The sequence below is a fragment of the Nocardioides sp. Soil796 genome (genome assembly GCF_001429525.1).
Classification (GTDB): domain Bacteria; phylum Actinomycetota; class Actinomycetes; order Propionibacteriales; family Nocardioidaceae; genus Nocardioides.
In genome coordinates, this window is sequence record NZ_LMSQ01000019.1 from 740,282 (window position 1) to 797,098 (window position 56,817).

The following is a 56,817-nucleotide window of genomic DNA, read 5'->3' on the forward strand; positions in this document are numbered from 1 at the left end:
GGTCCTGATCATCATCGTGATGGCGCTCAACCTCATTGCCCGCATCATCGGCAACATCTTCGCCCCCAAGACCGGGCGCTGAACGTAAGGAATCTGCACACCATGGCCAAGAGCATCGACGTCAAGGACCTCGACATCTACTACGGCGACTTCCTCGCCGTACAAGGCGTCAACGTCCACATCAAGGCACGGTCGGTGACCGCGTTCATCGGACCGTCCGGTTGTGGCAAGTCCACCGTGCTGCGGTCGCTGAACCGCATGCACGAGGTGATCCCGGGCGCCCGGGTCGAGGGCAAGGTCGTCGTCGACGGCCAGTCCTTGTACGGCGCCGGGGTCGACCCGGTCGCCGTACGCCGGCAGATCGGCATGGTCTTCCAGCGGCCGAACCCGTTCCCGACGATGTCGATCTACGAGAACGTCCTCGCCGGCAACCGGCTCAACGCCCGCAAGCTGAAGAAGCCCGAGGCCGACACGATCGTCGAGAAGTCGCTGCGTGGCGCGAACCTCTGGAACGAGGTGAAGGACCGCCTCGCCAAGCCCGGCATGGGCCTCTCCGGCGGCCAGCAGCAGCGCCTGTGCATCGCCCGCGCGATCGCCGTCGAGCCCGAGGTGCTGCTGATGGACGAGCCGTGCTCGGCCCTCGACCCGATCTCGACCGCGGCCGTGGAGGACCTGATCCACGAGCTCAAGTCCGACTACACGATCGTGATCGTCACCCACAACATGCAGCAGGCCGCCCGCGTCTCCGACGACACCGGCTTCTTCAACCTGAAGGCGGTCGGCGAGCCCGGTCACCTGGTGGAGTTCAACCCCACCACCAAGGTGTTCTCCAACCCCGACGAGTCCGCCACCGAGGCCTACATCTCCGGCCGCTTCGGATAGTCCCTGACGTTTCGGCCCTTCCGTCGCGATACTCCCTGACGTTTCGGCCCTTCCGCCGCGATACTCCCTGACGTTTCGGCCCTTCCGNCTGAACGCTTGTCTCACGAGATCTTGCGCCGGAGACGCAACAGGGCAACGCGCTCGGACTCGCCAAGGTTCCGTCGCTCTTCGACCGTGAAGGTCGGGATCCACCACCTCGGCAGCTCAGTCGTCCAGTGCCGACGGGACGGCGCCGCGAACTGCGCCCGTTCTCGCGTCGCCCGCATCCGACCGGCCAACGACTCGCGAAAAGTGGTCTCACCGCGACGCACCGTCAAGCATTCGAGCCCCACGTTGCGAAATCGCTCAAGCCGGGTAGCGTCGATGACCTCTCTGCCCGGTGCCAGATGGACGCCCCCGTCGTACTCCATGACCACTCCGGCGACCTCGTCCAGCAGGTCGGGCGTGCCGAGGTGATTGCCGTACCTGTCGAAGATGGGTCGATTGGCCATCGGCTTCGGAAGCTCCGCGTCGATCTGCCAGACCAGGCTTGTCCGCTGCTCCCAGGGCGACCACGAGTTTTCTTCCAGGAACGCGCTGGCCTCGCGCAGCTGGGGCGCCCCCGTCCATCCCGGATGCTCGAGCCCATGCGCGCAGATCTCGTGTGCCGTGACCAGGTCGGAGTACGCCGCCATACTGAACGCCACGGACGCTTCCCGCATGCTGGTCGCATATCGCATCTCGTGCGTCAGGGACCGCACCGGATCGGTCGTGACCACACCGTCGACGACCGTGAGATCTGTCGGCAAGAGCCGCTCCTCGACCACCACGAATCCTGGCTGGCTCCGGATGTTGCGGTCACCAGTCAATATCCGGATGGGCAGCTGGGTCGCACCGTCAGGCGCGTACCCGTCGAACCACACCGCGCCATACCAGCGCAGACTCGCCCACCCGGTGATGCCCGCCCCGAGCGGCATGACCACGCTCGCTTCCACGATGCGCTGCTCGGCCCGATCCCCGTCGACGTACGCAGGCACGTAGAAGCCACGCGATGAGCGACGCCAGCCCGGACCACGCGCTGCCTTCGCCGAAGGCCCACCCGGCCGCCCTACTCGGACCGGGAGGACCAGGCCATCCCGGTGAGCAGCCGGCCAGGGACACGTCAGATCACCACCGTGGGAGACGGCGTACGGCGGCCCTCCCCGCGCACCGATCGAGGGATGTGCTTCCTGTTCGCGCATGCACGGATGGTGCACCGAACCGGCAATCTCTCGCTCGCGTCATCCACAGGTACGCCGACCGCACTGCGAGAACAACCGTGGTCGAGGGCCGAAACGTCAGGGAGTATCCCGAAGTTGGGGCCGAAACGTCAGGGAGTATCCCGAAGTTGGGGCCGAAACGTCAGGGAGTATCGAGAAGGGGAAAGCAGGTCAGCCGATGAAGATCTCGAGGGGGAAGTGGAGCAGGTAGTAGCAGATCACGGCGGCGAGGCCGGCCATCGGGAAGGTGAGCACCCAGGCCGTCACGATCGACTTTGCCACGCCCCAGCGCACGGCCGAGAAGCGCTTGGTGGCGCCGGCGCCCATGATCGCGGAGGTGATCGTGTGGGTCGTCGAGATCGGCGCGTGGAACGCGAACGCGGTCGTGTAGAGCACACCCGCACCGACCATCTCGGCGGAGAAGCCGCGCGGCGGGTCGAGGTGGATGATCCGGCGGCCGAGGGTGCGCATGATGCGCCAGCCACCGGAGTAGGTGCCGGCCGAGATCGCACCGGCGGCCGCGATGACCACCCAGAGGGGCAGCTCGTCACCGGCCGCGGCGTGACCGCTGGTGACCAGGGCCAGGAAGATCACGCCCATCGTCTTCTGCGCGTCCTGGAGGCCGTGGCCCAGGGCCAGGCCGGCCGCCGAGACGGTCTGCATCAGGCGGAAGCCGCGGTTGACCTTGTGGGGGTTGGCGCGGCGGAAGAGCCACATGATCAGCAGCATCACCAGGAACGCGGCGACGAAGCCGAACAGCGGCGAGAGCACCATCGGTATGAGCACCTTGTCGATGATCGTCTTCCACGAGACCGTGGCACCGCCCACGAGCGCAGCGCCGACGAGGCCGCCGATCAGGGCGTGGGAGGACGACGAGGGCAGCCCGAAGTACCACGTGACGAGGTTCCACACGATCGCCCCGAGCAGGCCGGCCATCACGATGACCAGCCCGTGTTCGACGTCGAACCCACTGGTGTCGATCACGTCGCTGACCGTGTGCGCGACCTCTTGGCCGAGCAGCGCGCCGACGAAGTTCATCACCGCGGCGAGGATCAGGGCGACGCGTGGGGTCAGTGCACGGGTCGAGACCGACGTGGCGATCGCGTTCGCCGCGTCGTGGAAGCCATTGGTGTAGTCGAACGCGAGGGCGACGACGACCACCGCGATGACAATCGCGAGTTCCATCCGGTCAGGACTCCTTGACCGCGATCTGCTCCACGATGTTGGCCACCGTCTCGAAGGCGTCGATCGCCTGTTCGAGCGACTCCACGATGTCCTTCAGCTTGATCACCTCGAGGGCTTCGTACTTGCCACTGAAGAGGCTCGCGAGGGTACGGCGGTAGTTCTTGTCGCCGGCGTTCTCGAGGCGGTTGATCTCGATCCAGTACTCGTCGAGGTCCTTCATCGCCTGGAGACGCGGCATCGCGTCGGCGGTGAGCTCGGCGCAGCGCTGGAGCACCTCGACCTGCTTGGACAGCTCGGAGGGCAGATGCTCCACCTCGTAGAGCAGGATGAGGTCGACGGCCTCGTCCATCTCGTCCATCACGTCGTCGAGCCCGGAGGCCAGCGAGTAGATGTCCTCGCGGTCGAACGGCGTCACGAACGTGCTGTTCACCCGCCGCACGATGGCGTGGGTGGTCTCGTCGCACGCGTGCTCGGCGGCACGCATGCGCTCGGCAACCTCTTCGCGGTTGCTGTCGGCACCGAGCATCTCGGCGAGGAGCGCGGCACCCCCGACGAGGTGCTGGGCTTGTTCGGAGAAGAGGTCGTAGAAGGAAGAATCGACCGGACGAAAGCGGAAAGCCACGGAAAACTCCTGATGAGGAGGACCTGAACGCTGAACATGCTAGGGCCAACGTCGGCGCGTCGCGCAACTTGACCCTTCAGCGGCCCGGCGTGAACCCCCGCAGACGGAGGCTGTTCGTGACGACAAACACGGAGCTGAAGGCCATCGCGGCCCCCGCGAGCATGGGGTTGAGCAGCCCCGCAGCGGCCAGCGGGAGGCCCGCTACGTTGTAGCCGAACGCCCAGAAGAGGTTCCCCTTGATGGTCCGGAGCGTACGGCGGGAGAGGCCGATCGCGTCCGCAGCGAGACCCAGGTCCTCCCGGACCAGGGTCAGGTCGCTGGCCTCGATCGCGACGTCCGAGCCGGAGCCCATCGCGATGCCGAGGTCGGCCCGGGCCAGCGCGGCGGCGTCGTTCACGCCGTCGCCGACCATCGCCACGACCCGGCCCTCGTCCTGCAGGCGGCGCACCTCGGCCACCTTGTCGGCGGGCATCACCTCGGCGACGACTCGGTCGATGCCGACCTGGGCCGCGACGGCGGAGGCCGACCGCGCGTTGTCGCCGGTGAGCAGGACCGGCTCCAGCCCGAGCTCACGGAAGCGGCGTACGGCGTCCGCGGACGTCGACCGCACGGTGTCGGCCACGACCACGACACCGCGGACCCGGTCGTCGACGGTGACGACCACCGCGGTGTGGCCCTTGGCCTCGGCATCGTCGAGGGCCGTCGCGAGTGCGCCGTCGACCGAAACCTTGCGCCCCACCGAGACGGCGCGGCCGTCCACGGTGCCGGAGACGCCGATGCCGGGCTGGTTGGCGAACCCGTCGACGGCGGGGAGCACGCCGTCGTACCCGGCGACGATCGCGCGGCCGACCGGGTGCTCGGAGCCGTCCTCGACGGCGGCGGCGAGCCGCAACACGGTGTCCTGGGACTCACCGGGGGCGGCCACGACCGACACCAGCGACATGCGCCCGTGGGTGACGGTGCCGGTCTTGTCGAGCACGACGGTGTCGACGCGACGGGTCGACTCGAGCACCTCGGGGCCGCGGATCAGGATGCCGAGCTGGGCGCCTCGGCCGGTGCCGACCATCAGGGCGGTCGGCGTGGCCAGGCCCAGTGCACACGGGCAGGCGATGATGAGTACGGCGACCGCGGAGGTCAGTGCGAACGACAGGGGCGCGTCGGCGCCGATCCAGAAGCCGAGGGTGGCCGCGGCGATGGCGATCACGATGGGCACGAAGATCCCGGAGACCCGGTCGGCCAGTCGCTGCACGGGCGCCTTGCCGTTCTGGGCGTCCTCGACGAGGGTCGCCATGCGGGCCAGCTGGGTGTCGGCGCCGACCCTCGTGGCGCGCACGACGAGCCGGCCGCCGGCGTTGACGGTGGCCCCGGTGACCGCGTCACCCGGCCCGACCTCGACCGGCACCGACTCACCGGTGAGCAGGGAAGCGTCGACGGCCGACGTGCCGCTCTCGACCACGCCGTCGGTGGCCAGCCGCTCCCCCGGTCGTACGACGAACGCGTCGCCGACCGCGAGCTGTGCGACGGGGATGCGGGTCTCGACGCCGTCGCGCAACAGCGAGACTTCCTTGGCGCCGAGCTCGAGCAGTGTGCGCAGCGCCGAGCCGGCACGGCGCTTGGCACGGTCCTCGAACCAGCGGCCGACCAGCAGGAACGTGGTCACGCCTGCGGCGACCTCGAGGTAGATGTTGCCGGTGCCCGACTCGCGGCGGGGCCGCAGGTCGAACGGGTGCACCATGCCGGGCGTGCCGGCGGTGCCGAGGAACAACGCGTAGAGCGACCAGCCGAACGCGGCGATCGTGCCGACGGAGACCAGCGTGTCCATCGTCGTGGTGCCGTGGCGCAGGTTGCGCCACGCGGCGAGGTGGAACGGCCAGCCGCCCCAGACCACGACCGGCGCGGCCAGGGTGAGCGAGGCCCACTGCCAGTACTCGAACTGGAACCGCGGCACCATCGCCACCACGATCACCGGGATGGTGAGGGCGGCGCTGATCAGCAGGCGCTGCAGGGAGGCCCGCGCCGCAGCGTCGGCGGCGTCCCCAGCGGCGTCCTCAGACACGGCAGGGGCCTCATCCAGCGAGGTCGAGACCACGCCGTAGCCGGCGGCCTCCACCGTGGCCACGAGGTCGTCACGCGTGATCGTGTCGGCGAAGGTCACCTTGGCCTTCTCGGTGGCGTAGTTGACGCTCGCCTCGACCCCGGCGACCTTGTTGAGCTTGCGCTCGATGCGGTTGGCGCAGGACGCGCAGGTCATCCCCGAGATGAGGATCTCGGCCTCGGTCTGGGTCGACTCAGTGCTCATGGCCGTCTCCTTCCTCGGCGTGGTCGTCCTCGGCGGCACCGGCGCCCTGAACGGCGCCGACCGTGAACGCGACGCGGCGGACCGCGCCGTCGTGCTTGAACTCAAGGAACAGCCGGTGCGCACCAGAGGAGTCGGCGACCTCGAACGAGACCTGCGGGCCGGCCGGTCCCGCGAGCGGGTGCGCGTGGAGGTACTCGAACTTCCGGGCCTCGATGACGACCAGGTGGCCGTTGGCTCCGAGGTAGGGCTCGATGTCGGTGACCGGCTTGCCGTGGCGCGAGATCGTGAAGGTGACCTGGTCGTCGACCCGGGTCATCGCGACGGCGTACGGTCCGGTGCGCTCGAGCACGGTCGCGGCGGGCACGGACTCAGGCCGCGGGTGGTGGCCGCGTACGACCAGGGGCGCGGTGGCCACGAAGTTCTCGCCGGCGGTGGTGGCGTCGGCGTACACCTCGTAGGTGCCGGGAGCCAGGTCGAGGCGCGCGGTCCAACGACCGTCGGCGGACATCGTGGGGTGCACGTGCTGGAAGCTGGTCAACGCCGGCGTGCCCACCACGATCAGGTGCAGGCGCTTCTCGTGCACGACGTCGTAGTCGCGCAGCGGTTCGCCGTCAGCACCCACGATGGTGAAGGCCACCCTCTTGTCGTCACCCGGGTCGACCTCGGGCCGCGCGAGCTCGAGCGTGTACGCCGGCTCGTGGCCGGCGTGCTCGTCGTCCCCCTCGTGGCTGTCCGAACCGCCCATGCCCTCGTGCTCTTCGGCCGCCACCTCGTCGGTGACGTCGGGGCCGGCGGCGCGGCCGACGTACACCGCAAGGCCGAAGACGACCGCCAGGCCGACCACGAAGGTCGCGATCCTCGTTCCGGTGCTCATGACAGCTGGTAGCCGGCTTCGGTCACGGCTGCCTCGACGGTCGAGCGGTCGAGCGGTTCGGCACTGGTGATGGTGACCTGCCCGGTCTCGAGGGTCACGTCGACGGCGTCGATGCCGGGGACCTCGAGCAGCTCTTCGGTGACGGACGCGACGCAGTGGCCGCAGGTCATGCCGGTGACGGTCCAGGTGCTGGTGCCTGTGGTGGACACGGTGCTCTCCTTTGACGGGACGGGGTCAGGAACGGACGAGGCGGGAGATGGCGTCGGTGGCCTCGCGGATCTTCTCCTGGGCCTCCCGGTCACCGACTCGGGCCGCGTCGACGACGCAGTGGCTCATGTGCTCCTCGAGCAGGCCGATCGAGACGGCGTGGAGCGCCTTGGTCATCGCGGAGACCTGCGTGAGGATGTCGATGCAGTACTTCTCCTCCTCGACCATGCGCTGCAGGCCGCGGGCCTGCCCCTCGATCCTCTTGAGACGCTTGAGGTAGTCATCCTTGCGGTGGATGTAGCCGTGCTGGTGTTCGCTCATGCGAATAGGGTACCCCCCTAGGGTAATCATCGCAAGACTCGAAAAGAGCCGGCTCCGTCGGGAGTCGGCTCGGGTCGGTGAACGACGGCGGTCAGTCGGAGGGCGCAGGCGATTCCGGTGAGGAGGGCTCCGGCTCCGCCTCGACCGGAGTGACCCCGAGGATCAGGTCGATCTGCTCCTGGGTCAGTGACTCGTCGGACTCGCTGGCCGCGATGATCAGGCTGGTGGTGAGTTCAACCTCATCCAACAGCTCCTGGTCCTCGAGCGTGACGTCGAACTGGTCGTGCACGCGCAGCCCTCTCTCGTCCGAAGCGCCCCCGAGCCCGACTCTGGGCATGCCTCATGGACCATCGTGCCCTGTGTGGGGTGCTACGAAACGTAGGTGGCCAGCAAATGACCCAAAAATGACCCGAAGGCCCCACCCCCGCAGGGGGATGGGGCCTCCAGATGGAAGTCAGGTCAGGTGACCAGCTCCGTGTCGTGCTCGATCGATTCGATCAGAGCGGGCGAACGTTCTCCGCCTGCGGGCCCTTGGGACCCTGCGTGACGTCGAACTCGACCTTCTGGTTCTCGTCCAGCGACTTGTAGCCGTTGGTCTGGATGGCCGAGTAGTGCACGAAGACGTCGTCGCCGCCGTCCTCCTGGGCGATGAAGCCGAAGCCCTTCTCAGCGTTGAACCACTTGACGGTGCCCTGAGCCATTGCTCGTTACTCCTTTGTCGGGGCGAGAGGTCATCACTGCGACAACCCCGCATCAACTGCGGTGACACGTCGCTCCGACTCGTGGAGGCAGGCCCACGAAGAAGAAACGCCGTTGGATCACAAACTCCGCGGGCGTCAGCCATACTGGAACTTGCACCTGATGCAGACACGACACTACCAATCACGTACGGAAAAGAAACCGTCAAACCACACCGATTTCTCCGGATCCGGTGAACTCTTCGCAACAGCGGTGTAACGGGTCCCTCTGCGCTCAGGCCAGTGCCGGTGCGGCGTACGACGCAGGCGGCGGGCGATCGATCGTCGTACGCCGGGGTGCAGACGATCGCGTGGCGCGGGATATCGTGTGCCACCGCGGAACAGGAATCGCCGAACGCTCGCGCGACGTCCTGACCCGAGGGCCCTTAGCTCAATTGGCAGAGCTCCGGACTTTTAATCCGTTGGTTGTGGGTTCGAGTCCCACAGGGCCTACCCGGGCACTGACCCGTCGTGAATTGTCCCGTCCGGAACAATTCACGACGGGTCGGTGCGTCTCACATACGCGTCCGTGCGGCATAACGTGTCGCCGAGTGACTAGTTTTGCCTGATATGGCCCCCTTTTCGCGAGAAGAGCCGGGCGAGACCGACTCGGGCGAGACCGTGGAGGCCTCCGTGCCGGCCACCCTGGATCCGTTGACCGCACCCCTCGCGGAGGTACTCGGCGAGGCGCCGCACGCATCCACCGACACACATCTCTCGATCTTCGCCGACGAGCCGGACGACGCAGAGGACGCAGAGGGCGCCGCCGAGGCGGATGAGCCCGACGAGGCCGCGTCTGACGACGTCGAGCCGAACTCCGACTCCACGGTTGACCCGCGGCCGACCGTCGCGGACCTGCCGATCGGCGTGGTCGACGTCGAGGACTTCAGTCCGTCGGCTCGCGTCGACGTCTTCGCGGCCCTGCGTGGTGACAGCGAACCAGTCGAGCCCGAGCCTGGATCACCCGAGCCCACGCCCGAGCCGGAGCCTGCGCGCGCCGGGCGTTTCGAGACCCTCGAGGAACTCCTGGCCTCGGCCACCCGGCGGTCCCACAGCCCGCAACCCGAGCCGGTCCGGGCCGCGGCCGAGGTCCAGCCCGACCCCGACACCGAACCGGTATCTGTCCCACCCGTACCCGAACCCGAGCCGGTGCCCGTCCTGCCCGAACCCGAGCCCGAACCCGAGCCGGAGCCCGTGCAGACCGCCGTGCTGCCCGCCGTGGTGGCGACCCCGTCGGAGAGCCCCACGGCGAGCATGCCCGTCGAGCAAAACGTCAAGCCGACCGTCGAGCCGGACCAGGAGAACGTCGACCTCTCACCACGAGGCAACTCGAGAGCCCTCCTGCTGGCGCTGCTCGGGCTCGCAGCCGTGGCCACCGCGGCCCTGGCCTGGTGGGCCTCGCAGCACCCGTCGACGACCACGCTCGTGCTCGCCGGAGTGGCAGTCGTGGTCACGTTGGCGCTCTGGAGGGCGCACGGCCGGTCGGCGCCGTCGACGGTGATGATCGAGCGGGGCAACCTCGACATCCGGACCCGGGACAGCCATCACCGCTTCGACCTGGCCAGTCCGACGACGAAGTACGAGACCGTCGGCACACCCGGAGGTCGCGGCTGGAAGGTGCTGATCCACCGCACCGGCATGCCGCCGTACGTCGTCGACGCGAGCCTGGTCGACGCCGCCGAGTTCACCCGGGTGCTCGAGCGACTCCAGCGTCAGGAGACCGGGATCCAGTAGCGGCGCTTGCCGTTGCGGACGTCCTCGAACTCGCCACCGTTGCCCTCGATGGTGCGACGCGACCCGACGTTCGACTCGTCGCAGGTGACCAGCACGCGGTCGATGCCCAAGGACGCGGCGATCGGCAGGGACAGCGCCAGGGCGCGCGACGCGTGGCCCTGACGGCGTCGGGACGGGCGTACGGAGTACCCGATGTGGCCGCCCTCCTCGAGCAGGAACGGGGTCAACGCGTGCCGGATGGCGAGGTAGCCGACGAACTCGTCCGCCTCGACCAGCCACAGGAACGTGCAGTGCACCCGGTCCTCGGGCAGCACGGTCGCGGGGTCGGCCTGGGCCAGGCGGTCCGCGACCATCTGCTCGAACGAGGCCCGGTCGGTCGCCGGCCGCGGCCCGAAGAATCCGGACCCGTCACGGTGCGTGTCGCCGAACTCGTCCTCGGCGGTGCACCAGGAGGCGTAGTGGCGGTCTTCGGGCTGGACCAGTTCGATCATGGTGCGGATCAGATCACAGGCCATCCGTCGGGACAAAACCAATATTTGCCGAGACCAACCTCTACTGTGCAGCCATGTTCGACTACCGCACCGACGACCGCACGCCCGAGGAGATCGAGCGAGAGATCGAGGCGGCTGGCGGTCTGGCGCAGAGCACCCGCGAGCTGATCGATGCGGTGATCCGCAGCACCGTGCCCGACGACGAGCTGATCGCGGTCCGCAAGGAGATCGACGCGCTCACCACCCGGCTGCGGACCAGCCAGCTGGACGGCCCGTACGGCATCGCGGTCACGCCCGACGCCGTCGCACACAACCACGGCAACAGCGTGGTCGGGCTCCGCAACGCGATCGCCCCGCCCCTGACGATGCAGCGCTCCAGCGAGGGGCGGGCCTGGGCCGACTTCACCCTCGGCGCCGCCTACGAGGGGCCACCCGGACTCGTCCACGGCGGCGTCAGCGCCCTGATCCTCGACCAGGTCTGCGGAGAGACGGCCGCGGCCGGCGGGGCGCCCGGCATGACCGGGCGACTGACCCTGAGCTACCGACGCGGCACGCCACTGGGCGACCTGCACGCCGAGGGACGCATCGTGAAGGTCGAGGGCATCAAGACCTACGTCGAGGCGCACATCTCCGACGCCGAGGGACCCACGGTGTACGCCGAGGGCCTGTTCATCCTCCCGCGCTGGGCACGGGAGCTGACCGACCAGCCGAAGCCGTCGACGTTCGAGTAGCGCTCAGCCCGCGTCGACGTGGACGCCGCGCTTGCCCTGGTCGGTGAGACGCGCTTCCTCGGCGGCCACCTGCTCCAGCTCGGCACGACGCGCCTCGAGCATGGCGTCGAACTCGCCCGGCTCGCTGACGAGGTCCTTGGCGCCGCCACCGAGCCGCTCCAGCGCCACGCGGGCGAAGATCTGCTGCTCGGTGACCGTGCGCTCGGACCGGTCGTTGCCGATGAACGTGATCGCCCAGCTCAACAGGGCACCGATGCGGTTCTTGAAGCCGGTCAGGTAGATCAGGTGCACGGCCAGCCACATCAGCCAGGCGATCACGCCGTTCAGCTTCAGCTTGCCGACGCTGGCGACCGCGCGGAACTTGCTGATGATCGCCATCGAGCCCTTGTCGAAGTACTTGAACGGCGCCTGCGGGGCCTTGCCCTTGAGTCGGTGGTCGATCTCCTTGGCGGCGTACTTGGCGCCCTGGATGGCCACCTGGGCAACGCCGGGGAGGTTGTCGAGCGAGATCATGTCGCCGAGCACGAACACCTCGGGGTGGCCCGGCAGCGTCAGGTCGGGGTTGACCGCGATGCGACCGGCCCGGTCGAGCGGGGCACCGCTCTGCTCCGACAGCGTCTTGCCGAGCGGGTTCGCCTGCACACCGGCGGCCCAGATCTTGGCGACCGAGTCGATGCGACGGGTGGTGCCGTCCTTGTCCTTCAGCTCGAGCCCGCGCTCGTCGACGCTGGTGACCATGGCGCCGAGCTGGACCTCGACGCCGATCTTCTCCAGCTCGCCCTTGGCCTTGGTGCCGAGCTTGGCACCGAACGGCGGCAGCACCTGGGGCGCGGCGTCGACGAGGATGATGCGGGCCTGCTTGGTGTCGATGCTGCGGAAGTCGCGCTTGAGGGTCTTGTGGGCCAGCTCGGCGATCTGGCCGGCCATCTCGACACCGGTGGGGCCGGCGCCGACGACCACGAAGGTCAGCAGGTGGTCGTAGGGCTCACCGCGGCTGGCGGCGTTCTCGGCCATCTCGAAGGCACCGAAGATGCGGCCACGCAGCTCGAGCGCGTCGTCGATGCTCTTCATGCCGGGGGCGAACTCGGCGAAGTGGTCGTTGCCGAAGTAGGACTGGCTCGCGCCCGCCGCCACGATCAGCGAGTCGTAGTGGGAGACCGTCTCGCGACCCAGCACGTGGTGGGTGACGGTGCGCGCCTCGAGGTCGATGCCGGTGACCGTGCCGAGAAGGACCTGCGCGTTGTCCTGCTTGGCCAGCACCTCACGGGTCGGCGGCGCGATCTCGCCCTGGGACAGGATGCCCGTGGCGACCTGGTAGAGCAGCGGCTGGAAGAGGTGGTGCGTGGTCTTGGCGACCATGGTGACCTCGACGTCGGACCGCTTGAGGGCCTTGGTGCCGAACAGCCCGCCGAACCCGGAGCCGATCACGACCACCTGGTGCTTGCCGTTGTTGCTTGCCATTCCCTACGGGCCTCTCTGTTTAACGCACGACGTCGATTGCTTGCCGTACCCCATGATCCCATCCGTCGGTCAATTCTCCGAACCGGGCCTGCACCGGAAAATTCGGCCAAGAAGATTGGTCGTTCAGGTTTCAACCGCCGAGATGCTGGGCAAGGGGAGGTCATGTGCCCCAATATGGGTGCGATCCCGAAATCGACGCTAGGTGCGCCATTGCCGTGAGCAGAGGTGAACTGACCCTCGAGTCCAGCCCGCGATCCGTGTCGGACGCGCGCCGCTGGGTCGCTTCGGCGTGCCATGACCTCGAACGGGAGGACCTCGTCGAGGCCGCCCAGCTGGGCGTCTCCGAGCTGGTCACCAACGCCCTGCTGCACGGCGCGCCCCCGATTCACGTGCGGGTGCGCGGCACCCATCGGCACCCGCGCATCGAGGTGCTCGACGGCTCGCGCACGCCACCCTCCCCGAACCACCGGATGACCCACGACGACGAGCTGCTGGCCACGATCGGCCGAGGCCTCGGCATGGTGGCGATGTCCTCCCATGCCTGGGGCGCCGAGCTGCTCGACGACGGCAAGGTGGTCTGGTTCGAGCCGGCCGTCGAGCCCGTGGACGAGCCCGACCTCGAGGGCCAGGTCTACCCCTCGAACAGTCCCGCGACCGGCCAGCCGTCCATGATCCGGAGCGATGACGGTCTACGCATCGACTACCCGACCTTCCCGGTGCAGCTGTTCGTCGACTGGCGACGCCGGTTCCGGGACCTGCACCGCGAGCTGCGGCTCCTCTCACTGGCGCACGAGGACGACTACCCGGTCGCCAAGACCCTCACCGACCTGTTCGACCGGTTCTACGAGGAGGTGCAGCACACACTCGGCGTCGACGACATCCAGCGGGCGGTCGAGTCCGGGGTCACCACAGCGTCCATCCGCCTGGTCATCGCCCCCGAGGCACCGGCCGTCGTCGAGCAGATGATCGACGTCCTCGAGCTCGCCGACTCCTTCTGCCGCACCGAGCGCCTGCTCTCGCTCGCCTCCACCCACCAGCAGCGCGACTTCCAGAGGTGGTTCCTCGGCGAGCTGATCAGGCAGGCCGACGGCGAACCACCGGTGATCTGGACCGGCGACGACTCCGTCCACCTGCCGCAGCCACGCATCTCGTGAGGGGACAGCAGATCACCCCGTCGCAGCTGGCGGTGGTGTCGCTCGGGGGCGCGCTCGGCGCATGCGCGCGCTGGGCACTGTCGACCCGGTTCCCGGTGGGCGACGACTTCCCGTGGGTCACCCTCTGCATCAACGTCGGCGGCTCCCTGCTGCTGGCGCTGCTCCCCGCCCTGCTCGTCGTACGCCGCCACCAGCTGCTGCCACTCTTCCTCGGCACCGGGGTGCTCGGCGGGTTCACCACGCTGAGCACCTTCTCGGAGGAGACCCGGGCGCTGCTCGCGAGTGGCTCGTTCCTGGCCGTGCCCTACGTGCTCGTCACGGTGCTGGCCGCGGCGTTCGCCGTCGAGCTCGCCCACCACTGGTCGACGCCCGCGGCCCAGCAGCTGTTCGACGACGAGGAGGGCGACGAATGACCATGCTGCTCGTCGCACTCGGTGCGGCCGTCGGCGCACCCCTGCGATTCGTGGCCGGCCACCACCTCGACCGCGACGTGCCTCGCGGCACCCTGCTGGTCAACGTGGCCGGATCGTTCCTGCTCGGCCTGTTCAGCGGCCTCGCGCTGTCGGACCACGCCTGGGCGCTGCTCGGCGTGGGCTTCTGCGGCGGGCTCACCACGTACTCCTCGTTCGCCGTACAGACCTCGCGCCTCGGCGTCCGGCGCGGTACGGCGTACGCCGCCGCCACGCTGCTGGCGTCGCTGGCCGTGTGCGCCCTCGGCTACTGGAGTGTCCGGCCCTGACGCATCGGCCGTGAGGGCTCAGGCGTAGCCGAGGCCGTGCAGCTCGGCCTCGCCGATGCCGAAGTGGTGCGCGATCTCGTGGACCACGGTGATCCGCACCTCGTCGACCAGCTCCTCCTCGGTCTCGCACATCTCCTGCAGCGGGTTCCGGAAGATGAAGATGCGGTCGGGCAGCGCCGCCGAGTGGTTGGCCGTGCGCTCGGTCAGCGCGACGCCGTCGTAGAGCCCCAGGAGGTCGGGGTCGTCGGCGGGCGGCTCGTCCTCGACGAGCACGACGAGGTTGTTCACGAGCGCGGCGATCTCGTCGGGGATGTCGTCCAACGCCCGGTCGACGAGCGCCTCGAAGGCGGTCCGGTCGAGCTCGATCATGCTGCCGGGTTGGTGGCCGTGACCACCCAGGTGTGGGCGATGGGGCGCACGGCGCCGTCCACGAGGTGACGGCGCAGCTCGGCCCGGACCTCGTCGACCAGGGAGGCCCAGCCGTCGGGTCCGAGCGTGGGCTCGAGCTCGGTGCGAGCGGACTGTCCGGTGGTGGTCGCCAGGATCACCGAGAGTCGCTCCTCGACACCGTCGGTGCCGTCGAACCCGTAGTCCAGCGGGGCGTCCTGGGCGACGAGGTCGACGTCGGCCCAGCCGGCCCCGGTCAGGATCTCGCGCACGCGCTCGGGCTCGCCGAACGCCTGCGGTCCGGGGGCGCCTGCGTCCTCGCCCTCGCCCTCGTCCGGCGCCATCCGTGCGGTGAGCACCTCGGTGCCCAGGGTGAAGATCTCGTTCTCCCCCGAACGCCAGCAGACGAAGGCCAGTCGGGCTCCCGGAACACAGGCGCGGCGGATGTTGGCGAAGGCCGCCACCGGATCCGCGAAGAACATCACCCCGAAGCGCGAGACGACCCTGTCGAACCCGCCGGCCCCGCCTTGGAGCAGGTCCTCGGTCTGGGCGTCTGCCAGGAGCACCTCGGCAGCAGGCACCCGGCGCCGTGCGGCCTCGACCATCGAGTCGGAGATGTCGACGCCGACCGGCGTCGTGCCTGCCGCGTCCGCCAGTTCGAGCAACGTGCCGAAGCCGCAGCCGACGTCGAGGACCCGCTGGCCCGGAACGAGCTCCGCGGCCGCGATGACGGCGTCGGCCATCGGCGCCATGGTGGCGTCGAAGATCCGCGCGTTGGCCACCCATCCGACGCCCGTGCTGGACCAGCCCTGCCGCATCTCTTCGTTGTCCACGGTGACCAACCTAGGGGAACGAAAAAAGCGAGGCCCACGCTTTCGCGTGGACCTCGCACTCTGCGACCCCGACGGGACTCGAACCCGCGGCCTCCGCCGTGACAGGGCGGCGCGCTAACCAACTGCGCTACGGGGCCAGGTTGTGCTTCCCAGTTTCTCACTGCGAAGCCGCTGAACAATAACCCATGGTTGCCGGTGCCGCCCAATCGGGCGGAAACCGCTGTTCAGCTGGTACCCCCAACGGGATTCGAACCCGTGCTACCGCCGTGAAAGGGCGACGTCCTAGGCCACTAGACGATGGGGGCTGGGACTGTGCCGCCCCCACGTCGTACGACGCACGGGCAGGCCGATACAGCATAGGGGCAGGCCCGGGAAGTCACCAAAGCGAGCGCGTTTTCACCGATCCCCCGGGTCTGGGGTAATCTTCTCCGCGGCCCGGCCAGGTAGCTCAGTTGGTACGAGCGACCGACTGAAAATCGGTAGGTCGGCGGTTCGACCCCGCCCCTGGCCACCACCTGAAGGCCGCAGCCCGGACTCCTCCGGACTGCGGCCTTCTTGCAGGTCCGGACGCGTGAGCACGACTGCGCTGAGTGCGCGTACTCACCACGGTTGAGCCGCGCGGACGACGCGCGAACCGGCGCCGAGGCGCGACGATCAGGACATGTTCCGATACGCCGACCCCGAGGCCTGCCCAGCCTGCCGCGCCCCGATCCCCAGCGGGTGCCTGCAGTGCCCGCAGTGCGACACGCAGCTCACCGGCACGATCGCCCAGCGGCTCTTCCGCACGCTGACCCACGCCGACTCCCTCGTCGCCGAGCTCGCCGCACTCTCGGCGAACTCCACGGCAGCGCGTACGGCGGCGTACGCACCGCTCGGTCCAGATCCGGTGGGGGTCGGCGCGCTCCTCTCCGCACCTGCTGCTGCACCGGCGGGCTCGATGCTGCCGCCTGACCTGCCGACGTTCCCGAGCGCGATACCGGGTCTGCCCGGGCGCCGGCAGCCGGGCACCGGTCTGAGCGGCTCTTCGGTCCCGAAGATCCTGCTCGGCCTGGGTGCGACCTGCCTGCTGGTCGCGGCGCTGGTCTTCCTCGCCGTGGCCTGGTCGGCCCTCGGGGTCGGCGGCCGCACCGGCGTCCTCGTGCTGCTCACCGCGACCGCCGGCGCCCTGACCTGGCTGATGGCCCGCAAGTCCCTGTCCGCGGGCGCGGAGGCGTTCATGGCGCTGGCCCTGGGTCTGCTCACCCTCGACGTCTTCGGCGCGCGCAGCGCTGGGTGGCTCGGCGACCTCGGCAGCCAGGGCTTCACTCTCGTGCTCGGTGTCGTGCTCGCGGCGGCCGGACTCGGCGGCGCGCTCGCCCTGCGCAGGAGCCCGGTCGGTGCCCTGATCACCGGTCAGGTCGTCGGTGCCCTCGGCGTGGGCCTGGTCGTCTCGGGCCTCCCGGAGGTCAATCCCGACGTCAACGCCCTGCAGGCGACCGTCAGCCTGGTTGCCGTCGGTGCGCTGGCACACGTCGTCCACCGACTGCACCTGCAGATCGCAGCGATCCTGCTGGCCGTCGGTGCCTCCATGATCTGGGTCTCGCTCGCCCTGCTCGGCCTCTCCCGTCTCGACTTCACGCCGACCTTCGCCGAGGTGTGGGGCGGCCTCGCGATCTGGCCGACCCTCGTGGCCGCCGCGATCGCCGCCGCACCCGTTGTCAGGCACCCAGCGATCGTCCGGATCCCAGTGGCCATGCGGGTCCTGAGCCTCGGCGTGGCCGTCGCACTCTTCTCCCTGGTCGTCACCCTGCCGTCCTTCGACGAATCCGCGACCTTGGTCTCGCTGGTCGAGCTGGCCATGGTCGCGGCCGCGTGCGCCGGCAGCTTCGTCGTCGCCCGACCCTGGCGCGCGGCACTGGCCGCGCCACCGGTGGTCGCCGCAGCGGGCCTGCTCGGTGCGGTCAGCGTGCTGGTCGGCACCGCGCTGAACGCTCTCCTGTCCGTCGGATTCGACGGGGCCGCAGCGACCGTCGCGCTGGAGCGACCCGACCTCGCCTGGCACTGGCCGCTGCTGCTGCCCGCCGGCACCCTCGGTGTCCTGCTGGCCGCCTGGTTCGTCGCCGGCCTCGTGCGTGATGTCCCGATCAAGCGGGTCGCCGTGCCGATCGCGCTGACGGTCGCAGCCTCGGCCGCCCTTGTCCCCGCCTTCTACGGCGTGCCGCTCGCCGTCGCGGTCGGGGTGCTCCTCGCGGGCGCGGCGGTGCTGGTCGGCCTCGGCGTCGCGGTCCACGGCGAGCTGCGCGTCGTCGCGCTGGTCCTGGCCACTCCTGTTGCCGGCCTGGCGCTGATGGCGTCGTTCCAGAGCGACGTGCTGACCGCCGTGACCACCGGGCTGCTCGGGCTGGCGGCCGTCGCCCTGTCGCTGAGCGCTTCGGCCGTGCTGCGCACCGTGGGTGACGTGCTGTTCGTGCCCGCTGCGGCCGTGTGCGCCTGGACCGTTCTCGACCTGGGCGGCAGCGCACCGGAGTGGCGTTCACTGGCCGTGCTGCTCATCGCCGGCGCCTGGGCGATCCTCGGTGCCCGCATCGAGCGGGAGGTGCCGGCGGCGGCCACGGCACTGGTCGGCGTGGCCCTCGGACTCGGCGCCACGGGCAGCATCGACCAGACCTGGTTGGCGATCGACCTCACCGTCGCCGGTGTGCTGACCCACGTCTCCGCACTCGCCAACACGCACCGCCGGTTCCTCGGTTGGGCGGGCCTGGGGTTCATGGTGCTCGCCCAGTGGGTGCGGATGGCCGATGTCGGCGTCGAGACGCCCGAGGCCTACACGCTGCCGCTGGCGTCGGTGCTGGTCGCCGTCGGCGTCATCGGGATGCTGCGGACTCCGTCGTTGCGCAGCACGCGCGCCCTGGTGCCCGGCCTGCTGCTGGCCCTGGTGCCCTCGCTCCTGCTGTCGCTCTCCGACCCGGTCTCGCTGCGTGCGCTTCTCCTCGGCCTGGGCTGCCTCGCGGCCGTGGTGGCGGGCGTGGGCCTGCGCTGGTCGGCGCCGCTCGTGGTGGGCGCCTCCGTCGGGCTCGCGCTGGTGCTGCGGGAGGCGTCCTACGCCAACGACCTGCCGCAGTGGGTGATCATCGGCGGGATCGGTCTGGTGCTCACCGCGGTCGGCATCACCTGGGAGAGCCGTCTGCGTGACGTACGGCGGGCCAGCGCCTACCTGCGTCGCCTGCGCTGACCGCTCCCCCGGCTGACGGGCGGGACCGCCTAGGCTGCTGCGGGTGTGGTCGACATTCTCGGAGGTGCACCGGGCCCGTCCGGTCCGGCTCGTCGGGCGCGAGCGCCGCAGCGACTTCCTGTCCCCGTTCGTCGCGGTCGAGGTGGAGCTCGGCACCCATGACGTCCCCGGCCGCGTCGTGGCCGGCCTCACCGTCGGCGGCCACACCCTCGACGGCTGGTACGACGGCGGACGGAGACTGGCCGGCATCGACCTGGTCGACCCGCAGGGCAAGGTCACCCACCACCGCAGCCGCAGGCACGGGCGCCCACCGACGCCTCCGGACGCCCTCGGAGTGATGCTGACCGGACGCCAGCTGACCGTCCTGACCCGGATCGACGGCGCGTGGACCGCGCGGGCCCGGGTGGAGCTCGAGCACGACGTCGACCCGGCCGACCTCGTCCCGCACGTGGCGTGGCAGCCGCGCGCAGGAGACGCCCCCTCCCCGGTCGCGAGCTGGCGCTCGGGCACCACCGGGCAGCTCGGCCTGCGCGACGTGCACTTCGTGGCGAATGCGGACGGGTCGGCGTACCTGCGTGAGGGGCTGGCCTTCCTGACGATGACGCACGCCGGTCCCGGGTTCTTCGGCACGGCCCGCTGCGGCGTGTGGTCCTTCGACCCGACGACGTACGCGATCGAGCACTGCAGCGACCTGTGGTTCCGGCGGGACGGCGTGGTGCGCGGCGACCACGCCACCCACGTGGTCCGCGACGGCGACCGCTGGCTGGTGGCCGCCAGCAGCTGGGCCACCTTCGACCACGCACCCGAGGCGGGTCGGAGCGTCGACATCGGGCTGGCCACCAGCGAGGCGGACCTGCTGACGGGAGAGCACGTGCTCGACACCGCACCCCTCGGCGTACCGACCGAGGAACTGCCGGCCCCCGTGGTCGGCACCTGGGACCCGCACCTGACCCGGATCGACGGGCACTGGCACCTCGCCTTCGTGGCGGCGCGCAGGTTCTTCGACTTCTACCCGGCGCTGGCCCGCGCCGAGGTCGCCGGGAGCCTCGACGGGTGGCGCCTCCTCGGCGCCGCCACCGACCGGCGGGCCACGGAGGGCACCGTGATCGCCCGAGTCGACGACCAGTGGCGGGTGCTGGCCAGCGACGGGCCGGAGGGCCGCTCCGGACAGCGCCGGCGGTTCCCGGTCTTCGATCTCGCGATGGACGAGGTCGGTGCACTGCCCGCCGAGCACCCGACCAACATCCCGTGGCCGTCGGTCCTTCCGCTCGACGACGGCGGGGCGTTGATGGTCACCTTCGACGGCACTCCGGCAGGTGGCGACCTCTGCGGCTACGGCACGCACGGCGACCTGGTCGTCCTGCGCGCCCCCGGGGCGCGAACCACGGCGCGAACCAATGGCGCCTCCGGTGCATCACACCTCGTGCAACCGCCTGAGAGACAGGAACGACCATGAACCGCATTGCCGCGATGGCCATCGCCTCGGCCGCCGTGATCGGCATCGTCGGCGGCACGTACGCCGCGACCTCGGGTGTCCTCGAGAGCGACGACGGGAACGGTTCCGCCGGCACCACCGGCACGGAGTCCTCCACCCCCGGCGACACCCAGAATCCCCCGGCCACGGACCAGCCGTCGGGGACCGCGTCGACCGAGACGCCCGGCACGGACGACGAGCCACTGCTCTACATGGTGGGCGGCACGATCCACGACGGTGACACCAGCGTGCAGGTCTCCGGGTTCCGGATCGGCGAGGTGTCCTCGCTCCAACGGGTGGCCGGTGGGTGGCTGGTCGTCTCGCGCACCTCCTCCCAGGACGCCCAGTTCAGGGCGGCCTTCGTGGACCCCTCCGGCGAGACCACACCGATCGGCGGCACGTTCGTCGGCACCTGGGACCTCAACGACAACCGCGACTCGTTCGTCGCGATGTACGACGGCGCCTACCAGGTCCGTGACGCCCGCTCGGGCAAGGTGCTGCAGACCATCACCGTCGACGGCGAGGGCGAACCGTCGGGCGAGGCCGCGTTCAGCGAGGACACCCTGGTGACGGCGTGGTTCGGCGACGACGGCCCCACCCTCTACGGCGTCGACTCCTACTCGGGTCGCCAGTTCAAGATCGTCGGCGACGTCTACCAGATCCGAACCGGGCCGGTCGAGGACCTGATGACCGCCTCTCGCACCGACGGCAAGGAGTGCCTGACCGGCGGCTCGATCGTCGACCCCGACGGGTGGTGGTCGCAGTGCAGGTTCCGCGGCTACGGCACCCAGGCCGACTACAGCCCCGACGGGACCCGCCTGCTCGCCGTACCGGCGGACACCGAGGGCATGGGCCCCGGCCGGTACGCCGTGCTCGACGCGAGGACCGGCAAGAAGATGACCACGTTCACCACCCCCGAACTCGGCCAGGAGGCCTACTGGGCCGGTGACGACGAGGTCTTCGTGCACGCCTTCAAGGACGCCGACTTCAACGGTGGCGTGATCTACCGGTGCTCGCTGTCCGGCTCCTGCGAGGTCGAGGTCAGCTCCGACCAGACGCTCGTCGTCGGCACCACCGCGTAACCCCCACCGGCTGATCTACCCGCCTCCCCACCGGCCCATCTACCCGCCTCCCACCGGCTGATCTACCCGCCTCCCCACCGGCTGATCTACCCGCCTCCCCACCGGCCCATCTACCCGCCACCCACCCCGACCAGACAGGGACGACCATGAACCGCACCGCCGCAATGGCCATCGCCTCGGCCGCCGTGATCGGCATCGTCGGCGGCACGTACGCCGCCACCGGACCCCTCGACGGCAAGGGCACCGGCGGGGCCGCCGACGACAGCACCGGCGAGCCGACCTCGCCGTCGACCGGCTCGACCGGCAAGCCGACGAAGGAGCCGTCCACGAAGCCTTCCTCCACGGCGACCGACAGCCCGAACGACCAGCCGGCGACCGGGCAGGGCGACCTGCTCTACATGCAGGGCGGGACCATCCACGACGGTGACACCGAAGTGCTGGTCTCGGGGTTCAGGCTGGGCGACGTGGCCGGCCTGCACCGGGTCGCCGGCGGATGGCTGGTCGTCGAGGGGACCAGCGACCAGGAGCCGTCGTACGACGCCACGTTCGTCGACCCGGACGGCGAGACCACCGAGATCGGCTCGTTCTTCGGTGCGTACGACGTCAACACGGACGGCGACTCGATCGTCGCCCAGTTCGACGAGTCCTCGCGCTACGAGGTCCGGGACGCCCGGTCCGGCAAGATCATCCAGGCGATGGACATGAAGGTCGACGGGACCCCTGACGGGGGCGCGTCTTTCGGTGTCGGCGACCTCGTGGTGACGGCCTGGCGCAACACCGACCAGTCGGTCAAGCTCGTCGGCTGGAACCTCTACGAGAACGCCAAGCTGGAGCTGATGGACGGCATGCACGCCGTCGGGACGGCTCCGCAGCGCAACATCGTGGCCGGGTTCGACGACCGGGACCCCGCCTGCCTCAAGGGCGGCTCGCTCTTCACCGAGGCGCCACTGTGGCGCAACTGCGACGTCCGTCCTTGGGGCATGCTGCCGCTGTTCAGCCCGGACGGACTGAGGATCCTGGGGATCCCGGACGACACCGAGGGCTTCGGACCCACCCGGTTCGAGATCCTCGACGCCCGCAACGGCAGGAAGAGCGGGTCTGTCAAGGCGCCCGAGTTCGCGGAGCACGCCGAGTGGGCCACCAACGACAGCGTCTTCGTCACCGGCTACCAGGACACTGACATGAACGGTGGCGTGATCTACCGGTGCTCCCTCAGCGGCGGCTGCGAGACCGAGGTCGACTCCGACCAGGCCGTCGTGCTCGGTTCGCCCGGCTGATCACTCGTGGGTGCGCAGCAGGGGGCGGACCGCGTTGCGGGCGGCGTGGATGCGTGACTTGATCGTGCCCAGCGGGGTGTCGAGCAGGCGCGCGATCTCGTTGTAGTCGAGCTCCTGCACGTCGCGCAGCACCAGCGGCTCGACCAGCTCGGGGTGGGTCGAACCGAGCACCTCGAGCGCCTCGAGCAGGTCGAGCCGGCTGCCGGCGATCACGCTGGTGGTGCGCGGGTCGGCGTGCACCGGCATCTCGTCGGTGGGCCGTTCGGAGGCCCGGCGCTTGAGGCTGCGGTACGTCGACCGCGCACTGTTCGAGGCCACCGCGTGCAGCCAGGTGGTGAACTTGCTGCGCCCGCCGAACGTGCTGATCTTGGTGGCGACCAGCATCAGGACGTCCTGGGCTGCCTCCTCGGCGTCCTCCGGATAGAGCAGCATGCGGCCGCAGATGCGGCGTACCCGCGGCTGGATCGCGGCCAGCAGGTCCTCGAGTGCCTCGCGGTCACCGGCCGCCGCACGGGCGGCCAGCTCCTCGAGGTCGGGCGGTTCGGTCGTGACACTGGACATGCGTTCCCCCTGAAGGCTCCCGGATGCTTCGTGCGGCACAATACCCATCGTGTCCCTGCCAGAGCTTCTCGGTCGACTCCAGCGGGTGGACCGCATCGGGGTCGGTGGGTTCGCCACCGTCTGGCTCTACCACGACGACGAGCTCGACTCCGACGTCGCCGTCAAGGCACTCGCCGAGAACTGGGCACAACGCTACGACGTACGCGACCGCTTCCTCGAGGAGGCGCGCATCCTGCGCCGCGCCGACTCCGACCACGTGGTGCGGGTCTACGACATCGGCGAGGCCGACGGCACGCCCTACTTCGTGATGTCGTACGCCGACCGCGGCTCGCTGGCCACCCTGCTCGAGCCCGGGCGCCCCCTGCCGGTCGACCAGACCGTCGACCTCGTCGACCAGGCCGCCGCCGGGTTGTCCGTGCTGCACGGACACGGCGTGATCCACCGCGACATCAAGCCGCACAATCTGCTGCTCAGCTCACGCGGCACTCCCCTGTCCTCGTCGGGGGGCACGAAGCTCCTGGTCGCCGACCTGGGCGTGGCCAAGGCGATGCTGCACGCCAGCGGACTGACCCAGGTGGTCGGCACCCCGGCGTACATGGCGCCCGAACAGGCCACCGGCGCCCCGCTCGACACCCGCGCCGACGTGCACGCCCTGGGCGCCGTGGCCTACCAGATGCTCACCGGGAAGCTGGCCCGCGAAGGCGGCATCGGGTCGCTGATCGACGCCAAGCCGCCGGTGGCGGCCTCGACCCTCGCGCCCCTGCCGCCAGCGGTCGACAGCGTGCTGTCCCGGGCCCTGGCCACGGAGCCCGACGACCGTTGGCCCGACGTCGGCACGTTCGCCACGGCCCTGCGCACGGCGCTCTCGGACCAGACCACGGTCCGGCGTACGCCGTTCGTGCCCGCGGCAGCCCCGCTGCCCGCCCGGTCGGCCGCATCGACGCCGGAACCGCTGCCCCAGCCACCAGACGCCTACCGTGCGGGCTCGTCGATGCGCGGCTGGGTGTTGCTCGTGACGTGCCTGATCGTGCTGGTGGCCACGTTCGGCGTGGCCTACGGTCTCACCCGACTGGTGGAGTGAGGCTCAGCCGTCGTTGTCGGCGCCGAGAAGCTCCATGACCTCGGACTCGCGGAAGCGGCGGTGACCGCCCAGGGTGCGGATCGAGCCGATCTTGCCGGCCTTCGCCCACCGGGTCACGGTCTTGGGGTCCACACGGAACAGGGCAGCGACCTCGGACGGCGTGAGCAGGTTCTCAGCGTCCGACTGGGGGGAGTTCATGAATCCTCTTTCGATGTGAAATGTCCGGGTTCTCCCCAGAGTTTGCCATAGCCAAGCGTCTGCCCCAAGCGGACGGCGCGCCCCGTGGTTTCCCCGTGGGGTGCGGCATTCAATACAGTGGAACGAGACCAGCGTCACCCTCGCCGGTCACGACACCCACGGCACCGCACCACCCCCGCGGAGCCACGCACAGAAAGGTCGCCATCCGTGACCCCCACACCCGACGTGTTCGAGACCGAGCACGAGCAAGTCGTCTTCTGCCACGACGAGCCCAGCGGACTCAAGGCCATCATCGCCGTCCACTCGACCGCCCTCGGCCCGGCCCTCGGCGGCACCCGTTTCTACCCCTACGCCACCACCGCGGACGCCCTCTCCGACGTGCTGAACCTCTCCCGCGGGATGTCCTACAAGGCCGCCCTGGCCGGGCTCGACCTCGGCGGCGGCAAGGCCGTCATCATCGGCGACCCGAACGCGATCAAGGGCGAGGCCCTGCTGCGCGCCTACGGCCGGTTCGTGGAGTCGCTCAACGGCCGCTACTACACGGCCTGCGACGTCGGCACGTTCAGCGTCGACATGGACGAGATCGCCCGCGAGTGCTCCTACGTCACGGGTCGCACCGTCGCCCACGGCGGTGCCGGCGACTCCTCCGTGCTCACGGCGTACGGCGTCTTCCAGGGCATGCGGGCAGCGGCCGAGGCGACGTGGGGCGAGCCCACCCTCGGCGGGCGCACCGTCGGCATCGCCGGCGTCGGCAAGGTCGGCCACCACCTGGCCCGCCACCTGGTCGACGACGGGGCCTCGGTGGTCGTCACCGACGTGTGGCAGCCCGCGATCGAGCGGATCCGCGACGAGCTGCCCGCGGTCAGCGTGGTCGACTCCACCGAGGCTTTGGTCGCCTCACAGCTCGACGTCTACGCACCGTGCGCACTGGGTGGCGCGATCACCGACGAGGTCGTCGAGACGCTGTCGGCGAAGGTGATCTGCGGCGCCGCGAACAACCAGCTCGCCCACTCAGGGGTCGAGAAGGCGCTCGCCGACCGCGGCATCCTCTACGCCCCCGACTACTGCGTGAACGCCGGCGGACTGATCCAGGTCGCCGACGAGCTCGAGGGCTTCGTCTTCGAGCGCGCCCAACAGCGCGCCAGCGGCATCCTCGACACCACCCGCGCGGTCTTCGAGACCGCGAAGGCCGACGGCGTGCCGCCCGCCATCGCGGCGGACCGGCTCGCCGAACGGCGCATGCGCGACGTGGGCCGCCTGCGCGGCCTCTGGCTGAACTGAACGCAACGGTTGATTGCTCAGGTGGTTGCCAGGGCGGCCACCTGAGCACTCAACCCAGGGCGATCGCGTCAGTCGGGTCGCGAGTCGGACGACCAGTCGTCGTACTCGTCGTCCTGCTTCGAGTCCGGCTTCTGCTGGTCACTCTCGGCAGTGCTTCCGTGCAGTTCCTGGGCGAGCGCCCCGAAGTCCGTCTCGTGAGTGCGGTACTTCAGGTCGCGTGCGACCTTGGTCTGCTTGGCCTTGGCCCGGCCGCGTCCCATAGGATCGACCCCTTCGCGCGCTTGGCCGGGAATGCACGGCGGGCTACGCCGAGACTCCCGGACTATCTGGTCTATTTCTCGTGAGGACAACGCTACCTGAGCGATGGGTGTTCCCGCACATGCAGGTCCGCTAAATCGTCACGAACCCGCGGAAATCACCAGCCGGAGTGCTGACCGACCAGCTCGACGGACCCATTTCCGGCGCTCACCGAGCCGGCCACCCAGGCCCGGATGCCGAACCTGCCCAGCACCTCGATGGCCTTGTCGGCGTCGTCGGGGGCGGTCAGCGAGACCATCCCGACGCCGCAGTTCAGGGTCTGCTCGAGGTCGGCCTGCGGCACGTTGCCCACCCGGCGTACGACGTCGAAGATCGGCTGCGGGGTCCACGTGGAGCGGTCGAGCGTGGCGTTGAGCTCTTCGGGCATGACCCGGGCCAGGTTGGCGGCCAGGCCGCCACCGGTGACGTGCGACATCGCGTGGGTCTCGGTCTCGTCGGCGAGCGCGAGGCACGCCTTGGCGTAGATGCGGGTGGGCTCGAGGAGCTCCTCGCCCAGCGCCCGGCCGAGCTCGTCGACGTGGCGGTCGAGCTGCCATCCGGCAGTGTTGAGCAGGACGTGGCGCACCAGCGAGTAGCCGTTGGAGTGCAGACCTGAGGCCTCCATCGCGATGACCGCGTCACCGGGACGCACGCGACCGGGGCCGAGCAGCCTGTCGGCCTCGACCACGCCGGTGGTCGCTCCGGCGACGTCGTACTCGTCGGGGGCCAGCAGGCCGGGGTGCTCGGCGGTCTCGCCGCCGACCAGCGCGCAGCCGGCCTCCACACAGGCCTCGGCGATGCCCTTGACGATGGCCGCGATGCGCTCGGGGACGACACGGCCGGTGGCGATGTAGTCGGTCATGAACAAGGGCTCGGCACCGCAGACGACCAGGTCGTCGACGACCATGCCGACCAGGTCGAAGCCGATCGTGTCGTGCTTGTCCATGGCCTGGGCGATGGCGACCTTGGTGCCGACACCGTCGGTGGAGGTGGCCAGCAGCGGACGCTCGTAGTTCTTGAGTGCGGAGGCGTCGAAGAGCCCGGCGAAGCCACCGAGGCCGCCGATCATCTCGGGACGACGGGCCTTCTCGACCCAGCCCTTCATGAGGTCGATCGCACGGTCAGCCGCTTCGATGGAGACGCCGGCCTGGGCGTAGGCGTTGCCGGCGGGCGACTCGACAGGTGACTCGGTGGGGGGCTGGGTCACTTCGGTTCCTTGTTCTCGTGGTCTGGTCGGTCAGGGACGGTCGAGGGCGTCCGCGGCCCCGCCACCGGCGAGCGAGGTGGCCAGGCCGTCGGCCTCGATCAGGCGTCCCTGGGCAGTGATCGGCAGCGTTGACGGCTCGAGCAGGCCCTTGCCGAGGTGTTCGGGGTCGGGCAGGGCCACCGGGTAGACGCCGTCGAAGCAGGCCCGGCACAGGTGGTCCATCGGCACCTGGGTGGCCTCGACGAGCTCGTCGAGCCCGATGTAGGCCAGGGAGTCGGCGTCGATGGAGCGGCGGATCTCGTCGGTCGAGAGGCCGTTGGCGATCAGCTCCGCGCGGGTGGCGAAGTCGATGCCGTAGAAGCACGGCCACTTCACCGGCGGACTGGAGATGCGGACGTGCACCTCCTTGGCCCCGGCCTCTCGCAGCATCCGCACCAGCGCACGCTGGGTGTTGCCGCGCACGATCGAGTCGTCGACCACCACGAGCCGCTTGCCCTCGATGATGTCGCGCAGGGGGTTCAGCTTGAGCCGGATGCCGAGCTGCCGGATGGTCTGGCTGGGCTGGATGAACGTGCGGCCGACGTAGGAGTTCTTGACCAGGCCGACGCCGTAGGGAATGCCGGACTCCTCGGCGAACCCGATCGCAGACGGGGTTCCGGACTCGGGTACGGGAATGACCAGGTCGGCCTCGGCCGGGAACTCCCGGGCCAGGCGGCGGCCGATCTCGACGCGCACACTGTGCACCCGGCGGCCGGTCATCAAGGTGTCGGGGCGGGCGAGGTAGACGAACTCGAAGAGGCAGTGCTTGGGCGCCGGCTCGGCGAACTGTCGCGAACGCAGGCCGTCCTCGTCGATGATCACCATCTCGCCGGGCTCGACCTCCCGGATGAACGAGGCACCGACGATGTCGAGCGCCGCGGTCTCGGAGGCGACCACCCAGCCGCGCTCGAGCCGGCCCAGCACCAACGGGCGGATGCCCTGCGGGTCGCGGGCGGCGTAGAGGGTGTTCTCGTCCATCCAGACGAAGCAGAACGCGCCGCGCACCTGCGGCAGCAGCTCCATCGCCTTCTCCTCGACGGTGCTGTCGGGGTGGTGCGCCAGGAGTGCGGTGACCACGCTGGTGTCGTTGGTGGAGGCCTCGGACTTGTGCACGTGCAGGTCGAGCTCACCGTCGAGCGCGGCGAGGTCGCCGACCTGGCGGGCCAGGTCGGCGGTGTTGGTCAGGTTGCCGTTGTGGGCCAGGGCGATCGAGCCGTGGGCGGTCGGCTGGAAGGTCGGCTGCGCGTTGGTCCAGGTGCTCGCGCCGGTGGTCGAGTAGCGGCAGTGGCCGATCGCGAGGAAGCCCTTGAGCGCCTCGAGCGTCGACTCGTCGAACACCTGCGAGACCAGGCCCATGTCCTTGTAGACCAGGATCTGGCGCCCGTTGCTGACCGCGATGCCGGCCGACTCCTGGCCGCGGTGCTGGAGCGCGAAGATGCCGTAGTAGGTGAGCTTCGCGACGTCTTCACCTGGGGCCCAGACTCCGAAGACGCCGCAGGCGTCCTGGGGACCTTGGTCCTGGGGGTCGAGGGCCATGGTGAGACGACCGTCGCCACCCTTGCGCATGTTGCTGTGCTGGGCCACGGCCCCCAGTCTAGGTGCCGACCGGCACGCGCGCAGAATCGCCCGGAGTGTGGCGGCGTCGGAGTTCGTGCGGGCGACGCGACCCGAATATGGTGGCTGCAGGGGGACCCCATGCCAGAGAACATCGAAGAGACCGACGAAGATGCCGCGTTCCTGCACGGCTTCGACCGGATTCTGTCCGGCGCCTGGTCGGCCCAGCTGCTCGCCGACTCGCTCCGGGTGCTCGCCGACGGGGTCTGCGAGGTGGCCGGCTTCGGCGTCGCGGCCCTCTCCGTGCTGAGGGACGCCGGACACCTCGAGATCGTGGCCGTCGCCGGCAACTCCGAGGCCGAACGCGAGCTCCTGGGCCTGACCCGGCCGATCTCCGAGCTCGAGAAGGACATCGCCGACTCGGTGGCGTGGGGCACCCTGCGCTTCGTGCCCCACGAGTACGTCCTCGGCCGCGAGGACGACATGGGGTGGGTGCCGACCTTCACGCCGCTGGAGCACGAGGACGCCTGGCATCCCCTTGACATGCTCTTCGCCCCGCTGCTCGACGAGGACGGTGAGGTGCGCGGCGTACTCACCGTCGACCTGCCGGTCGGCGGGCTGCGCCCGGGGCCGCGGCAGCAGTCGCTCCTGAGGCGGTACGTCGACGTGTCCTCGCGCGTGGTGGGCGCCCTGCTCGAACGCGAACGTGCCGCGGAGGAGCTGCGCCTGGCCGCCGCCGCACGCAACATCGTGCGCGTCGCGAGCGGGCAGCTCTCGCTCGACCAGCTCATCGAGGCCTCGCAACCCGAGATCATCGACGGGTTCCGCGCGGAGGGCATGTGGCTGCACGCCTTCGACAACTTCGGGAGGGGCGCCGACGCGATCTACTCCACCGACGACCGTGAGGTCGTGCTGCCGCCCGAGCTCGTCGATGCCGCACACAGCGCCGCCCGGGCAGCCTGGGCGGCACAGCGGGTCATCGTCATCTCCCGGGAACGCCCGGCCGCCACGGGCATCGACCCGGCCGTCTTCGAGAGCACCCTGCGCTACTTCGAGTCGATCAACGTGGCCACCGCCCTTCTGGTCTCCCTCGGCGCCGGGGAGGAGTGCCTCGGCCTGCTGGTGCTGGTCCGCAACCCGGGATCCCGCGAGTGGCGACGCTCCGACGCCCGCTGGGCCCGCGAGATCAGCCAGGACCTCGGGCGAGCCATGTTCAATGCCCGCACCTTCGAGCGCGAGCGCAAGGTGCTCGAGGAGGTCCGGGCCCTCGACAGCTACAAGAGCCGCCTGATCGCGACGGTCTCGCACGAGCTGCGCACGCCGCTGACCGGGATCCTCGGCTACCTCGAGCTGCTCGAGGACGCGCAGGTCGGGCCCGACACGAGGCGCCAGCTCAACGTCGTCGAACGCAACGCCCGGCGGCTCGAGGGCCTCGTCGTCGACCTGCTCACGCTGTCGAGGGTGGGCGACCCGGCCCGACCGGTCTCGCCGCTGCCGGTCGACCTGCGCACGCTGGTCGCCAGTGCGGTCGAGCTGGTCGGCCTCGAGGCGGCCCGCCGGAACCTCAGGATCGACGTGGTGGCGCAGGAGCACGTGGTCGCCGCCGGGGAGTCCGCCGAGCTCGACCGGTTGTGCAGCAACCTGGTCAGCAACGCGGTGAAGTACTCCCACGACGGCGGCTCGGTCAGGATCACCCTCGGCGCGGACGCCGACTCGGTGACGCTCGCGGTGAGCGACGACGGGCTCGGCATCTCCGAGGCCGACCAGGCCAACCTGTTCGGCGAGTTCTTCCGCTCGACCAACCCCGAGGCACTCGCCCAGCCCGGAACCGGCCTCGGCCTGGCCATCGTGCAACGCATCGTGCAACGCCACCGCGGCCGCATCGAGGTCGACTCGGTGCTCGGCGAAGGCAGCACGTTCACGGTGACGCTGCCCCGCGCCTGAGCCCGTGGCCGTGCCCTACATCTGCTGTTCACCCGCGCGGATCGCCTCGCGGATGCGGGTGTAGGTGCCGCACCGGCAGATGTTGCGGATGCCGTCGAGATCGGCGTCGGTGACCGCCCGGTCCTCCCGGCGGGCCCGGTTCACCACAGCCACCGCGGCCATGATCTGGCCGGGCTGGCAGTAGCCGCACTGCGCGACGTCCCGCTCCAGCCACGCCTCCTGCATCGGGTGCAGGCCGTGCTCGCCGCGCTGGTCCTCGGCCGCGGTCGCCGGCAACCCCTCGATGGTGGTCACCTCATCGGTCTCCTTGACCGCTCCGACCGGCACCGAGCACGGGTTGAACGCGCGGCCGTTGATGTGCGACGTACAGGCCTTGCACACGTTGATGCCGCAGCCGTACTTCGGGCCGGTGACACCGAGCAGGTCGCGCAGCACCCACAGGAGGCGTACGTCGTCCTCGACCTCGACCGTGACCGATTCGCCGTTGAGGATGAAGGTCTGTTCAGGCATGACAGCTCCTCGTTTCAGTAGGTGTGGTCGAGGCCGTCGACGGGCGACTCGGGCACGGGTGGGATGCGGGTCTTCTCCTCGAAGGAGATCTGGTGGTGGTTGATCGGGAACTCCTTCGGCACGGTGCCTGTCGCGCGGGCATAGGCGCAGGCGACCGCCGCGAACGTGGCCGCGACCCCTGCCTCGCCGGCACCGCCGGGCTCCTCGGACGTCGAGGGCATCACGATCACCTCCACCTCGGGCGGGGTGTTCCACTGCCGCGTGTAGAAGTAGTTGTCCCAGCTGGCCTCCATGAAGTGCCCGTCGCGCAGGTGCAGGCTGGAGGTGAGGGCCAGGGCGATGCCGTCGTTGATGCAGCCCTGCATCTGGGCCTCGAGGCCGCGCGGGTTGATCGCCAGCCCGACATCGATGGCGAAGGTCACCTTGGTCACCCGCGGCCCGGTCACCGCGTCGCGCACCTCGCGGTTCACGGTCTCGGGGCGGGCGTCGATCTCGACCAGGCAGGCGCTGGCGCCCTTGTACTCCTTGTGGATGGCGATGCCCTGGGCGGTGCCGGCCGGCATGCTGCGTCCCCACTGGCCAACCTCGGCGACCTTGTCGAGCACGGCGCGCACCCGGTTGTTGCGCAGCAGCTTGCGCCGGAACGCGTAGGGGTCCTTGCCGACCTCCTTGGCCAGCATGTCGACCATCAGCTCGTTGGCGCAGCGCACGTCGGGCGAGTAGATGTTGCGCATGCTGCCGGTGTTGAAGCGCTGGTCGGTCTCGGCCAGCGTCTGCAGCACGACACCGAAGTTGTAGGGCACCTCCTGGGTGAGCACGAAGATCGTCTCGGCGAAGCCGAGGTTGCCCAGGTTGGTCGGCAGGGCGGCCAGGTTGGCGGTGATCAGCTCGCCGAGCCCGTGCCGGTAGTCGGTCTCGACACTCGTGTGCGACTGGTGGAAGGCGAGCACCTCGTTGCCGAGCAGGCTGGCCCGCACCCGCGACGTGCACAGCGGGTGGGCGCGGCCGGCGCGGGCGTCGTCGGCGCGGTGCCACATCAGCTTGACCGGCTTGCCCATCGCCTTCGAGATCTTCGCGGCCTCCATGGCCGCGTCGAAGAACAGGCGTCGGCCGAAGGAGCCGCCGGACTGCACGACGTTGACGGTCACCTTGTCCTGGGGCAGGCCGAGCTCCTCGGCGATGGCCTGCTGGGCGATCACCGGCGACTTCAGGCCGGCCCAGATCGTCGCTCCGTCGGGTCGTACGTCGGCGACCGCAGAGTTGGTGTCCATCGCGGAGTTGCTGCGGAACCAGAAGGTGAAGTCGGCCGAGACCGTCCGCGCCAACGGGTTCTTCGGCAGTGCCGGCATCGGCAGCTCCGCCTTCTTCATGTGGGCCAGCGCGTCGGCGTCGGACTGACCGGCGGCCGGCCCGTCGAGCCAGCGCACGTCGAGCGCACGCACCCCGTCGATGCACTGGCCGAACGTCTCTGCCCGCACGGCCACACCGGTGTCGATCATCACCACGTCTGTGACCCCCGGCAGCGCCAGCACGTCGGCCTTGTTGCGCACTGCGAGCGGCGTGCCGTTCAGGGTGGGCGCCCGGCAGACCATGGTCGGCAGGGCGTCGGCGACCTGGAGGTCCGTCGTGTACTCCTTGGTGCCGGTGACCGCGGCCAGGGCGTCGACGCGGTTCTGCGGGGTGCCGACCACCGCGAACTCGGCGTCGGCCTTGAGCGTGACGCTCACCTTCTTCGTGGTGGGACTGGCCGCCTTCGTGGCCAGCTCGCCGTACGTCGCCGTACTGCCGTCGGGGGCCTCGATGACGCCGGCCTTGGCGACCAGGCTGCCCACGGTCGAGCCGAGCAGGATCGCGGCCGCCTCGAGGAGCTGCTTCTTCGCGATCGCGGCGGCGACCCGGATCGGGGTGTACGTCGAGATGGTGGTGTTCGAACCGCCGGTGAGCTGGTTGAAGAGGAGCTCGGGCCGGGCCGGCGCGAGGGTCACGTGCACCTTGTCGACCGGGAGGTCGAGCTCCTCGGCGATGATCATCGCGGTCGACGTGGTGATGCCCTGGCCGACCTCGGCGCGAGGCAGCGCGAACGACGCCGTTCCGTCCTCGTTCATCGTGACGGTGATGAGGTTCGCGGTCGGCATGGCCGCATGTGTGAGCAGGTCGTTGAGGTCGTACAACTCGGCCGGCTGCGGCAGGGTCGGGATGTCGGCCCGGGCCGGGTCAGCGAGCAGGCCGAGGTCGACAGCCGCCATCAGCGTGGTGCCACCGATGACGTAACCGAGGAATCGACGCCGGCCGACGTCGTGACGGGCAAGTGCCGGGGCAGGCAGGGACTGGGGGTCGAGCACGTTGAGCCACCTCCGAGAGCTGTCCCGATTGCGCTGGGACCACACGCTCCCTCTCCGCACTCGACAGTGCCCGAGTGCGGCGGCTGGCGCCACCCCCCATCTCAGACTCTGACAGGGCGTGACACCAGGTCACTTCTCGTGTAACAAATGTGCCCGACCAAACGTGGCCCGGGGGCTCGGCCGGGTCAGCCTCCGAGGTTGCCCAGCAGCAGCGCCTCGGCCACGCAGACCCGCTCGAACTCGGCCAGGTGCAAGCCCTCGTTGGCGCCGTGGGCCCGGGTGTCGGGGTCCTCGACGCCGGTCACCAGCACGCTGGCCTGCGGGAAAGCCTCGAGGAACGCGGCGATGAACGGGATCGACCCGCCGACGCCCATGTCGACCGGGGCGGTGCCGTCCCAGGCCTGCTGGAACGCGTCGCGGGCCACGTCGTACGCCGGGCCGGTGGCATCGATCTGGGTGGCCTCGCCGGTGTCGACGACGGTGAAGGTGAGCTCGGCGCCCCACGGCACGTTCTTCTCGACGTGCGCGCGCAGGCACTCCAGCGCATTGGTCGTGGTGTCGCCGGGTGCGACGCGCAGCGAGATCTTCGCGCGGGCGGCGGCGACGAGTGTGTTGCTGGCACCGTCGACCTTGGGCGCGTCGAGTCCGGTGATGCTCAGCGCGGGCTTGGTCCAGAGGCGCTCGACGGCGCTGCCGCTGCCGATCCACTCGATGCCGGGCACCGCGCCCGACTCGGCACGCAGGCGGTCCTCGGGGTAGTCGACGTCGGCCGCCGGGCCGGCGTACAGGCCCTCGACGGCGACGTTGCCCTCGTCGTCGTGCAGGGAGGCGATCACCCGGCTGAGCGCGATCAGGGAGTCGGGGACCAGCCCGCCCCACATGCCGGAGTGTACGGCGTGGGTGAGGGTGCGGATCTCGATGTCGACGCGGACCAGGCCGCGCAGGCTGGTGGTCAGCGCCGGCACGCCGATGTCCCAGTTGCCGGAGTCGGCGATCACGATGACGTCCGCCTCGAGGCGGTGCTTGTACTCCTCGAGGAAGGCCGGCAGCGAGTCGGAGCCGACCTCCTCCTCGCCCTCGACGAAGACGACGACGTTGACCGGCAGCTCGTCACCGAGCACGCGCAGCGCGGCCAGGTGTGCGGCAATGCCGGCCTTGTCGTCGGCTGCACCGCGACCGTAGAGGCGGTCGCCCACCTCGGTCGGCTCGAACGGCGGGGTGTTCCACTCGGCGTGGTCGTTCTCCGGTTGTACGTCGTGGTGGGCGTAGAGCAGCACGGTCTTCGCGGCGGCGGCGTCACCGGTCTGCGCGGCCTTGGTGGCCACGACTGCAGGAGCCCCTCCGTCGGCGCTGAGGATCTCGGCCTCGAAGCCCTCGGCGGCGAACAGGTCGCGGGTCTTCTCCGCGCTGCGCTGCACCTCGGCAGCACGGGCCGGGTCGGCGCTCACGGACTCGATGCGGACGAGGTCTTCGAGATCGGCCCGGATCGCGGGCATCAACTCGGTGAGACGGGTACGAATGGTGTCGATCGTGGTCATGCCGAGCACCTTAGCGGCGCGGCCGACCAGGCGTCGCGGCGCAGGTCGCGATGGTCGGGCAGCCGCTCAGAGTCCGAACGCCGCGCGCATGTCCGGAGCGCCACGACCCTCGCCGAGGGGCTCGACACCGATGACCTCCGCCATGAACCGGGTCAGGGAGTAGTGCGTCAGGGGTGTGTCGACCACCTTGTGGGTCAGGCCGACGTGCAGCACCGCGGTGAGCACCGTGTTGTCCTGCAAGCGGTCGTCCTCGTCGGCGGTCACCACGACGGCGAGCCGGCCGCTCCTGAAGTCGTCACCGGCGAGCACCGGGGCCAGCTGTCGCTCCAGCCAGGCGTCCGCCTCGGTCAGGGACGCATCGTGGGCGTCGTGGGTCAGGTCGGGGATCAGGAGTCCGATGTCGGGGAGGGTGTCACTCGCGGCGTCGGCAGCGAAGGTGCTCAGGTCGGTGTCATCCTCCAGACACTGCGCGCGCTCCGCGGTGAAGTAGACCCACGGGTTGTGCCGCGCGGCGTACGACGGTTTCCCGACGGACTTCTCCGGGTGGTCCCACTGATGACAGTTCTCGGGCATCGACTCGGCGTACGTGTGCGCCGACTTCCCGGCTGCCAGGGCCTGCCCGAAGATCGACTGCGCCTGCCCCACCCTGCGGGCGTTGACGGACGGGGTTGCGTCGTCGGTGACTCCGAACGTCGACCCGCCGACGATGGCGAGGTAGTTGGGCTCGCTCGGATGCGCCCGGGCCCTCCAATGAGTGGCGTAGCCGTACTGGTCGGCCAGTGAGGCCAGGTAGGGCATTCCGGCGTGCATCTGGTCCAGGGTGTGGTTCTCCTCGATCACGACGAGGACCTTGGTCACCGGCGCGCTCACGGCCCCGTCCTGCGACGCAGGGGGGCGTGGCGGGCCCCCGTCGACCGGGGTCCCGGCCTCGTCCGCGCACCCCGCCAGGACCCCCATGGTCAGGCAGGCGGCGATCAGGGCCTTGGTGTGTCGGGAGCACGACCTCATGCGGACGCCGCCCTTCAGGTCGTTCGAGTGCTGGCTCCCACGGTATGCCCGGTCGACGAACCAGGTGCGGGAATCGGCACGGTCGGGACCCGCCGCTGGGCGCGCCGGACACGACGGGCGGACTCCACGAGGGGCTTGGTGGCGGAGTGGTACGTCACCCCGACCGCGAGCGAGGCGAAGAGCGCCAGCCACGGGTGGTCGACCTCGAGGTGGGGGTAGACCTGCCAGTGCGTCAGGTAGACCGCGAGCGAGCTGGTGGCCAGCACGCCGACCAGCCAGGCCACGGCCCGTGGCAACCGCACTGCCGGGATCCACAGTGCGATCAGCAGACCGACCCAGATCACGCGTTCTCGTGAGGGTTCACCGAAGAAGTCGACCACCGCGATCACGCCGAGCAGGCTGACCAGCAGCCGCTGCTGCAGCGTCGTGGCCCGGGCGGCCAACCAGCCGAGGGCGAAGAGCCAGAGCAGGTACGGCGTCAGGTAGTGGTCGATGTCGTCGGCGGTCCAGCCGGTGAGCATGAGGCGCAGCGCCATGGCCGCAGCGAAGACGCCCAGTGCGAAGCCGAAGGGGCTCCGGGCCTCGAGTCGGCGTACTCGCGGAGACGCGAAGAGAACCGCCACCCCCGCGAGGATCCACACCAGGCACTCGAGGAACCAGAACCGCCACCGGTCGTCCCACGTGTCGGAGCCGAACGCCCAGTTCAGGAACGTCACCGTGCTCAGGTCGTAGTCGCCGAAGAGCAACGTCACGGCGCCGATCCACAGCACGCTGGGCACCAGGACTGCCACCATCGCCCACCACATGCGGGCGGATGTCGTGGCGCTCGCACCGGCGCCGAGGTGGAAGCGGGCCAGGTTGTAGCCGGCCAGGATCAGCAGCAGGTGGGCGCCGCCGGTCAGGTCGAAGAGCTCGACGTGCGAGCCGACGATCAACACGGTCGAGACGGCCCGCAGCAGGACGGTGGTGTCGAGCGAGGTGCCCCAGCGACTCCGGTGCGCGGCGCCGGCGGCGATCTCACGAATCGGCAGGGTGTGCCAGTCGGACGGCAGCGGGTCGACCCGCTCCCCCAGGCGCACCGACATCTCGACGAACGACAGGGAGTCGGCGCCCAGGCCCGCGAAGCTGTCGTTGGCGGTCACGTCGTCGCGGTCCAGCACGCGGGCATAGAGGTCGCACAGGTCGGCGACGTCCACCCCCTGCGGGGCCGGCTCGTGGCCACGGGACACCGCGGCCAGCGCGCCGAGGCGCGGGTAGTCGGGCTTGCCACTGGGCGTGCGGGGCAGCTCCGCGAGCCGGTGCGCGCTCACCACCCAGGTCGGTACGGCGCACAGGCCCGCGGCCAGCTCGCGGGCCGGCCGCAGGTCGCGGCGACGGGTGACGAACACGTCGATGCTGCCCTCGACCCCCACGCAACGCGCGGTGATGCCGTGGCCCGCGAGGTGCGCCTCGACGTCGTCGAGGTTGACCCGGAGTCCGAAGACCTTGGTGAAGCGACTGCTGCGACCGACCACCTCGAACAGGCCGTGCGGCAGCTCGCGGGCCAGGTCGCCGGTGCGCAGCTCACCGGGCATCGCGTCGAGGGCCAGGTCGCGGGGGTGCTCGGCGTACCCCATCATCACGTTGGGTCCGGCGTAGACCAGCTCGCCGACGTCGCCGCCCGCGCCCTCGACGGGTTCGAGCCGGAGCGAGCCACCCGGGACGGCACGGCCCATCGCCTGCGGCCACTCCTCGGCGAGGTCCGGGGGCAGGTAGGCCATGCGCGCGGTGGCCTCGGTCTGGCCGTACATCACGTAGAAGTCCCAGCCGGAGCGACGGCCCGTGCGGTGGTAGCCGCGCACCCGCTCGGCCGCCAGCTTGCCGCCGGCCTGGGTGACGTAGCGCAGGCGGGGCAGGGGCCGGTCGGCGAAGCCGGTGTGGTCGAGCAGGTCGAAGGTGTGCGGCACCCCGGAGAGTCCGGTGACACCGGCCTGCTCGAACAGCTCCCAGAAGCAGCGGTCGACCACCGAGGTCTCGGTGAGCGCGACGGCTACCCCGACGCTGAGGTGGCTGTGCAGGACCGAGAGGCCGTAGCAGTAGTGCAACGGCAGGCTGGTGATGCCGCAGTCGGCGTCGGTGAGGCCCAGGTAGTCGGCGATGCTCGCCGCGTTGCTGGTCAGGTTGTCCTGCGAGAGGCGCACCAGCTTCGGCGAGCCGGTCGACCCGGAGGTCGAGAGCAGCAGGGCCAGGTCGGGGTGCAGGTGGTGCGTGCTGCCGGCTCGGCGTACGTCGTCGACCGCCCCGCCCTCAGGCGCGCAGCGCACGACGATGTCGGGGTCCCACGCGCGGATCACCGCGGCGAGGTGGCCCTCGGCCCCCGGGACGACGGCCACCGGGCAGCCGGCAGCGAGCGCCGCGAGGTAGGACACCACGAAGTCGACGGTGTTGGCGCCGCTGAGCAGCACCAGCCGTCGGCAGTCGAGCCAGGCCTCCGCCCGCACGGCCACCCGGTCCGCCAGCTCGGTGTAGGTGACCTGCCCGTCGGCGGTGACCAGGGCGGCCCGGTCGCGGAACCGGGCGAGGTCGCCGAACGGATGACGCAGAGGGGACGGGCCGGAGCCGGTGATCGTCACGTCGCACGCTCGAAGACCGTGGCCGCGCCGTCGACGCTGATCCGGACCCGCTGCCCCTCGCCCGGCACGCGATCACCCCTGACCCGACAGAGCACCTCGTGGTGGTCGCCGACCGACAGGTGGAGGCAGGCGTCGTGACCGTAGAAGTCGAACCCGGCGACCGTCGCCTCGACCTCGCCGGCCTCGTCGAGGCGCACCTGCTCCGGGCGCACGAAGAGGTCGACGTCGCCGGCGGCCTGCCCCGACACCGGGAAGCGGCCGATCACGGAGTCGGCCACGCCGTCGGTGATCGTGGCCGGGAGGACCGACCCGCTGCCGACGAAGGAGGCCACGAACGGCGTGGCCGGGCGGCCGTAGACCTCCAGGGGTGCGCCCACCTGGACCACGCGCCCCGCGGACATGACGGCGACCACGTCGGCCAGCGACAAGGCCTCGTTCTGGTCGTGCGTGACCAGCAGGGCGGCCGCCCCGGTGGCCCGGACGGCGCGGACGACGGCGCGACCGGTGGCCTCACGCAGTGACGCGTCGAGGGAGGAGAACGGCTCGTCGAGGAGCAGCAGGGAGGGCTTGCGGGCCAGGGCGCGGGCCACCGCGACGCGCTGCTGCTGGCCGCCGGAGAGCTCGTGCGGCGAGCGCCGGGCGAGCGACGGGTCGAGGTCGAGCAGCTCGAGCAGCTCCCCGATGTCGGCCCTGCGGCGTTCAGGGCGGTCCAGCCCGAAGGTGATGTTGGCGGCCACGTCGAGGTGCGGGAAGAGCGCCCCCTCCTGCGGGACGTAGCCGACGTTGCGGTGGCGGGTCGCGACCTTCGACCTGCCGTCGACCAGCACCGGTCGATCGTCGAGGATGACCTCGCCGGTGTCACCCGGCATGAACCCGGCGATGGTGCGCAACAGGGTGGTCTTGCCGCAGCCCGAGGGGCCGAGCACGGCCAGCACCTCGCCGTCCGCGATGGTCAGGTCGACCCCGTCCAGGGCCCGGACGGGTCCGAAGCTGCGGGTGAGCCCGCGTACGTCGAGGACGCTCATGGCAGGACCGACCTTCCGGGGCGCTGCCCCTGCGTCGTACGGCTCAGGAGGTAGACCGCCGGCATCGAGATCACGATCATCAGCAGGGCGTACGGCGCCGCGGCGCCGTACGCGAGGGCCGAGGACTGCGACCAGAACTCGGTGGCCAGGGTCTTGGTCTCCAGCGGCGCGAGGAGCAGTGTGGCGGTCAGCTCGGTGGAGATGGCGATGAAGACCAGGGCGGCGCCGGCGCCGATGCCGGGCATCACGATCGGGACGGTGACCCGCCACGTGGTGGCCAGCCCGCTCACGCCGAGGGACCGGGCGACGCTCTCCAGGACCGGCGGCGCCTGCTCCAGCGAGGCGCGCACACTGACCACGGCCCGCGACATGAACATGATGAGGTAGGCCGCCACGAGCACGATCGCGGTCTGGTAGAGGCCTGTGGCGTATTCGATGGTGACCGTGATCAACGCCAGTGCGACCACGATTCCGGGAAGCGCGTTGGCGGTGTAGGTGCTGCGCTCGACCAGGGTGCCGGCCAGCGACGGGTGGCGTACGACGAGCAGGCCGACGGGCAGCGCCAGGACGACCGACAGCAGCGCACCCGCGGCGGCGTACGACACGGTCGTCACCGCGGTGGGCACCAGCTGGTCGAGCCCGTTGCCGGTCGAGGAGCCGACCTGCATCCAGTGGACGAGGCTGTAGATCGGCACGCCCAGGGCGAGGCAGGTCACCGCGGCGGGCACCGCCAGGGCCGGCCACCGCAGCCGACCGAGACCTGCCCGGTCGGCGGTGCGCGGGCTGCCGCTGCTCGTGCGCGCATAGCGCCGTCGGCCGCGAAGCCGCAGCTCGACCAGCAGCACGACGAGGCACAGCAGCACCAGCAGGGCGGACGACAGGTGGGCGGCGGGGCCGTTGAACGTGGTGTTGAACTGGTCGTAGATCGCGGTGGTGAAGGTCGGGAACCGAAGCGTCTTCAGGGCGCCGAACTCGGAGAACATGTGCAGTGCCACCAGGAGCGAGCCACCCAGGATCGCCGGGCGCAGCTGCGGCATCACGACCCGCAGGAACGTGGCAGCCCGGGTCAGGCCCACGGAGGCGGCGATCTCCTCGTGGGAGGGATCGAGGCCGCGCAGCGCAGCGCAGACCGGCAGGTAGACGAAGGGGAAGTAGGACAGCGTCACGATCATCACTGCGCCGCCGAAGCCCTCGACCGAGTGGGTCAGCGAGACCCAGCCGAAGCCGTTGACGAAGGCGGGTACGGCGAGTGGCGCGGTCAGGAGCACGTGCCACAGGCCGGCCAGCGGAAGATCGGTCCGGACCACGAGCCAGGCGCAGGCGACGGAGACCACGACGCTGGTCGCGACGCAGGCGACCATCAGGCCGAGGGTGTTGCGCAGCAACATGCCGATCCGTGGGCGGAACAGCTGCTCCCTGGCTGTGTCGGGGTCCACCGTGGCGGCGTACTGCACGACGTGGAGAAGCGGGATCAGCGCGAACAGTGCGACGGCGACTCCGATGAGCAGGAGCGCCACGGGTGCCCCGTCATGCACCCGCCGCGACGTGCGCGGCGGATCGACGGTGGTGGTCATCAGATCAGCCCGGCGCCCTGCATCAGCTCGATGACCTTGGGCCCATTGAGCTTCGAGACCTCGACCGTGGGCGGCTCCAGCTCGCCGAACGGCTTGACCAGGGGCTCGAGCTCCGCCGCCGGGTTGAGCGGGTACTCCAGCGCGTAGCTGTCGGCCAGGGCCTGCTGGCCGGTCTTGTCGACCAGGAACTTCACGAACTCCTGGGCGTCCTCCTGCTTGTCGCTGGACTTCAGGACGCCGGCGCCGGAGACGCTCACGAAGGCGCCCGGGTCCTGGTTGCCGAAGAAGTAGAGCTCGGTGTTGGCGCTGTTCTCGCCGGACTCCTTCTGGTCGCGGTACCAGTAGTAGTGGTAGGCGATGCCGGTCGGCGTCTCGCCGTCGTTGACCGACTGCATCACGATGTTGTTGCCGTCGTAGACCTCGCCGTTCTCGGCCAGGCCCACGAGCCATTCCTTGGTGGCGTCCTCGCCCTTGAGCTCGAGCACTGCGGAGACGATGGCCTGGAAGTCGGCACCGGTCGGCGAGAAGGAGACCTTGCCCTTCCACTTCGGGTCGGCGAAGTCGAGGATGCTCGTCGGCAGGTCCTCGGGAGCGATGTCGTCCTTGTTGTACATCACCACGGTGGAACGGGCCGCGAAGCCGGTCCAGTTGCCGCTGACCGGGCGGAACTGCTTCGGGGTCAGGGCGAGGGTGTCGGCCGGAAGGGGCGAGAACAGGCCTTCGGACTCGACCAGCGACATCGCCGGGGAGTTCTCGGTGAGGAACACGTCGGCCGGCGAGGCCTCCCCCTCGGTCACGATCTGGTTGGCCAGCTCGAAGTCCTTGCCGTTGCGCAGCTTCACGTCGATGCCGGTCTCCTTCTCGAAGATCGGCACGAGCTCCTCGAGGAGCTCCTCGTGCTGCGCGTTGTAGACGGTGATCGAGGGTCCGTCGTCCTCGCTGCAGGCGCTGAGCAGGCCGCTCAGCAGGAGCAGGGGTACGGCGGCGGCGACGAGGCGGGGCGACATGGCGTTCCAATCGACTAAGGTTCGGCTTACCTTATTGTAGGGAATCGCTTTGTCCGCAATGTGATGTGTTCGTCTCGTGGCGTGCGTAGGGTCGGGCCCGTGGCACCGATGATCCGGGCGGCCAGCCTGCGCGGCTTCGCTGCCCTCGTGACCGGACTCGGTGGCGACCCCGACGAGCTCCTCGATCGCTTCGACATCCCGCGCGAGGCCCTGGCCTCCGACGACGGCCTCGTCCCGATCACCGCGCACGACCTGATGCTCGACGTCGCGGCCCGCGAGCTCCGCTGCCCCGACCTGGGACTGCGCCTGGTCGACCACCAGGACCTGAGCATCCTCGGACCGCTGGCCGTGGCCATCGAGGCCTCCTCGACGGTCGCCGAGGCCCTGGACTGCGCCTCGCGGTTCCTGTTCGTGCACAGCCCCGCCCTGCGGATCGGCATCGAGCCCGACCCCCGCGGTCGTCGGGAGGTGATCGCGCTGACCTATCGCAAGGACCTGCGGGACTCGCCGTACTCGCCGCAGGCCATGGAGCTCGGCCTGGGCCTCTTCCACCACGTCGCACTCGCCCTGATCGGCTCGAGCGCCGGGGTGCGTTCGGTCGAGCTGCCGCACGCGCCGCAGTCGCCCGTGCAGCGTTACCTCGACTTCTTCGGGACGGACGTGAAGTTCGGCGCTGCCCAAGGGGCCATCCGGGTCGAGCGGAGGCTGCTGGACCGGCAGTTCGAGGGCGCCAACGAGGCGATCCGCCAACTCGCCCTCGACCACCTGACCAGCCGGCACACCGATCCCGAGCAACGGGTCACCACACACGTGCGACGAGCGCTCGCCGAGACCATCGGCACCACGCGGCCCGCGCTCGGCAACGTCGCCCGACTGCTCGCCGTCCACCCGCGCACGCTGCAGCGCCGGCTGGCCGACGAGTCCACCACGTTCGAGGAGGTGCTCGACGAGGTGCGTCGCGACCTGGCCCTGCGCCACGTCACCACCACCGACCTCCCCCTGGCCCAGATCGCGGCGATGTCCGGCTTCGCCTCACAGACCGGCCTGAGCCACGCCGTACGCCGTTGGGCGGGCACCAGTCCGCGCGAGCTGCGCCGGGCAGCTCGGGCCGCCTCGGGCAAACCGTCGAAGTTGTCGCGCTGAGGCAAGTTTTCCTCCGTCGCGGGACCCATCCTGTTCGGCGTACCGAAGAGGAGGCCATCCATGGCAACAGTCCAGCAGCAGTCCGACCGGCTCACCGGGATCGGCGCCCGCACCATCCCGGAGTTCGACGGGGTCCACGACGTGTGGCCCCGCGGCGAGCGCCTGCGTGCCGTGCGCGAGGCGGCCACGGCGTACAAGGCACGGTTCAAGGCCCAGGGCCAGGTCCGCGCGGTGAAGTCCGTCGACATCGCGGCCGCGCCGTACCCGGTCAACTACGCCTTCCACGACGCCGTGTCCGTGCCGACCCTCCCGCTCATCTCGATGATCAACCGGATGATCGTGGTGCAGTACGACGACTGGAACGACGTGCCGCGCACACTCGTCTTCGAGCCCACCGTGCCCGACGGATCGGCCGAGGCGCCGTTCTACCGCAACCTGCAGAAGATGATGGACAAGGTGCCCGGCGGCCGGCTGGCCGAGAAGCTCGTCCTCAAGTACTACAACGAGCCCGGCGACGTTCTCGCCAAGCTCGGTCTCGAGCCCACCGACATCGACTTCTGCACCTTCGACCACCTGCACGTGCAGGACCCCCGCATGATCCTCGGCTCCACCGAGGTCATCGAGGACGAGACCGCCCCGCGGCAGCCGCTGTTCGGTGACGCGAAGATGCTGGTCCACTCGCGCGAGCTGGCCACCCTGCAGTCGCTGCACCCGATGCAGTGGGCCTGGTACGTCGACGGCGGCCTGGGCGGCGTCGACCCCGACAAGTTCGTCACCTTCGACGGCGACGTCGAGCTGGGCCACGGCATCGCGCTGCTGTGGACCCCCGGTCACACCGACGGGAACCACTCCCTGGTGATCAACACCCCCGACGGTGTCTGGGTCTCCTCGGAGAACGGCATCTCGCTCGACAACTGGCAGCCCGAGCTGTCGAAGATCCCGGGCGTGCGTCGCTACCACGAGCAGCTCGGCCGGGAGATCTGCCCGAACGCCAACACGCTCGAGGACTCCCTCGACCAGTACGACTCCATGGTCAAGGAGAAGACGTTGGCCGACCCGTGCAAGGACGACCCGCGCTGGCTGCAGATCCTGCCGTCCACCGAGCTGGCGCCGTGGAAGCGGTTCTGGCCGGTGGTGCCCACCTACCTGCACGGCGGCATCGAGTACGGCGTGATCACCGCGGGTCACCGATGAGTGGCACCGGCGCGGTCGTCACCGGCGCGGGACGCGGGCTCGGCAAGCAGATCGCCCGCCTGCTGGTGGAGCGTGGCCACACCGTGCTGGTCACCGACGTCGACGAGGCCACCGCCCGGGCCACCGCCGAGGAGATCGGTGGCGGCGCGATCGCGATGGCCGTCGACGTGCGCGACGATGCGCAGGTCGCGGCGGCCCGCGACGCGATCGTGGCCCGGGCAGGGCGACTGGAGATCTGGGTCAACAACGCCGGGGTCCTGGTCACCGGGCCGGCGTGGGAGCAGAGCGCCGACACCCGCCGGCTGATGCTCGAGGTCAACGCGCTGGGCACCATCAACGGCACGGTCGCCGCGATCGACGCGATGCGCGACGAGGGCGGCCACATCGTCAGCATCGTCTCGCTGGCCGGCCTCACCGCCGTACCGGGCGAGGCGGTCTACGCGGCGTCCAAGCACGCCGCCATCGGGTTCAGCCTCAGCACCCTCTCCGACCTGCGCCTGGCCGGCATCAAGGAGGTCGCGATCTCCTGCATCTGCCCCGACGGGATCTGGACGCCGATGCTGCACGACAAGCTCGACGACCCCGCCTCGGCGCTGTCGTTCTCCGGCAAGCTGCTCCGGCCCGAGGAGGTGGTGGCCGCGGTCGCCAAGGTGCTCGACAAGCCACACCCCGTCACCACGATCCCGTTGTGGCGCGGCCTGGTCGCCAGGGCCGCCGACGCGGTGCCGGCCCTGGGCCTGCTCTCCGCACCGCTGGTGGTCAAGCAGGGCCGACGGGCGCAGAGGAAGTTCCAGCGCAAGGGGCTCCCGATCGACGACTGACCGCCTGCCGCAGGGTTCAGGAGCTGGCGCGCACCTCGGCCAGGAACTCCGCGATCCGGCCGATCGCCTCCTCGAGCATCTGTACGTCGGGGAGCGTGACCAGCCGGAAGTGGTCCGGCGTCGGCCAGTTGAAGCCGGTGCCGTGGGTGACCAGGATGTGCTTGGCGCGGAGCAGCTCGATGACGAACTGCTCGTCGTCCTTGATCGGGTAGACCTCGGGGTCGAGCTTCGGGAAGCAGTAGAGCGCCCCCTTCGGCTCGACCGAGCTGACACCGGGGATCTCGTTGAGCAGCTTGTGGGCCAGCATGCTCTGCTCGAAGAAGCGGCCGCCGGGTCCGATGAACTCCTCGATCGACTGGTAGCCGCCCAGCGCCGTCTGGATCGCGTGCTGGGCCGGCACGTTGGCGCACATGCGCATGTTGGCGACCAGGGTCAGCCCCTCGAGGAAGTCCTCGGCAAGGTGCTTGGGACCCGAGACCATCAACCAGCCGGCCCGGTAGCCACAGACCCGGTAGGCCTTGGACAGACCGCTGAAGGTCAGGCACAGCACGTCGTCGCCGGTGTAGGCCGCGGTGTGGTGGTGGGTGGCCCCGTTGAACAGGATCTTCTCGTAGATCTCGTCGCTGAAGATGACGAGGTCGTGGCGCCGCGCGATGTCGACCAGCGCCTTGACGGTCTCCTCGCTGTAGACCGCCCCGGTCGGGTTGTTGGGGTTGATGATCACCAGGCCGTGGGTGTTCTCGGTGATCTTCGACTCGATGTCCTCGAGGTCGGGCATCCAGTCGTTCTCCTCGTCGCACAGGTAGTGCACGGGAGTGCCGCCGGAGAGCGAGACCGCACCGGTCCACAGCGGGTAGTCGGGCGCCGGCACCAGGATCTCGTTGCCGTCGTCGATGAACGCCTGCAGCACCATCGAGATCAGCTCGGAGACACCGTTGCCGATGAAGATGTCGTCGACGTGGGCGTGCTGGAGGCCGCGGCTCTGGTAGTACTGCGCGACGGCGGTGCGGGCCGAGAAGATGCCGCGCGAGTCGGAGTAGCCCTGCGCGTCGGGCAGGTGGTGCACCATGTCGGCCACGATGGCCTGCGGAGCCTCGAACCCGAACGGTGCCGGGTTGCCGATGTTGAGCTTGAGGATCCGGTGGCCCTGGGCCTCCAGCCGCTGTGCCTCGACGAGGATCGGCCCGCGGACGTCGTACCGGACGTTCTTCAGCTTCTGGCTCTGCCTGATGGTGCGCATGCGGCATTCTCGCAGGCGACCCGTGTCGAGGTCGCGGGGGTTTCGCGTTGCGGGCTCGGTCGAGCCTCAGCCCAGGGGGAGGTACGGCGACAGGTCGGCACGCTCACCGCTGGCGCGGACCCGGCCCTCGTGCTCGGCGGCCGCGAACTCCAGCTCACCGGTGGCCAGGGCGATCCACGTCTCGGCGTCGAGCTCGACCACGGCGGGCGGCGTACCGCGGGTGTGGCGGACGCCCGGGATCACCTGCACCGCGGCGTACGGCGGCACGCGGACCTCGACAGAGTTGCCCGGCGCGCGTTCCTGCAGCAGCGCCATGAAGTGCTTGGTGAGCAGCCGGAGGTCGGAACCCTGCCGACCGGCGAGGGCGGCACGGACGGCGTCGGGGTCGGCCGGAGCGAAACGGTGAGCCACGTCGTCCAGTATCCGCCACCGGCCCCGCGGAGGTGTCGACAGGCATGGGCATTCCCGGCAGGGTGATCCACGGCACACGGAAATCCCGTTCGTGCCTTCTCGGAAGGATCGCTCGTGACCCACCATTCCCGCTGGCTACGCACCACCGCGTTGCTCGGCGGCGCGGCACTCCTCGCGGCCACCGCCGCCCAAGCGCCCGCCACCGCCGACCCCGACGACGCCAACAACACCGACCGGAACAACAACAGCTCCCGCAAGCTCCGGGCCGCAGTCACGCCCGAGCACGTGATGGAGCGCATCCACGCGCTCTCCGACATCGCCGCCGCGCACGACGGCAACCGCGCCTCCGGGACGCCGGGCTTCGCCGCGTCGCGGGACTACGTGGTCGACACCCTCGAGGCGGCGGGCTACTCCCCCGTCGTCCAGGAGTTCGACTTCCCCTACTTCGCGCAGGTCGCCCCGTCGATGTTCGAGCGGGTCACCCCCGAGGCGACGACGTACGTCGAGGACACCGACTTCGGCCTGATGGACTACTCGGGCTCCGGCGACGTCACCGCGACCGTGCAGTCGGTCGACCTGAACCTGGGCGACCTGTCCGGCTCCACGAGCGGCTGCGAGGCCGAGGACTTCGCCGGCTTCACGGCCGGCAACATCGCGCTGATCCGCCGCGGCGGCTGCACCTTCGGGGTGAAGGTGCTCAACGCCGAGGCCGCCGGTGCGACCGGCGTCATCATCATGAACACCGGCACGGAGGGCGCCACCGACGCGTTCAGCGGAACCCTCGGCGGGCCCGACGTGACGGTGCCCGCGGTCGGCACCAGCTTCGCGATCGGCCGGTCGCTCGACGTGGCCGGCACCAGCGTGCACCTGGCCACCTCGACGGAGTCGGAGATCAGGCCGACGTGGAACATCACCGCCGACACCAACCGCGGCAACGACGCCAACGTGGTGATGGCCGGTGCGCACCTCGACAGCGTGATCGACGGCGCCGGCATGAACGACAACGCCAGCGGCAGCGCCACGCTCCTCGAGGTGGCCGTGCAGATGAAGAAGGTGAAGCCGAGGAACACGGTGCGGTTCGCCTGGTGGGGCGCGGAGGAGGCCGGGCTGCTCGGCTCGACGCACTACGTCGCCGACCTCGCCGAGAACGACCCGGAGGCGCTGGACAGCGTGGCGGCGTACCTCAACTTCGACATGATCGGCTCACCCAACTACGGGCTCTTCGTGCTGGACGGCGACAACTCGCGCTTCCCGCCGCCCGACGCGGCCGAGGGCCCCGAGGGTTCGGGGGCCATCGAGGCGTTGTTCCACGGGTACTTCGACTCCCAGGGCCTGGTCTCCGAGGAGGCGGCCTTCACCGGCCGCAGTGACTACGGCCCCTTCATCGAGGCCGGAATTCCCTCCGGAGGTCTCTTCACCGGCCACGAGGCGGTCAAGACCGAGGCCCAGGCGGAGGCATGGGGCGGCACGGTGGGCGAGGAGTTCGACCCGTGCTACCACGCCGCGTGCGACGGCGTCGGCAACGTGAGCGTCGAGGCGATCGACCACAACTCCGATGCGATGGCGCACGTGATCATCACGCTGGACGGGTCGACCCGAGGGGTGAACTAGGAGGTGCCCCCCGAGCGCCGGGCGACCACTCGGTAGAGGTGGGGATCCTCGTCCTGGTAGGGCGAGAGCCCGATGCCTTCCTGCTCCTCCAGCACCTCGAACGCATGCTGCTGTGCCAGGGCGGCCCCGAACGCCGGGCCGTCCTGGTAGCGGCGGTAGTGATGGCGGTGGACCTTCGGGTTCGCCTTGTCGTCTGCGGTCCGGAACTCGGCAGCGAGGACGTCGCCGGGCCGGGACAGCGCGTCGAGGCTCGACAGCAGGGCGTCCTGCGTCTCCTCCTCGAGGGAGTGCAGGAAGAACCGCAGGTAGAACATGACAGGTTCGTCGCCCGCCTCGGCGCGCGCCCTCCCCACGACGGATGCCAGCGCCTCGGTGTCGGCGACGTCGCACTCGTGGAAGCTCAGTCGGTCCTCGAGTCCGAGCTCGGCCGCCTTCGCCTCGGCACGACGGATGCCGCGCTGCGAGCGGTCGATCCCGAACACGCGACGACCGGCTTCGGCGTGCGCGACCGAGTCGCGCCCTTCACCACAGCCGAGGTCCACCACGATCCGGGGCACGTCGCCTCGTGCACTGACCGCCTCGAAGAAGGGCGACGGCGTCAAGAAGCCGGTGTGCTCGTAGAAGTCGGCCCAGTAGATCTGCTGGGTCCATGCGCGGGGCATGAGGGCGTCCGCGGCGCGGGTCCGGCGGTCCCGGTCCCAGTTGAAACCGGGCTGTGGTTCCCGCCAGCCCGTCCCGTAGAGCGCCTCGGCCACCCGCTCCGCACAGTTGGGCAAGAGGCCCGTGCTGCCGGCGAAGTCGATCTCGTGCACGCCGGTCCAGTCCGACGCGCGTACGTCGACCACACCCGAGACCCCGTAGGGAAAGCCGAGGACGTCGTGTTCGTCGAAGTAGGTGTGGAAGAGATCGACGTGGGCGTCCTTGTCACCTTCGATCTCGTTGGCGATCCGCAGGTGCGTGCCGTAGGCGAGCACCCGGAAGCCGGAGTCGATCAGGGCGAACGCGATGTCGTGGAGCTCGCGGGCAGCATCGGCGCCGTTCCGGTGCCCGGAGACGTAGGCGAGGTCGATGTCGGAGTCGTGGCCGATCACACCGTTCTCGCGGACCGCCCCGAGCAGGGTCCCGTAGATGAAGAAGGCGTCGAGCCCGAACCTCTCGGAGACGAAGTCGCGCACTCGCCCGGCCTGCGTCATGGTGCGTCGCTGCCAGGCCGTGTCGAGGTTCTTCGCGACCTGGAGTGCTCCGGAACGTGAGAAGACGTGGTCTCCCGCCAGCTTGTCCTTGAGCTCCTGCAGTCGGTGGGGCCCGTTGCTGCGCGGCCGGTAGACCGTGCCGTGAGCGGCGATGGGCAGCGGGCGGCCGTCCACGACGACGGCGAGCCGGTCGTGGGTGCCGATGTAGTCCCAGAGCTCCTTGACCCGGAAGCGGAACCGCCGCACCTCGGCCCCCGGGACGCGGCGCTTCGCCGGGTCGGCCACCAGCGTGGTGACGAGGTCGGTCCTGTTCACGCGCAGGGTCACGGTCACCGCCGGCGTGCCCGGGGACACGGCGATCCAGCCCTCGATCCAGCGCGGCTCGAAGGCCTCCACCATGCCGGTACGGACCACGGGCACGGGTGGCGCCGGCTGCACGCGCTGGACGCCGAGGCGGCGGGCCGCACTCCCCAGCCGTCGACGGACCTGCCTGCGGATGCCGAGGTCACGCGAACGACGAGGTGATGCGGTCATGGATCTCCCAAGGACGGTGGTGGAGCGGACGCACGACAGGATAGGTGACGGCTCCGGTCCCTCGTTCGGCTCACGCGGGGCGCGCCGCGAACCTGGTGGCCACCGCGGCCACCCGCTCCCGCAGCTCGTCGGGCCCCTCGACCTCGAACGGAGCGTCGACCGAGGCGAGCACGGCCAGCGGCCAGAACAGGTCGTCGGCGTGCATGCGCATCAGGGTGGTCTCGCCGTCGTCGGACAGCTCGGCCCACCGACCCACGACCTGCTCGACCTCCTCGCGCGTGGCCGCGAACCGCACACGCACGTCGTACCTCCTGGGCACCTGCTTGAACCCGGCCTGCACGAACGCGAGCTCATCGGCGGCGGGGAGCTCGCGGGACAGGAAGCGGGCGCCGGTCAGCTCGACCGCGCCGATGCGGTCGACGCGGAAGCTGCGCCAGTCGTCACGGCCGCGGTCCCACGCGACGAGGTACCACCGCCGTCCGATCGAGACGAGGCGGCGCGGCTCGACGTGGCGCTGGGTCAGGTCGGCGTCCTTGGCGGTGTAGGCGAACCGCACCGTCTCGGAGTCGCGACACCCCTGCGCGAGCGAGGTGAGGGTCGTGGCATCGATGCTCGGGCCGTACGACGGGGCAGGCACGGTCTGGGTCTTGAGCGCATCCATGCGCCGACGCAGCCGTGGCGGCATCAGCGAGATGACCTTGGTCAGGGCCTGGAGGGACGTCTCCTCCAGCCCACCGACGGCACCGGCGGCCGCGGTGCGCAGCCCGACCGCGATGGCGACCGCCTCCTCGTCCTCGAGCAGGAGGGGCGGCAGCGTCGTCCCGACCTGGAGCTGGTAGCCGCCGGCCACCCCTCGGGACGCGTCGACCGGGTAGCCGAGCTCGCGCAGCCGGTCGATGTCGCGGCGCAGCGTCCTGGCGCTGACCTCGAGCCGGCCGGCCAGCTCGCCGCCGGGCCAGTAGCGGTGGGTCTGCAGGAGCGAGAGGAGGCGCAGCATCCGGGCACTGGTGTTCATGTCCTCCAGACTAATTCTGATAGCGGTCAGGAAGTGGCCTGAATGGTCGGAAGAGTGCTCCTCATGACGACAACAGACGCAGCACCCGTGATCGTGACCCGAGGCCTGACCCGGCACTTCACGGCACGCAAGCAGACGGTCGAGGCGGTTCGTGGCCTCGATCTGGAGATCGGCCAGGGCGAGCTGGTCGCCTTCCTCGGACCCAACGGCGCCGGCAAGTCCACGACCCTGCGCATGCTCACCACACTGATCCCGCCGACGTCGGGCACCGCCTCCGTCGCCGGGCACGACGTGGTCACCGAGCAGCGCGAGGTGCGCCGCGCGATCGGCTTCGTCGGCCAGGGCAACGGCGCCGGCCACGTCCAGCGCGGTCGTGACGAGCTGGTCAGCCAAGGACGCGCCCACGGCCTGTCGCGGGCGCAGGCCCGCTCCCGCGCCGACGAGCTGGTCGAGGACCTCGACCTCTCCACCGTCGCGGACCGCAAGGTCTCCACGCTCTCCGGCGGCCAGCGTCGACGCCTCGACATCGCGATGGGCCTCGTGCACCTGCCCCGGGTGCTTTTCCTCGACGAGCCCTCGACCGGGCTCGACCCGCAGAACCGGGCGAACCTGCAGGGGCTGGTCGAGAGGCTGCACGCCTCGACCGGTTCGACGATCGTGCTGACCACGCACTACCTCGAGGAGGCCGACGCGCTGGCCGAGCGGGTGATCGTGATCGACCACGGCACCGTGATCGCCGACGACACGGCGCACTCGCTCAAGTCCGGGCTGGGTGACCTCGTGACCCTCGGCCTGGTCGACGAGATCGACGCGACGGTGGCCGCCGAGCACGCAGCGCTCCTCGACGGCGCGGTCGTCGAGCGCACCGGCCGCATGGTCACGGTGCGCGTGGCCGGCGGCCACGAGCTGGCGCCCGGGCTGCTCGCCTCGCTCGAACGGCGCGGCATGGCGCCGCGCAGCATCGAGGTCACCCGCCCCACCCTCGACGACGTCTTCCTGGACCTGACCGGGCGCAGCCTCCGCGAGGCCCAGGAGAACGCCGATGCATCGACCCCGACCGACCACTCGAACGAGAAGGTGGAAGCAGCATAAGCACCGCAGTCCTGAACCCCACCCGCGTCCGGCAGGCGACGCCGGACAGTCCCGCCAACGGGTTCCTCGCCGACACGTGGAACGTGATGACCCGCGAGCTGAAGCCGGTGCTGCGGGAGCCGGCGTCCGTGCTCTTCGCGATGGTGCAGCCGCTGGTCTTCCTCGGCCTCTTCGCCCCGTTGCTGCCCGACACGCCCGACGGCTCGGCGCTGCAGTGGTTCGTGCCCGGCATCGTGGCGATGACCTGCTTGATGGGCGCCTCGTTCACCGGCGCGAACCTGACCAACGAGATGCTCACCGGCTCGCACGAGCGACTGCTGGTCTCGCCGCTGAGCCGGTCGTCACTGCTGGTCGGGCGAGCCCTGAAGGAGGTCGTGCCGATGCTGATGCAGACCGCGATCATCCTGCTGGTCGTGACGCCGTTCAGCTTCGACCTGCACCTGGGCGGCGTACTCATCGGAGTGGCGATCCTGTCGCTGTTCAGCGTCGGGGTCGGCGCGTTGTCCTTCGCGCTGGCGCTGGCCTCGAAGGACAACGAGTGGATCTTCTGGACCGTGCAGCAGACGCTGATCTTCCCGGTGCTGCTGCTGGCCGGCATCCTGCTGCCCCTCGACGGCGCACCGCGCTGGCTGGAGATCGCCTCGAACCTCAACCCGCTGACGTACGTCGTGGAGGCGGTGCGGGAGCTGTTCGCCGGCAGCTACCCGGTCGACTCGATCGCCGCCGGGTTCGCCGGCTCCGCGCTGATGGCCGCCTTCGGAATCGCGATCGGCCTGAAGGCGATGCGCAACTCGTCCTGAGCCCGGGCCGGTCAGCGAGAGACGAACAGGAGCTCGCGCTGCTGCAGGGCCTGGTAGAGGAAGCTCGTCCGGCCCTGCTCAGCGGGAGTGACTGTCACCGTCACCACGGGGCCGTCGGCGTCGACGTCCTCGACGTCGAGGTAGTCGCTGTACGGCGTCCGTGACACCGAGCTGGTCCCCTCGCGGTAGGTCTTCTCCAGCACCTCTGCACCGTCTCGTGCGGCGTCGGTCGAGTCGAAGTGGTAGGCCACGTGCACCTCGGCCTCACCGTCGTCGACCGACCAGCCGATGCCGACCGCGTCGAACGGGTCCTCCGGCACGGAACCCTCGAGCTGCTCGTTCAGCGCCTCCAGCTGTTCCGGTGAGGCCTGCGACCCGAGGACGGCGGAGGCGGGGTCCGCCCCACCCTCGACGCGGGTCAGCACCGCCGAGATCGCGCCCTCGTCGTCGAGGGCGTCGGCGACCGCGGCAAGGGAGTCGTCGTCGGCCAGGCTGTCGCCGCCCTCGAGCCAGGACTCGACCGCAGGGGTCGACGGGCTGAGCGCGATGTGGTCACCCTGCCTGGCCAGCCGGGTCGGGACGCCGAGCCGGTTCGCGGCGTTGACCGCATCGAGGTGGTTCTCGAAATCCTCCCCCTCGACGTCGGTCACGACACCGTCGCCGACCTCGGTCAGGTCGCTGGAGAGAGTGTCGTCGTCGAAGTCACCGGTGACCACGGCGAAGCGGCCGGGCGGCACGCTGAGCTCCACGAAGCTGTCGACGTCGAGCACCGACCACCCGAGCAGCTCGGCGAACTCCTCCGGCGCGGCCGCCTGGAGGTTGAACGACTCCCCGAACGGCACGAACACCGGCGTGGGCGACTCGGAGGAGGCATCGGTGAGCCCGCTCAGCCACGGCGACGTCGCCTCACGGCTGCCGTCGGTGGGGACGTCGAGCCCGGCCGCCTCGGTGGCCGCCCGCAGGTCCGCGGTCTGCACCAGGACGTCGTCGTCCACGGCAGAGGCAGGGATCTCGGCCAACGCACCGCGGACGCTGTAGCCCTCGCTGAGGGACTGCGGCGACCGGTGCTTCTCGTCGCCATCGTTGCTCCCGTCATCGTCGGAGCAGCCTGCGACGAGCACCGTCGCGGCCACTGCCAGGACGGCCAGTCGCGCCGTCGTACGCCGGTTTCCCACGTGCTGCACCTCCGTGTCGGGTCCCGTTCGGGGTGTGCCCGGAACCGGACCGCTGGAAACCTCTCAGCCCAGGGCAGCGGGCAGGGTGGCGGCCCAGGCGGTGCGGATCTCGTCGACAGGCACCTCGAAACGTGCTTCCGGGTTCGGACCCTCGACCGAGAGCGTGGAGCCGCCGGTGCGACCGATCGGAGTCACCGGCACACCGTGCTTCTCGGCCAGGGCGACCAACGCGTCGGCGGACGCCTCGGGCACCGTGACGATCGCGCGGGCCGCGGACTCGGCGTACAGGTTGACGAACGCGTCACCCTGCACGGCGACCGCGGCTCCGATGCCGTTGCGCAGTGCCGACTCGGCCAACGCGATCGCGAGGCCGCCGTCGGAGAGGTCGTGGGCACTGGTGACCACGCCCACTGCCTCGACCAGGAGCGCACCGAGCGCCTTCTCTGCGGCGAGGTCGACGACCGGCGGGCGACCGCCGAGGTGGTCGTGCACGACGTGGGCCCACTCGGAACCGGAGAGCTCCTCACGGGTGGAGCCGAGCTGGAAGATGCGCTCGCCCTCGGCCACGAAGCCGGTCGGCGTACGACGGGTGACGTCCTCGATCACGCCGAGCACGGCGACCACCGGGGTCGGCAGGATCGCGGTCTCGCCGGTCTGGTTGTAGAGGCTGACGTTGCCGCCGGTGACCGGGATGCCGAGCTCGAGGCAGGCGTCCTTGAGGCCGCGGCAGGCCTCGGCGAACTGCCACATCACGTCGGGGTCCTCGGGCGAGCCGAAGTTGAGGCAGTCGCTGATCGCCATCGGCGTCGCGCCACCGGTCGACACGTTGCGGTAGGACTCGACCAGCGCCAGCTGCGCGCCGAAATACGGGTCGAGCTTGGCGAAACGGCCGTTGCAGTCGGTGGAGACCGCGACGCCGAGGTTGGTCGCGTCGTCGACGCGGATCATGCCGGAGTCGGACGGCTGCGCGAGCACGGTGTTGCCCTGCACGTAGCGGTCGTACTGGTCGGTGACCCAGGACTTGTCGCACAGGTTCGGCGAGGCGATCAGCTGCAGCAGAGTGGCCCTGAGCTCGTCGCCGGTCGTCGGACGGGCCAGCTTCTCGGCGCCGTCGGCCTGGAGGGCGTCCTGCCACTCGGGGCGGGCGAACGGCCGGTTGTACGTCGGTCCGTCGTGCGCCACCGACCGCGGCGGCACGTCGACGACGCGCTCGCCGTGCCAGTCGATCTCGAGGCGACCGGTGTCGGTGACCTCGCCGATCGCCACGGCCTCGACGTCCCACTTCTCGCAGATCGCCATGAACGCCTCGACATCGCCGGGCTCGACGACCGCCATCATGCGCTCCTGCGACTCGCTCATCAGGATCTCTTCGGGCGAGAGCGTGGAGTCGCGCAGCGGCACCCGGTCCAGCGAGCAGCGCATGCCGCCGTCACCGGCGGAGGCCAGCTCGGAGGTGGCGCACGAGAGTCCGGCTCCACCGAGGTCCTGGATGCCGGCGACCACGCGGGCCTGGAACAGCTCGAGGGTGCACTCGATGAGCAGCTTCTCCATGAAGGGGTCGCCCACCTGGACGCTGGGCCGCTTGGCCGGGCCGGTCGACTCGAAGGTCTCGGAGGCCAGGATCGAGACGCCACCGATGCCGTCGCCCCCGGTGCGGGCGCCGTAGAGGATCACCTGGTTGCCGACGCCCGAAGCCTTGGCGAGGTGGAGGTCCTCGTGGCGGAGCACGCCGATGGAGAGCGCGTTGACCAGCGGGTTGCCGGCGTACGTCGCGTCGAAGACGACCTCGCCGCCGATGTTGGGCAGGCCCAGGCAGTTGCCGTAGCCGCCGACGCCGGCCACGATGCCGGGCAGCACCCGGTGGGTGTCAT

Annotated in this window: 52 protein-coding genes and 4 tRNA genes (2 of these 56 only partly in view); 22 read left to right on the forward strand and 34 right to left on the reverse strand. The window is 70.2% G+C overall.

The window, feature by feature from the left end:
* On the forward strand, positions 1-82 hold the 3' portion of the coding sequence (gene pstA, locus ASH02_RS20705) for a phosphate ABC transporter permease PstA (RefSeq protein ID WP_056682772.1). The gene continues 998 nt to the left of window position 1, outside the view; the window shows 82 of its 1,080 coding nt (coding positions 999-1,080); its start codon lies off the left edge, out of view; it ends in the stop codon at positions 80-82.
* Positions 83-102: 20 nt separating this feature from the next.
* On the forward strand, positions 103-882 hold the full coding sequence (gene pstB, locus ASH02_RS20710) for a phosphate ABC transporter ATP-binding protein PstB (protein WP_056682775.1): 780 nt from the start codon (positions 103-105) through the stop codon (positions 880-882).
* Between the two features lie 101 nt (positions 883-983).
* Here pstB and ASH02_RS20715 read toward each other — a convergent pair whose 3' ends face one another.
* The 9 genes from ASH02_RS20715 to ASH02_RS20755 all read right to left on the reverse strand — a co-directional run bounded on the left by ASH02_RS20715 (position 984) and on the right by ASH02_RS20755 (position 8,329).
* Complete coding sequence (locus ASH02_RS20715) at positions 984-1,898, reverse strand: hypothetical protein (RefSeq protein ID WP_056682778.1); 915 nt, start codon at positions 1,896-1,898, stop codon at positions 984-986.
* A gap of 393 nt (positions 1,899-2,291) precedes the next feature.
* The gene (locus tag ASH02_RS20720; protein WP_056682781.1) at positions 2,292-3,305 is read right to left on the reverse strand and encodes an inorganic phosphate transporter; all 1,014 of its coding nucleotides are present in this window, start codon (positions 3,303-3,305) and stop codon (positions 2,292-2,294) included.
* Positions 3,306-3,309: 4 nt separating this feature from the next.
* Entirely contained in the window at positions 3,310-3,927 is a 618-nt protein-coding gene (locus tag ASH02_RS20725) for a DUF47 domain-containing protein (protein ID WP_056682784.1), read from the reverse strand.
* A 76-nt stretch (positions 3,928-4,003) separates the two neighbouring features.
* Entirely contained in the window at positions 4,004-6,226 is a 2,223-nt protein-coding gene (locus tag ASH02_RS20730) for a heavy metal translocating P-type ATPase (protein WP_057295383.1), read from the reverse strand.
* Positions 6,216-7,100, reverse strand: a complete 885-nt coding sequence (locus tag ASH02_RS26470) for a hypothetical protein (protein WP_057295384.1) — start codon at positions 7,098-7,100, stop codon at positions 6,216-6,218. Before ASH02_RS26470 ends, ASH02_RS20730 begins: the two co-directional genes overlap by 11 nt.
* Positions 7,097-7,309, reverse strand: coding sequence for a heavy-metal-associated domain-containing protein (locus tag ASH02_RS20740; protein WP_057295385.1), 213 nt, complete (start codon positions 7,307-7,309; stop codon positions 7,097-7,099). Before ASH02_RS20740 ends, ASH02_RS26470 begins: the two co-directional genes overlap by 4 nt.
* A 25-nt stretch (positions 7,310-7,334) precedes the next feature.
* Positions 7,335-7,628 carry a metal-sensitive transcriptional regulator gene (locus ASH02_RS20745; RefSeq protein WP_056682793.1) on the reverse strand — a complete coding sequence of 98 codons (294 nt, stop codon included), beginning with the start codon at positions 7,626-7,628 and terminating at the stop codon, positions 7,335-7,337.
* A gap of 91 nt (positions 7,629-7,719) precedes the next feature.
* Entirely contained in the window at positions 7,720-7,917 is a 198-nt protein-coding gene (locus ASH02_RS20750) for a hypothetical protein (RefSeq protein WP_056685047.1), read from the reverse strand.
* Positions 7,918-8,125: 208 nt separating this feature from the next.
* The gene (locus tag ASH02_RS20755; RefSeq protein ID WP_045548871.1) at positions 8,126-8,329 is read right to left on the reverse strand and encodes a cold-shock protein; all 204 of its coding nucleotides are present in this window, start codon (positions 8,327-8,329) and stop codon (positions 8,126-8,128) included.
* A gap of 416 nt (positions 8,330-8,745) precedes the next feature.
* On the opposite strand from ASH02_RS20755, the gene ASH02_RS20760 reads away from it, so the two are divergent.
* Together ASH02_RS20760 and ASH02_RS20765 are read left to right on the forward strand one after the other, a co-directional pair.
* Positions 8,746-8,818, forward strand: a tRNA-Lys gene (locus tag ASH02_RS20760).
* Positions 8,819-8,935: 117 nt separating this feature from the next.
* Complete coding sequence (locus tag ASH02_RS20765) at positions 8,936-10,099, forward strand: hypothetical protein (RefSeq protein WP_057295386.1); 1,164 nt, start codon at positions 8,936-8,938, stop codon at positions 10,097-10,099.
* Here the strand turns inward: ASH02_RS20765 and ASH02_RS20770 are convergent.
* Positions 10,078-10,590 carry a GNAT family N-acetyltransferase gene (locus ASH02_RS20770; RefSeq protein ID WP_057295414.1) on the reverse strand — a complete coding sequence of 171 codons (513 nt, stop codon included), beginning with the start codon at positions 10,588-10,590 and terminating at the stop codon, positions 10,078-10,080. The two genes, ASH02_RS20765 and ASH02_RS20770, sit on opposite strands and share 22 nt — an antisense overlap.
* A 74-nt stretch (positions 10,591-10,664) precedes the next feature.
* On the opposite strand from ASH02_RS20770, the gene ASH02_RS20775 reads away from it, so the two are divergent.
* Positions 10,665-11,321: a PaaI family thioesterase gene (locus ASH02_RS20775; RefSeq protein WP_057295387.1), complete on the forward strand. Its 657-nt coding sequence runs from the start codon at positions 10,665-10,667 to the stop codon at positions 11,319-11,321.
* A gap of 3 nt (positions 11,322-11,324) precedes the next feature.
* On the opposite strand, the gene ASH02_RS20780 is transcribed toward ASH02_RS20775, so the two are convergent.
* Complete coding sequence (locus tag ASH02_RS20780; protein WP_056682800.1) at positions 11,325-12,782, reverse strand: NAD(P)/FAD-dependent oxidoreductase; 1,458 nt, start codon at positions 12,780-12,782, stop codon at positions 11,325-11,327.
* A gap of 215 nt (positions 12,783-12,997) precedes the next feature.
* Here ASH02_RS20780 and ASH02_RS26235 point away from each other — a divergent pair, with 215 nt between their 5' ends.
* The 3 genes from ASH02_RS26235 to ASH02_RS20795 are packed head-to-tail and all read left to right on the forward strand — an operon-like array spanning position 12,998 to position 14,675.
* Positions 12,998-13,936, forward strand: coding sequence for an ATP-binding protein (locus ASH02_RS26235; RefSeq protein WP_162262610.1), 939 nt, complete (start codon positions 12,998-13,000; stop codon positions 13,934-13,936).
* The gene (locus tag ASH02_RS26475) at positions 13,933-14,349 is read left to right on the forward strand and encodes a fluoride efflux transporter FluC (protein ID WP_056682803.1); all 417 of its coding nucleotides are present in this window, start codon (positions 13,933-13,935) and stop codon (positions 14,347-14,349) included. The genes ASH02_RS26235 and ASH02_RS26475 overlap by 4 nt, the downstream gene beginning before the upstream one ends.
* A complete protein-coding gene (locus ASH02_RS20795; protein WP_057295389.1) occupies positions 14,346-14,675 on the forward strand; it encodes a fluoride efflux transporter FluC in 330 nt (109 codons plus the stop codon). Before ASH02_RS26475 ends, ASH02_RS20795 begins: the two co-directional genes overlap by 4 nt.
* 18 nt (positions 14,676-14,693) lie before the next feature.
* Here ASH02_RS20795 and ASH02_RS20800 read toward each other — a convergent pair whose 3' ends face one another.
* From ASH02_RS20800 to ASH02_RS20815, 4 genes are all read right to left on the reverse strand, one after another.
* Positions 14,694-15,044, reverse strand: a complete 351-nt coding sequence (locus tag ASH02_RS20800; protein ID WP_056891805.1) for a metallopeptidase family protein — start codon at positions 15,042-15,044, stop codon at positions 14,694-14,696.
* Complete coding sequence (locus tag ASH02_RS20805; protein ID WP_056891804.1) at positions 15,041-15,895, reverse strand: class I SAM-dependent methyltransferase; 855 nt, start codon at positions 15,893-15,895, stop codon at positions 15,041-15,043. Before ASH02_RS20805 ends, ASH02_RS20800 begins: the two co-directional genes overlap by 4 nt.
* Positions 15,896-15,958: 63 nt before the next feature.
* Positions 15,959-16,032 (reverse strand) — tRNA-Asp (locus ASH02_RS20810).
* Positions 16,033-16,124: 92 nt separating this feature from the next.
* Positions 16,125-16,200: transfer RNA gene (locus ASH02_RS20815), tRNA-Glu, on the reverse strand.
* Positions 16,201-16,332: 132 nt separating this feature from the next.
* Between ASH02_RS20815 and ASH02_RS20820 the strand changes: the two genes are divergently transcribed.
* From ASH02_RS20820 to ASH02_RS20840, 5 genes are all read left to right on the forward strand, one after another.
* Positions 16,333-16,409, forward strand: a tRNA-Phe gene (locus ASH02_RS20820).
* A 147-nt stretch (positions 16,410-16,556) separates the two neighbouring features.
* Entirely contained in the window at positions 16,557-19,106 is a 2,550-nt protein-coding gene (locus ASH02_RS20825) for a zinc ribbon domain-containing protein (RefSeq protein ID WP_057295390.1), read from the forward strand.
* Between the two features lie 43 nt (positions 19,107-19,149).
* Positions 19,150-20,562 carry a hypothetical protein gene (locus tag ASH02_RS20830; RefSeq protein WP_156409819.1) on the forward strand — a complete coding sequence of 471 codons (1,413 nt, stop codon included), beginning with the start codon at positions 19,150-19,152 and terminating at the stop codon, positions 20,560-20,562.
* Positions 20,559-21,662, forward strand: a complete 1,104-nt coding sequence (locus ASH02_RS20835) for a hypothetical protein (protein ID WP_056682823.1) — start codon at positions 20,559-20,561, stop codon at positions 21,660-21,662. The genes ASH02_RS20830 and ASH02_RS20835 overlap by 4 nt, the downstream gene beginning before the upstream one ends.
* Positions 21,663-21,808: 146 nt before the next feature.
* Entirely contained in the window at positions 21,809-22,939 is a 1,131-nt protein-coding gene (locus ASH02_RS20840) for a PT domain-containing protein (RefSeq protein ID WP_056891800.1), read from the forward strand.
* On the opposite strand, the gene ASH02_RS20845 is transcribed toward ASH02_RS20840, so the two are convergent.
* The gene (locus ASH02_RS20845; protein ID WP_056891799.1) at positions 22,940-23,500 is read right to left on the reverse strand and encodes an RNA polymerase sigma factor; all 561 of its coding nucleotides are present in this window, start codon (positions 23,498-23,500) and stop codon (positions 22,940-22,942) included.
* Between the two features lie 49 nt (positions 23,501-23,549).
* Here ASH02_RS20845 and ASH02_RS20850 point away from each other — a divergent pair, with 49 nt between their 5' ends.
* Positions 23,550-24,581 (forward strand): serine/threonine-protein kinase, encoded by a 1,032-nt coding sequence (locus ASH02_RS20850; RefSeq protein ID WP_162262611.1) that lies wholly within the window; start codon positions 23,550-23,552, stop codon positions 24,579-24,581.
* Between the two features lie 3 nt (positions 24,582-24,584).
* On the opposite strand, the gene ASH02_RS20855 is transcribed toward ASH02_RS20850, so the two are convergent.
* Positions 24,585-24,779, reverse strand: coding sequence for a BldC family transcriptional regulator (locus tag ASH02_RS20855; RefSeq protein WP_056682834.1), 195 nt, complete (start codon positions 24,777-24,779; stop codon positions 24,585-24,587).
* Between the two features lie 207 nt (positions 24,780-24,986).
* On the opposite strand from ASH02_RS20855, the gene ASH02_RS20860 reads away from it, so the two are divergent.
* Positions 24,987-26,060: a Glu/Leu/Phe/Val dehydrogenase dimerization domain-containing protein gene (locus tag ASH02_RS20860; protein WP_056682836.1), complete on the forward strand. Its 1,074-nt coding sequence runs from the start codon at positions 24,987-24,989 to the stop codon at positions 26,058-26,060.
* Positions 26,061-26,128: 68 nt separating this feature from the next.
* Here the strand turns inward: ASH02_RS20860 and ASH02_RS20865 are convergent, their stop codons facing one another.
* The 3 genes from ASH02_RS20865 to purF form a co-directional block, all read right to left on the reverse strand.
* Positions 26,129-26,320 carry a DUF3073 domain-containing protein gene (locus ASH02_RS20865; protein WP_056682838.1) on the reverse strand — a complete coding sequence of 64 codons (192 nt, stop codon included), beginning with the start codon at positions 26,318-26,320 and terminating at the stop codon, positions 26,129-26,131.
* Positions 26,321-26,475: 155 nt separating this feature from the next.
* Positions 26,476-27,564 (reverse strand): phosphoribosylformylglycinamidine cyclo-ligase, encoded by a 1,089-nt coding sequence (purM, locus tag ASH02_RS20870; RefSeq protein WP_056682841.1) that lies wholly within the window; start codon positions 27,562-27,564, stop codon positions 26,476-26,478.
* Positions 27,565-27,594: 30 nt separating this feature from the next.
* The gene (gene purF / locus ASH02_RS20875) at positions 27,595-29,169 is read right to left on the reverse strand and encodes an amidophosphoribosyltransferase (protein ID WP_056685053.1); all 1,575 of its coding nucleotides are present in this window, start codon (positions 29,167-29,169) and stop codon (positions 27,595-27,597) included.
* 129 nt (positions 29,170-29,298) lie between these two features.
* Here purF and ASH02_RS20880 point away from each other — a divergent pair, with 129 nt between their 5' ends.
* Positions 29,299-31,101 carry a sensor histidine kinase gene (locus tag ASH02_RS20880; RefSeq protein WP_057295394.1) on the forward strand — a complete coding sequence of 601 codons (1,803 nt, stop codon included), beginning with the start codon at positions 29,299-29,301 and terminating at the stop codon, positions 31,099-31,101.
* A 15-nt stretch (positions 31,102-31,116) separates the two neighbouring features.
* Here ASH02_RS20880 and ASH02_RS20885 read toward each other — a convergent pair whose 3' ends face one another.
* The 8 genes from ASH02_RS20885 to ASH02_RS20920 all read right to left on the reverse strand — a co-directional run bounded on the left by ASH02_RS20885 (position 31,117) and on the right by ASH02_RS20920 (position 42,717).
* On the reverse strand, positions 31,117-31,611 hold the full coding sequence (locus tag ASH02_RS20885; protein WP_056682847.1) for a (2Fe-2S)-binding protein: 495 nt from the start codon (positions 31,609-31,611) through the stop codon (positions 31,117-31,119).
* A 14-nt stretch (positions 31,612-31,625) separates the two neighbouring features.
* Positions 31,626-33,953, reverse strand: a complete 2,328-nt coding sequence (locus ASH02_RS20890; protein ID WP_056682850.1) for a molybdopterin cofactor-binding domain-containing protein — start codon at positions 33,951-33,953, stop codon at positions 31,626-31,628.
* 185 nt (positions 33,954-34,138) lie between these two features.
* A complete protein-coding gene (locus ASH02_RS20895) occupies positions 34,139-35,491 on the reverse strand; it encodes a dipeptidase (protein WP_056682853.1) in 1,353 nt (450 codons plus the stop codon).
* Between the two features lie 66 nt (positions 35,492-35,557).
* Complete coding sequence (locus ASH02_RS20900; RefSeq protein WP_235530157.1) at positions 35,558-36,361, reverse strand: alkaline phosphatase family protein; 804 nt, start codon at positions 36,359-36,361, stop codon at positions 35,558-35,560.
* A 152-nt stretch (positions 36,362-36,513) separates the two neighbouring features.
* Positions 36,514-39,111 carry an AMP-binding protein gene (locus ASH02_RS20905; protein ID WP_082620966.1) on the reverse strand — a complete coding sequence of 866 codons (2,598 nt, stop codon included), beginning with the start codon at positions 39,109-39,111 and terminating at the stop codon, positions 36,514-36,516.
* Positions 39,108-40,136: an ABC transporter ATP-binding protein gene (locus ASH02_RS20910; protein ID WP_056682858.1), complete on the reverse strand. Its 1,029-nt coding sequence runs from the start codon at positions 40,134-40,136 to the stop codon at positions 39,108-39,110. The genes ASH02_RS20905 and ASH02_RS20910 overlap by 4 nt, the downstream gene beginning before the upstream one ends.
* Positions 40,133-41,710, reverse strand: coding sequence for an ABC transporter permease (locus ASH02_RS20915; RefSeq protein ID WP_082563852.1), 1,578 nt, complete (start codon positions 41,708-41,710; stop codon positions 40,133-40,135). Before ASH02_RS20915 ends, ASH02_RS20910 begins: the two co-directional genes overlap by 4 nt.
* Positions 41,710-42,717: an iron ABC transporter substrate-binding protein gene (locus ASH02_RS20920; protein ID WP_056682860.1), complete on the reverse strand. Its 1,008-nt coding sequence runs from the start codon at positions 42,715-42,717 to the stop codon at positions 41,710-41,712. The genes ASH02_RS20915 and ASH02_RS20920 overlap by 1 nt, the downstream gene beginning before the upstream one ends.
* A gap of 108 nt (positions 42,718-42,825) precedes the next feature.
* On the opposite strand from ASH02_RS20920, the gene ASH02_RS20925 reads away from it, so the two are divergent.
* The 3 genes from ASH02_RS20925 to ASH02_RS20935 are packed head-to-tail and all read left to right on the forward strand — an operon-like array spanning position 42,826 to position 45,875.
* Complete coding sequence (locus ASH02_RS20925; RefSeq protein WP_056685059.1) at positions 42,826-43,860, forward strand: AraC family transcriptional regulator; 1,035 nt, start codon at positions 42,826-42,828, stop codon at positions 43,858-43,860.
* 60 nt (positions 43,861-43,920) lie between these two features.
* The gene (locus tag ASH02_RS20930; protein ID WP_056682863.1) at positions 43,921-45,054 is read left to right on the forward strand and encodes a hypothetical protein; all 1,134 of its coding nucleotides are present in this window, start codon (positions 43,921-43,923) and stop codon (positions 45,052-45,054) included.
* Complete coding sequence (locus tag ASH02_RS20935) at positions 45,051-45,875, forward strand: SDR family oxidoreductase (RefSeq protein ID WP_057295395.1); 825 nt, start codon at positions 45,051-45,053, stop codon at positions 45,873-45,875. Before ASH02_RS20930 ends, ASH02_RS20935 begins: the two co-directional genes overlap by 4 nt.
* A 16-nt stretch (positions 45,876-45,891) precedes the next feature.
* On the opposite strand, the gene ASH02_RS20940 is transcribed toward ASH02_RS20935, so the two are convergent.
* Both ASH02_RS20940 and ASH02_RS27150 read right to left on the reverse strand, forming a co-directional pair.
* Complete coding sequence (locus ASH02_RS20940) at positions 45,892-47,115, reverse strand: pyridoxal phosphate-dependent aminotransferase (RefSeq protein ID WP_056891789.1); 1,224 nt, start codon at positions 47,113-47,115, stop codon at positions 45,892-45,894.
* A gap of 66 nt (positions 47,116-47,181) precedes the next feature.
* A complete protein-coding gene (locus ASH02_RS27150; RefSeq protein ID WP_056682873.1) occupies positions 47,182-47,526 on the reverse strand; it encodes a sterol carrier family protein in 345 nt (114 codons plus the stop codon).
* 114 nt (positions 47,527-47,640) lie between these two features.
* Here ASH02_RS27150 and ASH02_RS20950 point away from each other — a divergent pair, with 114 nt between their 5' ends.
* Positions 47,641-49,137, forward strand: a complete 1,497-nt coding sequence (locus tag ASH02_RS20950; protein WP_057295396.1) for a M20/M25/M40 family metallo-hydrolase — start codon at positions 47,641-47,643, stop codon at positions 49,135-49,137.
* On the opposite strand, the gene ASH02_RS20955 is transcribed toward ASH02_RS20950, so the two are convergent.
* Both ASH02_RS20955 and ASH02_RS20960 read right to left on the reverse strand, forming a co-directional pair.
* Positions 49,134-50,864: a class I SAM-dependent methyltransferase gene (locus tag ASH02_RS20955; protein ID WP_057295397.1), complete on the reverse strand. Its 1,731-nt coding sequence runs from the start codon at positions 50,862-50,864 to the stop codon at positions 49,134-49,136. The genes ASH02_RS20950 and ASH02_RS20955 overlap by 4 nt on opposite strands.
* A gap of 70 nt (positions 50,865-50,934) precedes the next feature.
* Positions 50,935-51,879 carry a helix-turn-helix transcriptional regulator gene (locus ASH02_RS20960; protein ID WP_200950120.1) on the reverse strand — a complete coding sequence of 315 codons (945 nt, stop codon included), beginning with the start codon at positions 51,877-51,879 and terminating at the stop codon, positions 50,935-50,937.
* A 63-nt stretch (positions 51,880-51,942) separates the two neighbouring features.
* Here ASH02_RS20960 and ASH02_RS20965 point away from each other — a divergent pair, with 63 nt between their 5' ends.
* Together ASH02_RS20965 and ASH02_RS20970 are read left to right on the forward strand one after the other, a co-directional pair.
* Complete coding sequence (locus tag ASH02_RS20965; protein ID WP_057295398.1) at positions 51,943-52,971, forward strand: ATP-binding cassette domain-containing protein; 1,029 nt, start codon at positions 51,943-51,945, stop codon at positions 52,969-52,971.
* Positions 52,972-52,982: 11 nt separating this feature from the next.
* Positions 52,983-53,771 carry an ABC transporter permease gene (locus tag ASH02_RS20970; protein WP_327152744.1) on the forward strand — a complete coding sequence of 263 codons (789 nt, stop codon included), beginning with the start codon at positions 52,983-52,985 and terminating at the stop codon, positions 53,769-53,771.
* Between the two features lie 11 nt (positions 53,772-53,782).
* Here the strand turns inward: ASH02_RS20970 and ASH02_RS20975 are convergent, their stop codons facing one another.
* Positions 53,783-54,946 (reverse strand): hypothetical protein, encoded by a 1,164-nt coding sequence (locus ASH02_RS20975; protein ID WP_156393659.1) that lies wholly within the window; start codon positions 54,944-54,946, stop codon positions 53,783-53,785.
* A 63-nt stretch (positions 54,947-55,009) separates the two neighbouring features.
* Positions 55,010-56,817, reverse strand: the 3' portion of a protein-coding gene (gene purL / locus ASH02_RS20980; protein WP_235532593.1) for a phosphoribosylformylglycinamidine synthase subunit PurL. Its footprint extends 469 nt past the window's final position; the window shows 1,808 of its 2,277 coding nt (coding positions 470-2,277); the start codon falls outside the window, past its right edge — the gene reads right to left on this strand; the stop codon is at positions 55,010-55,012.

Bases quoted from the DNA above. Each gene is read 5' to 3' on its own strand.
- pstB (WP_056682775.1), top strand. From the start codon at position 103: ATGGCCAAGAGCATCGACGTCAAGGACCTCGACATCTACTACGGCGAC.
- ASH02_RS20720 (WP_056682781.1), bottom strand. From the start codon at position 3,305: ATGGAACTCGCGATTGTCATCGCGGTGGTCGTCGTCGCCCTCGCGTTC.
- ASH02_RS20730 (WP_057295383.1), bottom strand. From the start codon at position 6,226: ATGAGCACTGAGTCGACCCAGACCGAGGCCGAGATCCTCATCTCGGGG.
- ASH02_RS26470 (WP_057295384.1), bottom strand. From the start codon at position 7,100: ATGAGCACCGGAACGAGGATCGCGACCTTCGTGGTCGGCCTGGCGGTC.
- ASH02_RS20745 (WP_056682793.1), bottom strand. From the start codon at position 7,628: ATGAGCGAACACCAGCACGGCTACATCCACCGCAAGGATGACTACCTC.
- ASH02_RS20755 (WP_045548871.1), bottom strand. From the start codon at position 8,329: ATGGCTCAGGGCACCGTCAAGTGGTTCAACGCTGAGAAGGGCTTCGGC.
- ASH02_RS20765 (WP_057295386.1), top strand. From the start codon at position 8,936: ATGGCCCCCTTTTCGCGAGAAGAGCCGGGCGAGACCGACTCGGGCGAG.
- ASH02_RS20770 (WP_057295414.1), bottom strand. From the start codon at position 10,590: ATGATCGAACTGGTCCAGCCCGAAGACCGCCACTACGCCTCCTGGTGC.
- ASH02_RS20775 (WP_057295387.1), top strand. From the start codon at position 10,665: ATGTTCGACTACCGCACCGACGACCGCACGCCCGAGGAGATCGAGCGA.
- ASH02_RS20780 (WP_056682800.1), bottom strand. From the start codon at position 12,782: ATGGCAAGCAACAACGGCAAGCACCAGGTGGTCGTGATCGGCTCCGGG.
- ASH02_RS20795 (WP_057295389.1), top strand. From the start codon at position 14,346: ATGACCATGCTGCTCGTCGCACTCGGTGCGGCCGTCGGCGCACCCCTG.
- ASH02_RS20800 (WP_056891805.1), bottom strand. From the start codon at position 15,044: ATGATCGAGCTCGACCGGACCGCCTTCGAGGCGCTCGTCGACCGGGCG.
- ASH02_RS20825 (WP_057295390.1), top strand. From the start codon at position 16,557: ATGTTCCGATACGCCGACCCCGAGGCCTGCCCAGCCTGCCGCGCCCCG.
- ASH02_RS20835 (WP_056682823.1), top strand. From the start codon at position 20,559: ATGAACCGCATTGCCGCGATGGCCATCGCCTCGGCCGCCGTGATCGGC.
- ASH02_RS20840 (WP_056891800.1), top strand. From the start codon at position 21,809: ATGAACCGCACCGCCGCAATGGCCATCGCCTCGGCCGCCGTGATCGGC.
- ASH02_RS20845 (WP_056891799.1), bottom strand. From the start codon at position 23,500: ATGTCCAGTGTCACGACCGAACCGCCCGACCTCGAGGAGCTGGCCGCC.
- ASH02_RS20855 (WP_056682834.1), bottom strand. From the start codon at position 24,779: ATGAACTCCCCCCAGTCGGACGCTGAGAACCTGCTCACGCCGTCCGAG.
- ASH02_RS20865 (WP_056682838.1), bottom strand. From the start codon at position 26,320: ATGGGACGCGGCCGGGCCAAGGCCAAGCAGACCAAGGTCGCACGCGAC.
- purF (WP_056685053.1), bottom strand. From the start codon at position 29,169: ATGCGCAAGGGTGGCGACGGTCGTCTCACCATGGCCCTCGACCCCCAG.
- ASH02_RS20880 (WP_057295394.1), top strand. From the start codon at position 29,299: ATGCCAGAGAACATCGAAGAGACCGACGAAGATGCCGCGTTCCTGCAC.
- ASH02_RS20885 (WP_056682847.1), bottom strand. From the start codon at position 31,611: ATGCCTGAACAGACCTTCATCCTCAACGGCGAATCGGTCACGGTCGAG.
- ASH02_RS20895 (WP_056682853.1), bottom strand. From the start codon at position 35,491: ATGACCACGATCGACACCATTCGTACCCGTCTCACCGAGTTGATGCCC.
- ASH02_RS20910 (WP_056682858.1), bottom strand. From the start codon at position 40,136: ATGAGCGTCCTCGACGTACGCGGGCTCACCCGCAGCTTCGGACCCGTC.
- ASH02_RS20915 (WP_082563852.1), bottom strand. From the start codon at position 41,710: ATGACCACCACCGTCGATCCGCCGCGCACGTCGCGGCGGGTGCATGAC.
- ASH02_RS20920 (WP_056682860.1), bottom strand. From the start codon at position 42,717: ATGTCGCCCCGCCTCGTCGCCGCCGCCGTACCCCTGCTCCTGCTGAGC.
- ASH02_RS20925 (WP_056685059.1), top strand. From the start codon at position 42,826: ATGATCCGGGCGGCCAGCCTGCGCGGCTTCGCTGCCCTCGTGACCGGA.
- ASH02_RS20930 (WP_056682863.1), top strand. From the start codon at position 43,921: ATGGCAACAGTCCAGCAGCAGTCCGACCGGCTCACCGGGATCGGCGCC.
- ASH02_RS20935 (WP_057295395.1), top strand. From the start codon at position 45,051: ATGAGTGGCACCGGCGCGGTCGTCACCGGCGCGGGACGCGGGCTCGGC.
- ASH02_RS20940 (WP_056891789.1), bottom strand. From the start codon at position 47,115: ATGCGCACCATCAGGCAGAGCCAGAAGCTGAAGAACGTCCGGTACGAC.
- ASH02_RS20955 (WP_057295397.1), bottom strand. From the start codon at position 50,864: ATGACCGCATCACCTCGTCGTTCGCGTGACCTCGGCATCCGCAGGCAG.
- ASH02_RS20960 (WP_200950120.1), bottom strand. From the start codon at position 51,879: ATGAACACCAGTGCCCGGATGCTGCGCCTCCTCTCGCTCCTGCAGACC.
- ASH02_RS20965 (WP_057295398.1), top strand. From the start codon at position 51,943: ATGACGACAACAGACGCAGCACCCGTGATCGTGACCCGAGGCCTGACC.